This window comes from Paenibacillus sp. Y280 (assembly GCF_056786335.1).
This window is the reverse complement of sequence record NZ_JBXCIW010000029.1, coordinates 1-57671: the sequence shown is the minus strand read 5'-3', so window position 1 is coordinate 57671 and position 57671 is coordinate 1. Positions and strand designations below refer to the sequence as shown.

The window sequence follows — 57671 nt, the reverse complement described above, 5'->3', positions numbered from 1 at the left end:
CACAAACAAAAACACCTGCAATCGCTATTTCCGACAAAAACATCGAACAGCGTCCACAGGTGCTACTTTTGTATTTGGCATTCATTTAAAGAAGAAATTCAGTACCGTGCACCTACTCCTGATAAATGCGACCCAGGCGACATCCTTGCACTACAGCTCGAGTCAGGCACTCCCCCGGCACATGAACTAATTTGCTTATGGCTGCTTCCTTCCGGACCTGACCCGTTCACAAACGTCCATTGCGGAGGACCCAACCGTCAACACTGCTCGCAAGTGCCAAGACCCCATATCGGCATAACCTCAAATAGGAATTCAACCTCGCTACAGCGGATTGCGAGTTACAGGGCACCGCTACCTCCCCATCTAGCACGGCAAAAATAAGTATAGCCGATTACGAGGTAAAGCGCAACTCGTCCATAGACTTGGAAATAGATTACTGTTTTTTATCGTTTTACTTCCACATGTACCTTATAACGCGGCATATTATACTGTACCACCGACTGCGCCTTTGCGCGCAGCTGCTCTACTTGTCCGTCAGAAAGGTTATTTTTGGCGTTTAAATTCACATGCAGGTCTGTACCGTTAAAATAAATATTGGTGCGTTCAATGCCTGGAATAGGCTTTAGCACCTGCTCGATAAAATTGCCGTCCGCATTATAATTAAGGTATTCATAACGATTGGGCAAGTTTGGATTGCTGTTGGAGTAACCCATATATCCATCATGGCCATAAGTTTTAAGCCTGTTCTCCTGCTTGCTGTTGCCGCAGCCAGAGAGCGCTATGGCTAGAGCCACCACACATGTTGCCGTAATTGTTAATCGACTAAAGCTAAGCCGCTTATCCGAATCGAATGGTTTCTTATCCAATCAAAAAACCTCCCTTCTATCCAATAGGATGGCTGAGGGAGGCTCTTGTATTCTGCCAATTAAAGGCGGAACGACTTGTAGGATTAAATACCGTATTTCTTCTTGAAACGATCGACGCGGCCGCCAGCATCCAGGAACTTTTGCTTACCCGTGTAGAATGGGTGGCATTGGGAACAAACCTCTACGCGAAGGCTCGGTTTAATCGAACCAGTCTCGAAGGAATTTCCACAAGCGCAAGTTGCTGTAATGATGTGGTATGTCGGATGAATAGCTTGTTTCATCTCGTTCACCTCTTTCTGCCCTGAATCGCATGCGGACCCAGAGTTAAATCACACATCTCGGATTATAGCATGAACTGATTTGCTGTTGCAATGAATAATCGCTCATATGACAATATTAGATGAAATTACCGTTCACTGGGCACTTATTTTAACAGCGCGGCGGGCGGTACATGCGTATAGGAGCCGATGACAACATCAGGGAGCTCTTCCCTGAATATCTCCAGCATTTGCTTCATCCCGTAAATTTCACCCTGCGCCTTCGGAATAATCGCCAAATAGCTTTCTGGATCAATATTCAGGTTGCGCATTTGGATCAGCTTTAAGCCTGTGCGCTTCACAAATCCGATCATCGCTTCAATCTCTTCCTCGCGGTCTGTAACCCCTGGGAAAATTAAATAGTTGATGGATGTATAAACGCCTTTATCGGATGCATATTTGAGCGACTTCTCGACATTTTTCAACGTATAGCCGCGAGGCTTGTAATATGCATTGTAATGATCGTCAAGTGCGCTAATCGTACTCACACGCATCAGGTTAAGTCCTGCATCAACGATGGCACGCATGAAGTCCGTCAATCCAGCATTGGTGTTAATGTTAATGTAACCAAGCGAGGTTTGGCTGCGTACGCGCTTCATAGCTTCAACAATGATTTTTGCTTGCGTCGAGGGCTCGCCCTCGCAGCCTTGACCGAAGCTAATAATCGATTCCGGCTCGCGCAAGTGCTCCAGCATAATTTCGACAACCTCGTCGACTGTCGGTTTGAAGTTCATCCGTGTCTGTGGGGCCACAAAGCCGCTGTCATCGGGTTGCTCCGAAATACAGCCAAAGCAGCCCGCATTGCAAGAATAGGATACTGGCACCGCGCCTTCCCATCGTCCAAGAAAAGTGTTGGAAGAGGTTAAGCACTCATAGCCTAAAGCACAATTGGACAGATGCTTATACAGACGATTTTCCGGGTATTTCGCAAGTATACGCTCAACTTGAATACCTAGCTCACCACGATCGCAGTTAAGCGGATCCCATCTCTCTGGATCATCGCTCTGCTCCGCCGTAACATAGAAGTTGCCGTCTTTCCATACGACTGCCGTATAGCCAAACAACGGAAGCTTCTCGTTCTTATCTGCTTTCACATAGCCAGGCAAGCATAGACGAGTAAAGCCCTGCGGCAGCAAAGCGCCTACCGCTTGCGCTCCGCCAGGTATCACCTGCATTTCGCCCGTTTCCGGGTTAAGACCTATTGGCCTAGTGAAGGGCAAGCTAACTAACGTCGCTCCATTAGGAAGAGGAATCAATTCATCTTCCATAATTTCAACGATCATGTCGCCGCTTCTTCCTAAAGCCACAAATTCTGGATGGTCAAAAACATTTCCTTGTTCATCCGCATATACGAGATTCATGCTGTACTCCCTCCTGCGGTCTTACGATCCGTGCGTCGTTCTAGGCGTAGGACGCCTGCTGGTCGCTGTGGTGCTGCTTTTGATGCTGGAACGCTCCGGTTTCGCTTCTACCGTTGTATCTAGTGACATGAGGAACTGTTCATTGTTCTCGCTGTCCTTAAGCTTCTTCAAGAAATTATCGACATAGTCTGGCGTATCTGTCATCCCTCTGCGGATGGCCCATACCTTATCAAGCTCTTCCTTCGTCAAAAGCATCTCTTCGCGTCTAGTTCCTGATCTGCGCATATCTAGTGCAGGGAATATACGGCGCTCGGACAGCTTGCGATCCAAATGAAGCTCCATATTGCCAGTACCTTTAAATTCTTCATAAATGATATCATCCATACGCGAGCCCGTTTCAATCAGCGCAGTCGCAAGTATTGTCAAGCTGCCGCCCTCTTCAACGTTTCGCGCCGAGCCAAAGAACCGTTTCGGACGATGGAACGCTGCCGGATCGATACCGCCGCTTAGCGTTCGACCAGATGGAGGAATAACCAAGTTATACGCCCTAGCAAGACGAGTGATGCTGTCCATCAGAATCACAACATCCTTCTTGTGTTCAACAAGGCGAAGCGCACGCTCAAGCACAAGCTCAGCTACTTTAATATGATTTTCAGGCAGCTCATCGAACGTAGAGGCAATAACCTCTCCTTTGACGGAGCGCTGCATATCTGTAACTTCCTCGGGACGCTCATCAATGAGCAGAACGAACAGTTTGATATCGGGACGGTTTTCTGAAATACTGTGGGCGATTTCTTTGAGCAGCAATGTTTTCCCCGTCTTAGGAGGAGCAACAATGAGTCCGCGTTGACCGAGTCCTACAGGAGCGAGCAAATCCATCATTCGAGTGGACAGCTTCGACTGCGTCGTCTCAAGCACCAGCTTCTTTTCTGGATAAAGAGGAGTAAGCGCAGGAAAGTGTAGTCGTTCGGATGCTGTCTCAGGGTTTTCGCCGTTGACGGCATTTACCTGCAGCAAGCCAAAGTAGCGTTCATTCTCTTTCGGCGGACGGCATTTCCCGGATACAAGATCGCCGCTTCTGAGATCGAATCTGCGGATTTGTGAAGCTGAGATATAAATATCTTCCTTGCTCGGCAAATAGTTAATAGGTCGTAAAAATCCGAAGCCCTCTGACAAAATATCGAGTACGCCCTCCATAAACATGAGGCCGCTTTTCTCTGCCTGTGCGCGTAGAATAGCAAAAATCAATTCTTTCTTCTTAAGCGTTCCGTAGTACGGAACCTGAAATTGCTTCGCTAATTTGTATAGATCAGTCAATTTCATCTCTTCTAGATCGGCGATCTGAAGGTCTGTCATGTTCTCACCACTTTATTCAATTTTCATTATGATTTTTTTATATCTAGTAAAATCATAGGCTTGATTATCCATCATTGCCGAATTAGACGCCGTCTATTCCACAGCGTCCGCATCGTCCTGTTGCTTATGATGAAGCTTCCGTCTCACGCCATACATCAGCACCCAATCGGCGCAGATTCTCTACTAAATTATCATAACCTCGGTCAATATACTCGACGCCCGATATTTCGGTAACGCCTTCGTCAACAGTTAGCGCAGCAACAACAAGCGCAGCCCCTGCACGCAAATCAGCAGCCTTCACTTTAGCCGCATTAAGCTTTCCGCCCTCGATCACGGCCGAACGGCCTTCAACGCGAATGTCAGCTCCCATGCGCGTAAGCTCAGGAACATGTTTAAATCTAGTGCCATAAACATAATCGGTCAAAATGCTGACTCCGCTTGCTTGCGTAAGCAAGGTTGTCATAGGCGATTGAAGATCTGTAGGGAAACCAGGATATACGAGTGCTTTCACATCGATCGACGAATATTTTGGCGCTCCGATAATTCGGATCGATTCATCCATTTCAATGACTTGTACGCCCATTTCCTCGAGCTTAGCGGTCATCGCTTCCAAGTGCTTTGGAATAACATTATCAATAAGGACATCGCCGCGCGTTGCAGCAGCTGCAATCATATACGTACCAGCTTGGATTCGATCGGGAATAATGGAATGGCGGCAACCGTGAAGTTGATCGACTCCTTCAATACGAATCGTCTCAGTTCCGGCACCTTTTATTTTTGCGCCCATGGCATTTAGGAGAGTAGCTACATCTATAATTTCAGGCTCTTTTGCCGCGTTTTCGATAATCGTTAACCCCTTGGCCCGAGAGGCCGCAAGCATAATATTAATCGTTGCTCCAACGCTTGATACGTCGAGGTAAATTTTCGCACCGCGCAGCTGCTTGGCGGAAATTCGAATAGATCCATGGTCATTGGTTACCGTTGCTCCGAGTGCCTCAAAACCTTTAATATGTTGATCGATTGGCCTCGGCTCAAAATTACAGCCTCCCGGCAATCCTATTGTCGCTTCCCCGAACCTGCCTAGCATAGCTCCCATCAAGTAATAGGATGCACGCAATAACTTTACTTTCCCGTTCGGCATTGGCTTCGAGACTAGCTCGGAAGGATCAATGCGCATCATGTCGCCGTCGCGCTTTACGATTGCGCCAAGCTCCTGCAAAATCTCACTGTATACCGCTACATCACTTATGATAGGCAAATTATCTAATACTACTTCTGATTCTGCTAAAATAGCGGCAGGCACAAGCGCTACTGCGCTGTTCTTCGCCCCGCTGATTTGAACGGTACCGCTAAGCGGCCGTCCACCGCGTATCATCAATTTCTCCATCTAGTTATAGTTCCTCCCGTAGACTTGGAAGAGAATAAAGGAAAAAACGCCAAATCAAGCGAGTGTTAAGCTCACTTGCTATTTGAGGCGATTTAATACCTTTGCTCCTGTTATTACGCTTGGTTGTTGCTTCCGAACAAACGGATTGTTTCAAGCTCGTTCCATCTTATCATTCTGAGCCATTATAACATAATGCACCTTGGAATAGTAAAGCTCGTTTTGCCGCTTCCAGAAAATGCAAAAACGACATCGTCTTCCAACAAGCGACGATGCCGTTTATAAACTGAATTAAGAGCCTATTGCAAACCGATTGGTGGAATTGCCGCCTCGAAGCTGCATATTAACCGCAATTCGCATCTCATCGATGTCAAATGGCTTCGTAAAATGCATTAATGCCCCGAGATCTGTCGCTTCTTTAATCATATCCAACTCACCATAGGCGGTCATCATAATCACTTTAATATTACGGTCGATAGCCTTCACATGCTTTAAAATTTCTAAACCATCCATACCGGGTATTTTCATATCCAGCAGTACAAGATCCGGAGCATCGTTCTTCACGATTTCTAAAGCCAGCTTGCCATTAGACGCTTGGAACGTATTGTATCCCTCGCTGCTAAACACTTCCATAAGCAATACGCGAATACCGTTCTGATCATCAACGATCAACACTTTCTTCTTATCCAACTCCAAATCCCCCCGCGTCTGAGCTTGCTCCTATAAATGGCCAACTCTTCCATAATCGTTAATATATTCGCTTAAGTGGGTATATAATCCTTCTCGAATCGAGAAAAACTTATTAGATGTTGTTACAGAATATGTCATTGAACGAAATAACGATATTTTACTTCTCTTTTATTCGGAATAGTTTAGTGCAGCTTGAACAAATCCACGAAATAATGGTTGCGGACGGTTCGGTCTGGAAGTAAATTCTGGATGGAATTGAACGGCCAAGAACCAAGGATGGTCAGCCATTTCCACCATTTCAACGAGGCGTCCGTCCGGCGATGTTCCGGAAATGGTAAGGCCTGCCGATTCTATCGCTTCACGGTACTCATTGTTGAACTCATACCGATGACGATGACGCTCATATATGAGCTCGTCATTATATTCCTTTGCAGCAAGCGTATCAGGCTTGAGCTTGCAAGGGTACAGACCAAGGCGCATCGTGCCGCCCATATCTTCAATATCCTTCTGATCCGGCAGCAAGTCAATAACCGGATACGGCGTGGACGGATTAATTTCCGAGCTATTCGCGTTTGCTAGTCCAACCACGTTGCGAGCATGTTCAATTACAGCAACCTGCATCCCTAGACAAATACCAAAGAATGGAATCTTCTTCTCGCGAGCGTACTTAATAGCTGTAATCTTGCCTTCAATACCGCGATCGCCGAAGCCGCCTGGTACAAGAATACCGTGAACGCCGCTGAGCTGCTCGTCCACATTCTCTTCCGTCAGCTCGTCAGCATGCAGCCAGCGAATTTTAACGACGGAATCGGAAGCGATACCCGCATGCTCAAGCGATTCTACAATACTTAGGTAAGCATCGTGAAGCGCTACATATTTACCGACAATAGCGATTTCCGTTTTCTTATGAAGCGTTTTTACGCGCTGAACAAGACTTTCCCATTCGCGCATATCCGGCTGATCCGTTTTGAGCTTCAGATGGTTGACGACGATCTCGTCTAGACCTTCTTCGCGAAGCATCAAAGGCACTTCATATAATGTCGAAGCATCGCGGCATTCCACGACTGCATTCGCATCGATATCGCAGAACAAGCCGATCTTGCGTTTCAAGTCTTCAGCAAGCGGATGCTCCGTACGGCATACGATCACGTTCGGCTGAATGCCGATGCTGCGCAATTCCTTAACGCTATGCTGGGTCGGCTTCGTTTTCACTTCGCCTGCCGCTTTGATATAAGGAATAAGCGTAACGTGAATGTACATGACGTTGTCGCGGCCGATATCGCTCTTGATTTGACGGATCGCTTCAAGGAAAGGCAAGCTCTCGATATCGCCAACGGTGCCGCCGATTTCAGTAATAACGACATCAGAACCCGCTTCTTTGCCCGCGCGGAATACACGATCCTTGATTTCATTCGTAATGTGCGGGATGACCTGAACCGTTCCACCCAAATAGTCGCCACGGCGTTCTTTGGTAATGACGTTGGAATAGATTTTGCCGGATGTCACATTGTTGTTCTTCGACAGGTTAATATCGATGAACCGTTCATAGTGACCAAGATCCAAATCCGTTTCTGCGCCATCATCGGTGACGAATACTTCTCCGTGCTGGTATGGACTCATCGTTCCCGGGTCCACGTTAATGTAAGGATCAAACTTTTGAATCGTTACTTTGAGGCCCCTGTTCTTCAGCAATCGACCGAGCGAGGCTGCTGTTATCCCTTTGCCCAAGGACGACACTACGCCGCCGGTTACAAAAATATATTTGGTCACTGTGATGATACCCTCCAAGCTCCTATGGTTAATGTTTAGGTTTGCCCATTTACTCGATAAACATGGATGCAGATACACTCTGCCTATCCATCCAGTTTGTGGAAATGCATCCTGCAGATCCATCCCCCACAAACAAAAAAAGTGACACCCGTAGCAACGGGGCACTTTTCCTTTTTTGGCATATATAAAAATATAAGAAAGCATAAGTTATGAACATTATACTTTACCTATATTTCACCGCGGAACGAGTCCATGCCCCCAAAGGAGGGCATCAGCCGTTCACGCATGTATGCGTTATTTGTTAACCGAATCTTAAGCCCATGAGATAGTTTACTCTGCGCTTATAGGACCTGTCAAGAGAAACTGACAGGATGCGCCATACTCCTCCGCAAACGGCTTTCACCGTCTATTCAGGGCTTAGCTGGCACCACAGCAAAATGCAAGGCTGCATAAGCTTATCGCTTATACAGCCTTGCAAGTTTTGCTAACTATTTGTCGTCCTTGTCGCCATCCTCGAACTCTTCATCATCATCCGAATCATCTTCGTCATCCGCGTCCAATTCGCCGCCGACTTCTTCCTCGTCCAGCTCCTCGTCGTCGATGCCAACTTCCTCATCAACTTCCGCTTCCTCTTCAGCCTCTTCGAAATCCTCACGGTCTTCGTCGAATACGTCGTAGTCTTCTTCAGCCTCTGCGTAAGTATCCTCTTCCTCGTCAGCAAACACATCATCATCTTCGAGATCATCGTCATCGTTGATGATGCGCGTGCGCTTCGCATTGCCTACAGGATCTTCGGAACGCTCAACCGGATACCAGCGCTTCAGTCCCCACATGTTGCTGCCAACGCAAGCAAAACGGCCATCGATGTTGATTTCCGTATACACTTGGGCGATGAACTGGTTGATTCCGTCTGCGGAAAGACCGCGTATTTTAGCGATCTCCATCATTAGATCGCGATAGTAGTATGGGGTATTAGCCGCTTTCAGCACTTCAAAGGCCAAATCGACCATAGGCATTTCCTTCATACGTTCAGGATCCAGCTTTAACGTAAAATTGCTGCTGCTCATATGGACACATCCTCTCTTGCCATTCAAATTATGTACGCGTTCTTTCCATCTAAATGCAAGGACCGTGTACGATTTCCTCTTATACACCGCTCACATTTCTTTACTAAACGAGCGGCCGCTGCCAGAGGTTGGCACCCGTCGTTTACGCTAGTCAAAGTATAGTAAAACCTATTTCCTTCAAAAAAGCAAGCGGGCCGTATAGCTTGGACTTAAATGCAAAAAGCGAAAGGATAGTCCTTCCGCTTTGACTGTATCCATCCGGCCATGACACTAGGTAACGTACCTTGGACGTAAGAGCCCCTGAGAACTCTTTGTTCATCCTATGTCCCTTAACGATTTTTGACACGGTTTGAAGCCTAATTATGTTAAAAAAGGCAAGTGGCTCATGCGTTATGAATCGCTCGTTCATACAATAGTGCAGCATGGTCCGTCGGGAGGGGAAGCCAAGTTTGGACACCGCCGCTTTTATCCGTTTGCTGCAGGATACGATGGCTTGCACGGACGCAACGACCGTTAAGCGAATCGTTCGCTTTCAGCGTGCGAGCGACTACCGGCACTTCGTACAGCAAATATCACAGGTCGCTTCGTCAACATCGCCCAGAAAGAGCATTAGACAAATGCCCATCATTCGCGGAATATCTTGCCGATTGCCCGCCGAGGAAACGCTGGAGCGATTCTCAGGACGCGTGTGGATTGAAAGGGATTGCAAAATCAGCGTTCATGCCTCATCCTCACAAAAGTCTATTATTGTAGATAAAGGTATACCTTGGGGCGTTAATCAAATAAAAGCCCCGCAGGCATGGAGCACAACGACCGGCCATCGGGTTAAAGTAGGGGTCATTGATACGGGTGCTGACTTCAGCCATCCCGATCTTCGCCATTCTCTCTCGAGAGGCATCAACCTATTGAACCGCAGCATGCTCCCGCATGACGATAATGGTCATGGAACACATATTGCAGGAACGATAGCTGCAGCCAACCAGCTTCAGGGCATGATCGGCGTAGCACCGCGTGCGCTCCTCTCGCCAGTCAAGGCTTTTGACCATAATGGGAGCGCCTTTGTCTCCGACATCATTCTCGGAATCGAGTGGTGCATTCGGAATCGCATGAATGTCATCAACATGAGCTTCGGGATGAAGACAAGGAGCAAAGCACTGCTCGGCGCTGTCACGAACGCACATAATGCAGGCGTTATTATCGTAGCCTCCTCCGGCAATGATGGAAAAAAGAGATCTGTCGATTATCCCGCTCGCTATCCGCAGACAATAGCTGTTGGCGCAACGACCAAGCTGCGCCGAGTCGCTCCGTTCAGCAACCGCGGCACGCATATTGACGTATATGCGCCTGGCGACAAAATTGTGTCTGCTTGGCTTCGCGGCAAATACAACGAGATGAGCGGCACTTCAATGGCAACCTCGCATGTAAGCGGAGCGATTGCGCTGCTGCTTGCCCATAAGCCAGGGCTTTCGCCAAATGAAATCAAATCGATTATCAAACGCTCTGTGCAGCCCTTAAGAGGCAACAAAGCCCGCCGAACAATCGGCGAGCTTGATGTGATGAGCATGATGCAAGCCGTGGATAAATCATGAATCCACGGCTTGCTTTTGTATGACGAGAATTACATACGCTCCGGTGCGGAGACGCCAACTAGGCGCAGCACGTTAGCAATAGCGATGCGAACGGCGCCAAGCAATGCGAGGCGTGCTTGCGACTGCTCGGCATCCTCTGTGATGACGCGCTCTGCTCTATAGTAGCTGTGGAACAGCGATGCCAACTCATACACGTAGCGAATAAGACGATGCGGTGCATATTGCGTCGCCGCCTCGGTTACTTCCTGCGGCAGCTCGCCGATTTTGCGAAGCAGATCGAATTCTCCCTCTGCAACAAGCTTGCTAAAATCAATGGCATCGGTAGCTTTCAGTACAATGCCTTGCTCCTCTGCCTGTCTGAAAATGCTGCAAATCCGCGCATGCGCATATTGCACATAGAACACGGGATTCTCATTAGAAGTAGAGATCGCTAGGTCCATATCGAAATCAAGATGCGAATCCATGCTTCGCATAGAGAAGAAGTAACGAATGGCGTCGATACCAACCTCGTCCATGAGGTCCTCCATCGTAACCGCTTTGCCCGTACGCTTCGACATTTTCATTTTCTCGCCGTTTTGGAACAGGCTGACCATTTGAGCAATCAACACCGTCAATTTTTTCGGATCATTGCCGAGTGCTTCCATAGCTGCCTTTACTCGCGGGATATAACCATGGTGATCTGCACCCCAAATGTTGATCATCTGGTCGAAGCCGCGGCTGTATTTGTCGCGGTGATACGCGATATCAGGCGTCAAATAAGTGTATGAGCCGTCATTTTTCACGAGCACGCGGTTTTTGTCATCGCCAAACGTCATCGTCGAAAGCCATGTTGCGCCCTCTTCTTCATAGACATGACCTGTCGCTTTCAGCGCTTCTAGCCCTTGCTCCACTTGCCCGCTCTCATAGAGGGCCGTTTCACTGTACCATACGTCAAAGCCTACGCGGAATCTGCCGAGATCGCGCTTGATCTTGTCGAGCTCCCGCTCCAGGCCGAACTGGCGGAAAAACGTAAACCGTTCTTGATCTGGAAGCTCCAGCAACTTATCTCCCTCTTGTTCAACGAGCAGCTTAGCGAAGCCGATAATGTCCTCGCCATAGTAGCCGTCCTCCGGCATTTCCGCTGCTTGTCCAAGCGCTTGGCGGTAACGGGCCTCGATAGACACAGCCAGGTTCTCTACTTGTTTGCCGGCATCATTAATATAGTACTCGCGCGTGACGTCATAGCCGGCATAGTCGAGCACATTGCACAAAGCATCGCCAACCGCCGCGCCGCGCGCATGTCCAAGATGCAGGCTGCCTGTAGGATTCGCGCTTACGAACTCTACCTGGACGCGTTTGCCGTTGCCATCTAAAGTCCGTCCATAGTTTTCTCCCTCTTCAAGCGCAGCGCTCACTACCGGATATAGGTAGCTGTTGTCCATTCGGAAGTTAATGAACCCCGGGCCCGCAATTTCAGCCGATTGGATTGAAGCTTGCTTCGTATCCAGATGGGCAATGATCGCTTCCGCGATTTGGCGGGGATTTTTCTTAGCCAGCTTTGTTAGCTGCATAGCGGCATTAGTAGCCAAATCACCATGCGACTTATCCTTCGGGACCTCAATCACAAATGCAGGAAGCTCTTCCCGCGCCGCAAGGCCAGCAGCCACAGCAGCATCGGCAATCGCCGCTTTAACCTGCTCATACATTTTTTCTAGCACATTTGAATTCATTGATTTCGTTCCTCCTGTATATGGAGCCGTATATGGAAACGGCCCGACAATTGTTCACCTACGTGCATCTCGTACTCCCACTCCAGCGTAAAAGGCAGCTCCGTTGGCAGCGTCTCAGCAACTGTACTTGTCCCATCGCCATTCGGTATCTGCAGCGACAGCTGCATCGTATCCGTCTCAAGCGAGAAATTCGTCATCGCCGAGTGGTAGCGGCCAGTCCGCCTGAGCCCGGGCACAAATAGCTGCTCCGATTCGATGACGCCTCGCCTTGTGATGGACAGCTCGCCTTGTCGATATTTCACAAGCGTCCGCACCTCGCCAGCACTCGGTTCGCCCTCAACTGACGGCTCGCTGTAGCGGATAAAGATAGACCGTTCCTTGCGAAACCATTCGCCCGCATAAGCGTGGATGTGCGAGCTTCCGTCCTGCACGCTCTCCAAAGTAATTCGCACTTTCCTGCTTTCAGCCATCATCTTACTCCTGTTCAGTCTAATCTTATGTAACTACTATATACAGGAAGCCTCGCAATTTCAACGCTAGAGCGCGGTTAAGTTGTTGTATACGGCACAATTACCCGCCATGCCTCCACCCGATCCTCAAGCGTCCTCATCTTTGGTGTCGGGATGGGACTAGAGGACGGCAGCTTAAGCAGGGCGATATTTTTGAAGCTTTCATGACCGCGATAAAACTTATGAAAGGTGTCGTATGCTTTGCTTCCGTTAAAAGCGAAGCAGCGCAGCTCCGGATATTTTGCTAAAAGCTCTGGCAGCTTTTGCGGCACTTCCCCGCGTATATTTACATCCAGACTGCCTTCCCGCTCGCAAGATTCTATAACATCCCACAGCGCAAGGCGATGCTCTTTCAAGAAGGCGAGACGATTCTCATAGACTGGATCGGCATCGGAATCATTAAACAAACGATAGATAATGCGCCACATAAAATTTTGCGGATGTCCATAAAATTGCTGATGCTCCAGCGATTTCACGCTCGGCGCCGTCCCTAGAATAAGCACGCGCGCACGCTCATCGATAACCGGCGGAAACGAATAGATACGCATGGTTATTCCTCCTTATGTTCGTTCTCGCTGCTGCCGCTGCGACTTATTATGAGTTAAGTCCAGCCTAGATCATACGGGCACAACCGCCGCATGCAGCGAAAAAGACGCTTTCCGCTAACGTTACGCGGAAAACGTCTTTTTATCAACGCAGGTCGATTACTTGACAGGTATTTTAATCTTTTGGCCCGGATAGATCTTATTCGGGTTGTTCAGCTTATTGTAGCTCGCTAATTTCTGCCACGTCGTTCCGTGCTTGATGGCAATGGCATAGAGCGTATCGCCTGACTTGACCGTATATACAGCCTCTTGAGGCGTCTGAGGCACAGTCACAACCGGCTTCTCAGGCTCTGTAGGCTTAACTTCCGGCTTTGTAGGCTTAGCTTTCGGTTCTGAAGGCTTAACTTCCGGCTCAGCCGGCTTCACTACGGCCTTCGCACTAAGGTCAAGCTTGAACTCCGCATAGCCGTCCTCTGTATCTGCCGCAAAGGCGATCAGCTTGTTCGCCTCATCCGCGGTCTTCGCTTCCGGCGATGTTTTGAAGGTAACATTCACCGTATCATTGATTGGAGCAAGCGACCAGTTGCCATCCGCAGAGGGATTGATCGTTTTGTTGTTACGAATGTAATCAATGACGACCTGACGGTTCTCGTCTGGTGAGGCGAGAATGATTCGTTTGCCATCCGGGTTAGCGAATTTGCTGGAGGAAGCGCGGTAGTTGTTGGAAGCAACCACGAACTTTTGATCCTCTTTAATCGGCTTGGCGTCAAACTGCAAATTGAGGATCCGCTTCGCGCCCTCGTTCTTAAGCACGCCATTCGCTTCATACTTCGGCGGCTGCGTAACATCGATCTGATAAGTCACGCCGTCGATCACATCGAAGTTATACGTCGGAAAGTCATTATTGATAAGCGCTTGCTTCTCCTTGCTCGCAGAATCGATCTGCAGGAACTGGCCTGCCGACCACTCGAGCCATTCTCTAAGCTCCGCTCCCGTAACGAGCACGGCATTTACCGTATTGGAGTACAAATACAAGTCGGCAACGTTCTTAATCGCTATGTCGCCTGCTTTAATATTCGTGTAGTAGTTCGCCCCTTGACGGCCGCCCGCTTTGAACGGCGCGCCTGCCGAAAGCACGGGAATGCCCTCGTATTCCGTTCCTTGCAGCTGCTTCTCGATATACCATTTCTGCGCATTCGTGACGATTTGGATGGAAGGATCATCTTGAATGAGCGCAAACCAGCTATTGATGGATGCTGTCGTCTTGCCGACAGGTCCCCGTACATACGCCAGCGTATTCTCATGATCCTCCTTCACCGCATCTACGACGGCTTGATCTGCATCTACAAGCGGCTTCTTGTTCACCGTATCGAAGATAGGCTTAACCGCGGTCTTCGAATCAGCAACCGTCCACTTTCCGTCCTTCTTCTCAAGCGTAAGATCTATAATGCCGAGATTATTTCCCCAGAAGCCCGGCTCCACGGAAGGGACGCCGTTGATCGTTCCTTTGGCGAGGTCAACGCCTGTTTTCCCTTCAAACGATTTGTCAGGGAACACCTTATGCGCATGCCCGAACAAAATGGCGTTAATGCCTGCAACCTTGCTCAAATAGAGCACCGAGTTTTCCATCAGCGGCGTTTGCGGAATATCCTCAAAGCCAGAGTGCGGAATCGCAACAATGATATCCGCTCCCTTCGCCTTCATTTCCGGTACATACTTCTCGGCCGTCTTCACGATATCTTTGACGACTACCTTCCCTTCCAAATGCGCTTTATCCCATTGTGTAATTTGAGGAGGAATAAAGCCGATTACGCCTACCTTCAACGTATGCTTCGCGCCGGATCCGTCTGTTACTTCCTTATCAAGAATCAAGTATGGCTTAAACAAATTGACGTCGTTCGATTCGTCTTTATCGCCGTCCGCCTTATAAATATTTGCATTTACATAAGGGAAGTCTGCCCCGGCAAGCGCATTTTCTAAAAACTCCAAACCATAATTGAATTCATGATTGCCTAAGTTGCCTGCATCATAACCAAGTAAATTCATTGCCTTATAGACAGGATGCGTCTCGCCCTGCTTCAGCTTATCAACCGTGGCGACATAATCGCCCAGCGGATTCCCTTGAATCAAGTCGCCGTTATCGAACAATAGGCTGTTCGGGGCTTCTCCACGCGCTTTCTTGATGAGCGATGCCGTCTTAGCCAGTCCGTATTCATCAGTAGGCTTGTCCGCAAAATAATCGTAGTTCATCATGTTCACATGCAGATCCGATGTTTCCATAATACGCAGCTGGACGGTACCTCCTCCACTTGATTCCGCCGCCATTACCGTGAGCGGCATAGCCGCAAGACTGACGGAAACAGCCGCTGCCAAGCTTGCCTTCCACATCGATTTGTAGGTTTTCGCCAACAAAAACTCCTCCTCAATTTCTCTTCTGTTTCTAGTATTCCCATGCATAAACTTGATGTTCCATTGTTTACCTTCATTATAATAATTTAATTATTCAGAATTGTCATGCGATTAATTTGTCGAATATTGTAGAATTTGTCGAATCTATTATAAATAACGCGAAAAGGCTTCGCCCTAACCGGATTTACCGGTTGGGCGAAGCCTCTTCACTATAAATAGAATTTATTTCAAAAATCCTAGCAGCATCTCGCGGATGACTTTCGCCGCAACGATCTGCGTTTGCTCAGTTGGATCATAAGCAGGAGCTACCTCAACGAGATCGAAGCCAACGATATTAACGCCTGAACGCGCAATCGCATGCACCGATTCGATGAGCTCCTTCGACGTAATGCCGCCCGCTTCCGCTGTACCTGTACCAGGCGCTGCGGATGGATCAAGCACATCGATATCGATCGTCAAGTAAACCGGACGGCCTTCGAGTTCAGGAAGCACCTTCTTCAGCGGCTCCAAAACCTCGAACGGATGGAAGTTGATGTTCTCCCGTGCGAATTGCCATTCCTCGCGTGAGCCCGAACGGATACCGAATTGGTAAATGTTCTGTCCGCCCATTAGACCGGCAGCTTTGCGCAGCGGCGTCGAGTGAGACAGAGGCTCGCCTTCATACGACTCACGGAGATCGGCGTGAGCGTCGAAGTGGATGATCGCAAGATCCGGATACTTCTTGTACACCTCTTGGAAAATCGGCCAAGAAACAAGATGCTCGCCGCCGAGTCCAACAGGGATTTTGCCGTCGTCCAGAACGCCGCGAACGAATTCACCGATGATTTCCAAGCTGCGCGCTGCATTTCCGAATGGAAGCAGCAGGTCGCCGGCATCGAAATATTCAATATCTTCAAGGCTGCGATCTAAGTAAGGGCTGTATTCTTCAAGTCCAATCGACACCTCGCGAATGCGAGGAGGGCCAAAGCGCGAGCCTGGACGGAAGCTTACCGTGAAATCCATCGGCATGCCGTAGATAACCGCTTTGGAAGCTTCATAGTTGTCAGAGCTCAGGATGAAGACATTGCCTGAATATTTTTGATCCAATTTCATGAGGCTTGTCCTCTCTTTCATAACATAAGCCGCTTATTACTTAATAAGATCCTCAACGAACTTAGGAAGCACGAATGCTGCCTTGTGAAGACGCGGCGTGTAGTATTTTGTATCGATTTCTGGAATAGCTGTCTCGTCAACAGCTGTTGGATCGTACTTTTTGCTGCCCATCGTGAACGTCCATAGACCGCTTGGGTAAGTCGGAATGTTCGCGCCGTATACACGAACGATCGGGAATACTTCCTTCACGTCTTTGTTTACGCTTTGGATAAGGTCAGCCTTGAACCAAGGGTTGTCCGTTTGCGCTACAAAGATGCCGTCTTCCTTCAAGGACTCGTAGATGCCTTGGTAGAAGCCTTTCGTGAATAGGTTTGCAGCAGGGCCGACCGGCTCTGTCGAGTCCACCATAATGACATCGTATGTGTTTTTATGATCATGAATATGCATGAAGCCGTCGTTCACAAGCACTTCAACTCGCGGGTTGTCGAGCTCGCCAGCGATGGTTGGCAAATATTTTTTGGAGTATTCAATAACTTTTCCGTCAATGTCGACTAGAACAGCCTTCTTCACCTTCGGGTGTTTCATCACTTCACGAATGACGCCGCCGTCTCCGCCGCCAACTACAAGCACGTACTCCGGATTCGGATGCGTAAAAAGAACAGGATGCGCAACCATCTCGTGGTAAACGAACTCATCCTTAACCGTTGTCATAACCATGCCGTCAAGGACAAGCATCGTTCCGAACTCTTCTGTTTCGATCATATCAAGCTGTTGAAAATCCGTTTGTTCATTAACATACGTTTTCGTAATCTTCGCCGTAATGCCGAAGCTGTCCGTTTGTTTTTCCGTATACCACAATTCCATGTCGAAAATCCCTTCTTTCCTTCAATCGTTCATCGTAATTATAGTAAATTAGGCCAAAAAAGCAACCTTTTCGACCCTTTATACAAAAATTTAATGATCCGCCGGCTCTGCGTGAATAGGGTGTTCCCCGTTTTTCCATACTAAGGAAAAGTGAAGCTATGCGCTGAAGGGAGCCCGCTCCATGAAAAAGCCTTCCAACCAGCAGGGCAAGCCAAGACGCCGTCCTGCTTTTCCTATAATGACCGAGAGGTTCCTTCCCCAATTCTTGAAAATAAAAAAGTGGCTGCGTTGGACTGCCGCCGCATTCACTCTAATGGTGCTCATCATGGTGGGCACGCTTATTTACTTGCGCATGCAGACGCTGCCTGTCGCTGCCATCAGCCAGACATCCCAAATGCTCGATCTGCAAGGCAACGTCATCGACACCTTCCATGCTGGCGAGAATCGCCGCTCGGTTCAGCTGTCGGATATTTCCCATTACGTTGTTGAAGCAACGCTGGCAATTGAGGATCGCCGCTTCTACGATCATCGCGGCTTCGATATGAAGGGGATGGCGCGCGCCGTTATGGTGAACGTTCAGAGCTTCTCCGCGCGACAAGGGGCGAGCACCCTCACTCAACAGCTTGCACGCAATCTGTATTTGACGCATGAGCGAACCTGGCAGCGCAAAATGAAGGAAGCGATGTATACCGTTCAGCTCGAAATGAGCTACTCCAAGGATGAAATTCTCGGCATGTACCTGAATCAAATTTATTACGGCCATGGCTCCTACGGCATTGAAGCCGCTGCGATGATGTATTTCAATAAGCATGCTTCCGAGCTCTCGCTTGCAGAAAGCGCCATGCTCGCCGGCATTCCGAAGGGGCCAAAATATTATTCCCCCTATTTGAATATGAAAAACGCCAAGGACCGTCAGCTTACCATTTTGCAGGCGATGCTCGAAGGCGGCTCCATCACGTCTAAGCAGAAGGATGCCGCTTATGCAGAGGTGCTAAGCTTCCAAACGCTCGGCTCTGGCGAGCAAGAGGGTTTCGCGCCGTACTTTCGTGATTATATAAGGTATATAGCTGTCGACAAGCTAGGCATCAACGAGCATTTGCTCAACGAGGGCGGCATTACGATCTATACGACGCTTGATCCGGAAGCCCAAGCGACAGCCGAAGAGGTCATTGCGGATGGGATTCCAGAAAGCTCGGAGCAGCAGGCCGCGCTTATTGCCATCGATCCGCGCAACGGTTATATCAAAGCGATGGTCGGCGGCAGAAACTACAAGAAGAACCAGTACAACCGCGTATTTGCCAAAACGCGCCAGCCTGGCTCCTCCTTTAAAGCTTTCTTGTATTTAACTGCCCTGCAGAGCGGATATATGTCGCCTATGACGCGATACAAGAGCGAGCCGACCGTGTTCACTTATGATGAAGGCCGCAAGACATACGAGCCTCGCAACTACGGCGATAAGTATTTGAATGAGTTAATCGATATGCGGAAGGCGCTGGCAAGCTCCGATAATATTTACGCCGTCAATACAATCATGACCGTTGGCGCTGATAAAGTCATTGAAACCGCGCGGAAGCTCGGCATTGAGAGTCCCATGCAGCCGGTTCCCTCCCTCGCGCTTGGCACCTTCCCGGTCAGCCCGTTTGAAATGGCCTCCGCCTTCGGCACGTTCGCAAATGGCGGCATTCATGAGGAGCCAATCGCGATTATTCGGATCGAGGACCGCAAGGGCCAAATCTTATATGAAGCGGAGCATAAATCCGAGCAAGCAGTGACTGCAGCGGAGGCATATGTGATGACCAGCTTAATGGAGAGCGTCTTCGAGGAAGGCGGCACCGCATTCCGGGTCTCTTCTATTATTAAGCGGCCTGTTGCAGGCAAGACAGGCACGACGCCTGCGGATGCATGGCTGGTGGGCTATACACCCGAGCTGGCGACAGCCGTATGGGTTGGCTACGATAAGGATCGCAAGCTAACCGTTGCCGAGGCTTATCGCGCTGCGCCCATATTCGCCAAGTTTACCGAACAGGCGCTTGCCTCCGTACCGCCTAAGATCTTCCCGATTCCGGAAGGCGTCGTGACGGTGTACATCGATCCGACCAGCGGGAAGCTGGCGGAGAGCAGCTGTCCGAACAAGAGACTAGAAGCTTTCCTAAGCGGGACGGAGCCTACTGAGGTATGCGGCGAGCCAGCGGGCGAGGACGGCAGCGATTCTGCGGGAGATGGAGCAAAGGCGGGCCGCCGTTCTTGGTGGACGGATTTGAAGCGCTGGTGGACAGACTAAAGAGTCCGCTTCTTTCATATCCTATAGAGGCTGCCGCTCTTGCCGATGCCATGACCTTCGCACATTTTTGTCCGATTTATGATCAAAAAGTGAATTTTCTTTGAACAAAAGCATAATGTTGTGTTATAGTAAGCATAAGAAAACACTTACAATGTAAACGGGAGTGTTCAATATGACAACGAAAACAGCAACAATTAGCCATGTTCAGCCTTCTAAGTCAGATGTCAAGCGTCTTGTCAAAGCGATGACAGCTATTGCTTGGGTTGTTCTTTCCATCGGTGTTCTGCTCAGTGTAGCCAACTTAAGCCACTTCAGCGATCAAAATGTCGGACTTATGGTCGGCATCGGGTTCCTAATCGGCAGCGTTCATATTTATGTCATCGGCACAGCGATTGGACTCGTCCACGCACGCCTGAATCAAGAGCAGCCGCCCCACGAATTGAGCGAGCATGAACACAAATAATGGCCGCATTTAGCGGAGCAATAGACAGTCCTATTTGGTCGATGACCGATGGGGCTGTCTATTTCTTTTTGACATGAGACAAAAATGAATGAGTTTGGTAATCATAGGTACAGCAATTCGCGTGAAGAATGCTCCTAAATGCAATGCAACAGTTGTCTAAGCAGTGAACTTTCTATTACAGAAAAAAGACGAATTTTTGACGTTATTGTTAACCCCGCAGTTATTCCGTTGCGGATCTGCTATTGTAGTCGTAAGCAGTAATTTTGAGGAGTTGAACTGATGATGAGACCGTATCTTCGCATGCTGACACCCGTACTTATTATGTTAATGGCCGTTCTGCTCTCCGGCTGCGGCGAGCAATACATTGTGCTCGATCCGAAAGGGCCAATCGGCGAGTCTCAAAAAGACTTGATTTATTTTTCTACCATTCTGTGTGCGGTTATCATCGTGCCTGTACTCATCCTGACGGCCGTTATCGTCTGGCGGTACCGCGATAAACCAGGCAGCAAGGCTTCTTATAAGCCAAACTGGGAGCATAGCACGAAGCTTGAGATTACGTGGTGGAGCATTCCGATCGTAGCCATCCTAATCCTTGCTATCGTCACTGTTAAATACACCTATGCGCTTGAGCCTTCCAAACCGATTGAATCGGCTAAGGCGCCCATTACCATTCAGGTCACATCACTTGACTGGAAGTGGCTGTTCAAATATCCCGATGAGGATATCGCGACGGTCAACTACATCAAGATACCGGAAGATGTGCCGATTAAGTTTCAAGTAACGGCCGACACGTCGATGAACTCCTTCTGGGTTCCACAGCTCGGCGGGCAAATTTATTCCATGTCCGGCATGGCCATGACCCTATTCCTCCAAGCAGATGAGCAAGGCAGCTATTATGGCTCCGGCGCAAACTTCACGGGTAAAGATTTTGCGAAAATGACCTTTAAGGTCGATGCTACCTCGGAGGAAAATTATAAGGCGTGGGTAAGCGAAGTAAAAGCGTCGTCTCCAGCTCTGACAATGGAAGGCTTCGAGAAGCTAACCGAGCCAAGTACATCGGACGTACAGCTTTTCTCCAGCTTCCCTGAAGGCTTGTTCAATAAAGTCGTCATGCAGTATATAAATGGCGGCGGCGGTGCTCATCAGCATCATGGCGACGAAGCAGCAACGGCTCCGGCAGCCGCTGATGAAGAGAAAGCACCGGCTGACACGGACGCAAGCAGCAATGACTCTAACGCACATAGCCATGCGGGTCATTAAACCAGTAACAAGCGAATGCTTTTGAAGCGAGTTTGTTCCACAAACTTTTAGGAGGACCCCAAATGTTAGACAAAATTAAAGACTTCGCATCCGAATTTTTCGTTACTGGCGATCCGCTTATTCTAGGGGCTCAAGTGTCGATTGGATTGTCGATTGTCGCAATCATATTCGTTCTTACCTTTTTCAAAAAATGGCGATGGCTTTGGACGGAATGGCTGACAAGTGTCGATCATAAGAAGATCGGCATCATGTACATCATCGCCTCCATCCTTATGCTGTTCCGCGGCGGCGTCGATGCGCTGCTCATGCGGGTTCAGCTAGCCGCACCGGAGCTCGAGTTCCTGGTTCCGGAGCATTATAACCAGATATTCACAACACATGGCGTAATCATGATTCTGTTCATGGCCATGCCGCTTATGTTCGGTCTATTCAATATCGTCGTTCCTCTGCAAATCGGAGCGCGTGACGTCGCCTTTCCGTTCCTGAACTCCCTAAGCTTCTGGATGTTCTTCTTTGGAGCGATGCTGTTTAACGTTTCCTTTATTATCGGCGGCTCGCCTGATGCAGGCTGGCTCGCATATCCGCCGCTCTCTGAGCTCTCAGGCAGTCCGGGACTCGGACAGGACTTCTATATCTGGGGTATTCAGATTTCAGGTATCGGCTCCTTGGCAACCGGTATTAACTTTGTCGTCACGATCTTAAAAATGCGTGCGCCAGGCATGAAGCTTATGCAAATGCCGATGTTCGTATGGTCGGTTCTATCGTCTTGTATTACGATTATGTTCGCATTCCCGATTTTGACCGTTACGCTGTTCCTTCTATTCATTGACCGCTATCTCGGCGCGCATTTCTTTACGCTCGACGGCGGCGGCAATCCGATGATGTACATCAACCTCATCTGGATGTGGGGACATCCCGAAGTATATATCGTTATTTTGCCGGCATTCGGCATATTCTCCGAGGTCGTCTCGGCGTTCTCGAAGAAAAAGCTCTTCGGCTACAAATCGATGGTATTCGCCCTTATGTCGATCAGCTTCTTCTCCTTCTTCACTTGGGCGCATCACTTCTTCACGATGGGCTCCGGCGCCAACGTCAACGCATTCTTTGCTTTAACGACGATGCTGATCGCTATACCGACCGGGGTAAAAGTGTTCAACTGGCTGTTTACGATGTATCGAGGCCGAATCAAGTTCACAACTCCGATGATGTGGACCATAGCGTTCATACCGTGCTTCGTTGTAGGCGGGATGACCGGGGTGCTCCTATCGGTTGCACCGGCTGACTTCCAGTTCCATAACAGCTACTTCCTGATCGCGCATTTCCATCAGGTGCTTATCGGCGGTGTCGTGTTCGGTTATTTCGCAGGTCTCTACTACTGGTGGCCAAAAATGTTCGGCTTCCGCCTGCATGAGGGACTTGGCAAATGGGCATTCTGGTTCTGGAACATCGGCTTCTACGTTTGTTTCATGCCGCAATACGCGCTTGGCTTAATGGGTATGACACGCCGCTTCAACGCATACGACTTCGATATGGGTTGGCAGCCGCTTAACGTTGTATCCACTGTAGGTGCGTTCTTAATGGGTATCGCGTTTATTTTCCAAGTGTGGCAAATCGCGCACAGCATCAAGTTTTTCAAGAAAGAAAAAGACGGCGACGCATGGGATGGCCGTACGCTGGAATGGTCGATTCCTTCGCCTGCGCCGCTTTATAACTTTGCTCGCTTGCCGCAGGTTACGAGCCAAGACGAGTGGTGGGAAGAGAAGCAGCGCATTGCAAATGGGCAGCCTGCCAAACCGCTCGCTCCGCTTGAGCCGATTCATATGCCTAAAAACTCAGGCATCCCGTTCATCATGTCGCTATGCTGGTTTACAGCTGGCTTCGGGTTCGTATGGGATTGGCTGTGGATGGCGATACCGGGTCTAATCGGCGTAGCCATATGTATGCTTGTTCGTTCGTTCTCCTACGATACCGATTACTACATTCCGGTAGATGAGATTGAGCGCACGGAAGCAGCGTTAAGGGGGACAAAATAATGGCACATGCAGTTTCCACTCCAGCAGGAGCGCATGGCGGACACGGTGCCGGTCACGGCGGCGGTCACCATGATGACCATCACGATCAAGAATCGATGAAGTTGTTCGGCTTCTGGCTGTTTCTAATAACCGACGTTATTTTATTCGGTACGTTGTTCGCTACCTTTGTCGTCCTCCGTCTCAATACAGACGGCGGACCGACAGGTGCGGATTTGCTCGAAATGAACGGCATTATCATTTCGACCTTCATTCTCCTGACAAGCAGCTTCACGAGCGGTATTGCCGTTCTTGAAATGAACAAGGGGAACAAGCGCGGCTTGATTCTCTGGCTCGGGATTACCGCATTGCTAGGCGCATCGTTCGTCTTTCTAGAGGTCAACGAGTTCATGCACTTGGTGCATGAGGGCGCTAATATTGGAACGAGCGCCTATTGGTCAGCCTTCTACGTCCTCGTCGGGACGCATGGACTTCACGTTTCGGTCGGACTTGTCTGGATGGTCGCGCTGATTGTTCAGCTTAGCCGTCGCGGCATTACGCCGGTCACCAAGCGCAAAGTAAGCATTATCAGCTTGTACTGGCATTTCTTGGACGTCGTATGGATCTTCGTATTCACGATCGTTTACTTGATGGGGGTGATGTAGGATGGAGAAGCATAACACGCATGCGCAGGATGCGCACGGCTCCCATGGCGGGTCGATGAAGTCTTACGTCATCGGTTTTCTATTCTCGATCATTCTGACGATCATTCCGCTCGTTGTCGTCATGAATGATATGCTGAGCAAAACGGCTACGACCGTGCTCATTCTCATCATGGCGATCTTGCAGTTCGCTGTTCAGCTGATCTTCTTCATGCACATCCGTGACGAGGAGAAGCCCCGCTTCAACCTCATGGCGCTAATATTCGGCCTCGTCATCTTGCTGACGATCGTCGCCGGCTCCATCTGGATTATGACTTACAATGCAGTTGGCTGATCATCAGCAGCCGTAGATAATACACCTAATAAAGGCTGTGCCATCGTTAACTAACGGTGGCACAGCTTTTTTGATTATAGCCAAACTTTCCCTTTCGACGCTTGAGCACCACGTGGGATAATCTGGTTATAGGATTGTTCAAATGAAAGCGAGGCAACAACCATGTCAATCAAGCTTCGTCCTCTGCAACTGCCGGATGATTATGAGCAGCTTGCGGAATTGTTGAATCAAGTATGGTCAGAGCCGACTACAGCAGCTAATCTGCATGAGGCTGACCAGAAGCTTAAAGAGGTCGGGCACACCTGGATGGATGAGAACGGGCTGCTCGCCGGATACGATCGGGAGCGCCGGGTTGCGGTTACGGAGAGCGGAGAAATGGTCGGCTATATCTGGTCATGGCGAGCACCATGGACAGAGCCGGGTTATTTGTGCAACACACTTGTCGTGGATGCGGCGCACCGCAATCGCGGAATAGGGCAGCTTCTGCTTCATCACGCTTCGCAATGGGCGCTGAAAATCGGCGCAACCACGCTGATAACGGAAGTATGGGATGACAACGAGGATGCGCTCCGCTTTGCGAATCGGAGAGCCTTTGTTATCGAGCGCCACGCGTTTCAATCGCTTCTGCAGCTCGGCAGCGATGAAGGAAAGCCTCTAGCGGATATTCCCGCTATGCCCGAACCAGCAGGGCTGCGCTTTCTAACGCTAGCCGATGAGCCCGGTGAGGAAAGCGAGCGAAAGCTGTATGAGCTCTATAAGGAGACGCTGGTGGATATCCCCGGCTTCATGGGTGATGTGCCCGAATTTGGAGAATGGCGCAAATGGTATTTGAAGGTGGACGGCTATGCGCCTGAGCGGGTCATCATCGCAGCGGACGGTGATGCCTTCATCGGCATTACGAACGTTTTGCATAATGCTAAATCCAACGGCATGTATCATGAATATACCGCCGTGAGCAGAGCCTATCGCGGCAAGAAGGTAGCGCTTGCTCTAAAAATAAAAGCGATAGAGCTTGCACAACTGAATCGCGCCTCGTATATTCGAACGGACAATGATTCGCTCAACGAACCAATCCTTCACATCAATCGCAAGCTTGGCTACGTCCCTCTGCGCGGCTCCTACCGTATTCTCGCTCCTGTTGCGCAGGTCATGGATATTCTGAGCAGATGAGCCCCTAAATCAAAATGGGGCTGTCCCAAAAGTGTTCGCACGGAATGGGAACAACCCAATTCTGTTCGTTAACTTGTTCCTATCTATGAAATTTTTTAACCAGCTATTTGAGAGCCCTGAAGCTCCTGTCATTCGCTCCTTAACCTTACTTTCCACTGGCTTTTTCGCTTATTCCAGCGCTCATTGTTCTAACCCGTATGTTTGAAATAAAATGCTAGCTCAAGTCATTTCAGTTTTGTGGAATGAACAGGAAAAACTCCATCTATTTTCCTAATAAGACGTCAGTTCGTTCATGTAGCTGGAAAAACTCCCGTTAATCGGAACACATACACCGAAATAGGGTCAAAAGCGAGATATTAACGGGAGAAAATCCATCTAAACCTTATTTTTGCCAAAAACTAGTTGAAATAACGGGAGTTTTTCCCGTTAAAGGTGACTCAAGAGGGCTCAGCCCCATGCATGATTGAACCCGAGACTACAGAAGAACCGTGGATTCTGCCGATTCCTGCTTCGTGGCATGCCATAGGTAAACCTGGAGGGTGGGAGACTTTCGCTTGTCCACAATCTCATGAAGCCAAGCAACCATAGACCTGAATAGAAAAATAGCGGTACAGGAATAGCCCCCTGTACCGCTATTTTTTTCACTTCCAACAGTCCATTCAAAGCGAGCTATCTTCCCAGCGAGCATACTGCTTTTGGGATCACCGGCCTCGCTGCACAACCTCGACGCCCTTCGGTACAGTGAGCGTGAGCTCCGCGTTAACGGTGTCGGAGACGAACCCGCCATCGCGGTGTTCAACCGACCCAATCATGACGTACATCGTCTTGCCGACGATATTGGTTTGCATCATTTTATGATCCAAGCTCTCCAGCTTCTCGGCGGACCAGTAACTTACCTGTCCAAAAAGCTTCAGCTCGCGCGTATCGGTCTCCCCATATTCTACGCTGCTTAACGAATGGATGACGATTTTCTCGATCTCCGCAGGCACCTTCACCGCTTTGGCGTCAACAAACGCCGAACGCTGCGACATTTGCAGCCCGCGCTGAAGCTCATCGAATAAGCCGGTCGACATGAGCAGGGAGAGCCCGAGGCTTGCGGTTCCGATCACCCCGACAAAAAAGACGCTTATCCAGTCATAACGAACGATTGCCCGCTCGCTGCTGGAAAACTTCAGATAGAGCAGCAGCTCTGCGCCCAGCATAATAAAAACAATCGGCGCCACCCACATGAGCACATCATAGGCTTCGATATCTTGCCAAAGGGATACAGCCAGCGCAGTACCCATGAGCATCAGCGTCACGCCCATCGACAACGAGCCGACGCGCCAGGTGCGTATGCCGTCTGGTGCTTGAACCGCCGGATTAGATAGGTTCACTGTACTCACCGCGACTCCTCCTCTCGCTTGCTGAGCGACGTAGGGGTCGCAGGCGGAGCCCCAGCCCCTTTTCCTATATTCGTCATTTTATTTCTTCCAAAGGCTAGACGCTGGCCAATCATAATCATGATGAACGCCACTACAACCGTTGGGACCATATACTTGAGCTGCTTGTATTGCGAATACAATTTTTCCGAAATGCGATAAGTTGCCTCTAGTGCCACTTGATCCAGCAAGTAGTAAACGCCAAAACAAAGCAGTGCGATGCCGAACCAGCGCTGATAGGGGACAAGCTGCGTCAATACCGGCTCATCGACAAGCGTCTGACGCTCGTAGCGAGACGTCTGCTGCAGCGCATCAAAGAATGCGAAGCACCAGAACAGCGGAAGAAGGAAGAAAAACAGCGACAAGCGCATATTGTCCATAATATAAATGGTCAAGAGGAAGCCGCCCATGAGCTGAAGTCCCCGCTTCTGCAAGCCCAAATAGAGATGTCCCGCACCTGGGAAAATCGACAAGGCAATCGCCAGCACCTTGCTCTTGCGCCCGGAGGAGATGTACGATTCCATATCCTCGAATATGGCGCGGTCAACGAGAAGCTCCCCGCGCTGCTTGGCATGCAGCTTGCCGATCGCATCAAACATGCTGTATACCCATATGACCGGCAGTGCCAGCAAGAAGACTAGCAGCTCAGGTCTATGCGTGATCGTGCTCAAGAAGACGATAATCGCAAACCAGCCAATGAACGAGATCATAAACGTAATGCCGCGCTGCATGAGCCCGATACTCATATGCCCAAGCCCCGGAATAAAGGAGAGCATAATCGTACGCGTCTTCTCACGCTGGTATTCCAGATTTAACGGCACATAACCAGCACTATGCTCGGCATAAGGATCATAGGGATGGTGTTGGCTCGGTTGTCCCCCCAGAGGCCCTTTTCCTAGTAAAAGGGTTAGGATCATATCGATCATGTTAATCATCCCGCTTGCTATCGCGACAAACAGCAGGAAATAACCAAACCCGTCATCGAAGAACGATGAATTTGTAATCGCCAATAGAAGAAGCAATCCTAGTGGGCCACAGAAAGCTCCACCATACAAGACGGCGCGTACCGGACGGCCAATATAGGCATGCCCTACGCCTGGTATAAACGAAAGTAAAAACGCCGCTAAGGGGCTTTTGCTCATTGCTGATTCATTCCTTTCCTTGTCTTATTATTTATAACGTGTCGCTCGAAGCCCATCCAGCCATGATCCGGTCTGGTCGACCATTTTGTCCGACCATGATTCCGATCGATCAATAGCAGCTTCTGGCTGCTTCGGCGGCTCTGCTGGCTTAACATTTACATTCAAATTTACGTTCAAATTCACGTCGATCTGCGCCAGCTTCTGAGAGAAGGTGGCAAAGGTGCCGCTGGCAAGCAGCAGCAGCGTTATCGAGGCGGCAATTGTATAATGCGTTGCTGGATGCTGCAGCCATTGATGGAGACGGCGAGGCTTCTTCTGCAAAGGGCTGGCCGTGCTCGGTTGTTCAGCCTGTTCACTATGAAGCACCTGCTCGCTTACTAGCTGCGCCAAGACACGCTCCTCCATTAGCTCCATATCCGGCGGGCGAAGAGACGCTTCATTCTCGGTTGATTCCATGATCGCTATAAATAGCTGCAAGCAAGAATCGCAAGCAGTCAGATGCTGCTCCGCCTGCATACGCTCAACCTCATTTAGGGCGTCGTTTACATAGCAAAACATTTGATCCGGCGTTATATGCTCATTTCTCACTCGAAATCCTCCTTCCGCCAATGGCGCCTCATCCAGCTTCTTGCGCGGTAAAGCCTTGACTCTACGCTTTTGAGTTCCAGGCCCGTCTCAGCCGCAATTTGTTCATATGATTTGTCTTCCATATAATAAGCGGTTACGACTTCACGATAATTATCCGGCATTTCTTCAACCCGTTCGCGAACGTGCTGCCTGTCCTCCTGCTCAATGGCGAGCTGCTCGGCTGCCGGCATTGAGGCGGCAGCCTCTTGCAGCTTGTCCGACATTTCCTCGCTATCAATCAGCTCTTCCGGCCTTCGGGCTTTGCTTCGCTTGAAATCGATCGCTCGATTAACGGCAATGCGGGTAATCCATGTCTTAAGCCCATCCAATCGGCAATTCGGAAGGGAGCGATAAATTTGCAGCAGCACTTCCTGCGTGATATCCTCCGCATCATGCGGTGAATGAAGTACCGCGAAGACTGTTCTATATATATAAGGACCATATGCCTGTACGAAAGGGCCATAATGCTCGGGCCCGCCCTCTTGTACCGTTCTGATCCAATCCTCGTCTTGAATGTCGCTCCCCTCCTTCCCAATCTTATAGACGACAGCTCGACCATCATACCCTGCACATGCAGCCAAAAAATTTTTTATTCGTTTCCGGTGAGCCTCCAACAACGCGGAAAACCTCATCATTCGCAAGAGTAGCTCTACGAACGATGAGGTTCTCATCCTTTATTGACGTTATGCTCCTGCCGGGCACGAGCACCGCCCGCTGTTAAACGTTCAAGTCTTGCTTAAGCTCTTCCGGGGAACGATCCCACCACTCCTCGTTATGCTCCACAAGCAGCTTGCGAAGCGCCGCTCTCTCCACATCGCCAAGCTCAGTCAAATTATAGCGCCGTTTGAGCGCCTGATCCAGCTTGTTCACGTGGTCGGGAAGGATCTTCCATCCACGGCGAGCCTCGGTATCGATGAGCATCTCACATGCCGTCGCGCCTGCATAATAGGACCCTTCCTCATTGCGGTCGACCGCAACCCATACGATCCAGCATTGACGGCCATTCGGCGTATCCTCTTTATTCGGCGTAAACTTAATGCCGCGCTCGACCTTACTCTTCGCATGCATCGCGCCAACATCGATATAAGCGACGCCATCATCAATGATTACACAAGCTACGGCGCTCAAATCGATCGTTCCTGCTCCAAAGCCTTTATGTTTTTTGCTGCTCACTACGTTGAGCGACAGTGATTTCTTTTCCTTCTTTTCCGGCTCGGCCGGCTGTCCTTGTTCTTCCGTCATGCGTATTCACACCTTCCCCCATACAATAATTCCATTTTAGCTAATAATCCTTGAAAAGCAAACATATACATGCTGTAGATGCTTGTCAACGGGAGGGAAACGTTCAATGACTCCACGCTATTTCAAACGCATTTTACTCGTAATACTCGCAGCTGTGCTGCTCGGCTTGTCTGTGCAGCATGGCTTCGGGACTGCTTGGCAATCCCAATATACCTATGCTTTCGCCCCCGCCGCCAAAGCCAAGCAAGCACCTGCCCCTGCTCAAAATTCGTCCAAGCCGCCGCTTGTACAGGAGCCGAATACGGTTATGACGCCTAAGCCGCAAGCGCTCAGCAAACGTGTCGTTGAGTACCATATCAACGTTCATTTGCTTGATGATGCGAAGCGCTTGAATGGCGATCAGACCGTAACCTGGACCAACCCCGGCAAAAAAACAGTGTCCGAGCTCTATTTCAATCTTTACCCGAATGCCTTCCAATCAGACAAATCAACGTTTATGCAGGAATCGGGCGGCAAGCTGCGCCAGGACAAAGCAACTACGAACAGCCAAGGCTTTATGAAGCTGAATACGCTGGAAACGCTAAATGGGGAAAGTCTTTTGCCTCGTCTGCAATACGTGCAGCCCGACGACGGCAATACGAACGACTTCACCTTAGCCAAAGTACGGCTGCCAGAGCCAGTTGCTCCAGGCAAGTCCGTTACGCTGCGCATGGGGTACGAGGTGAAGCTGCCCGAGGTATTCGCAAGAATGGGCTACTCCGGTAATTTTGTCATGGCGGGGCAATGGTTTCCCAAAATCTCGGTTTACGAGACAGTCGGCACAAGAGGTCGTACTGCCGAAGGGTGGAACGTCCATCAGTATCATGGAAACTCCGAATTTTACAGCGACTTTGGCATATACAGCGTTCGGATTAAAGTACCCGAGGCCTACACGGTTGCGGCAACCGGCTTCCAGACGAAGGCTATTGAAATCAAGGATCAAATGAAGGTTTACCAATTTTATGCCGATGACGTTCATGACTTTGCATGGTCGGCGTCACCGGACTTCGTCTATGAGGAAACCGCCTACTCCGATACGGGCATACCTGGAGTACGGATTAAGCTCTATCTGGATCCGAGCCATGCCAAGCTGAAGGATCGTTATATGCATGCAGCCAAATCCGCGCTCGCAAGCTATGCGAAATGGTATGGCGAATACCCTTACAGCACGCTGTCGATCGTCGTGCCTCCCAAAGGGGCTAACGGTGCTGGCGGCATGGAGTATCCAACGCTCATTACCGCATTCGCAGCCGAGAAGGAAAATCCCGGCTACGATTTGGAGCGAACGGTCGTGCATGAGATCGGCCATCAATATTGGTACGGCATGGTCGCCTCCAATGAATTCGAGGAAGCTTGGCTGGACGAGGGATTCACGTCCTACGCCGAGGATAAGGTCATGGAGACCGCGTACGGAATGGAAGCGAATCTGCCTATGGAAGCCAGCTACATGACCAATCCTGCGCCGCTCAAGCAGCCATCCTGGGCATACGGCAGCCACACGCAATACGCCGAGAACGTATACATGCGAGCGAAGCTCGTGCTCGTTGGCATCGAGAATCAAGTTGGCTCCAGAACGATGCAAAAGATTTTACGGACCTATTTCCAAAAATATAAGTTTAAGCATCCTTCCACTGCCGACTTCCAGCGTGTCGTAGAGACGGTGACGAAGGCGAGATGGCATGATTATTTCAGCCAATATGTGTACGACGACCAAATGGCCGATTTCTCGGTCGAATCGATCCGCGTTCGCCCGGTTGCGCAAGATGGCGCCAATATGTACGAGTCAGTCGTGCTCGTCAAGAAGAACGGCGGCAGCAACGGCGAGATCAAGGTCGTTTTGCAGTTCACCGACGGCAATAAATTAACGAAGCTATGGAATGCCGAAGAATCTCACGTTCAATATACGCAGCTGCATTCCGCGCCGCTCAAATGGGCAATGATCGATCCGGGCCACAGCAACGTACTCGACAATAAGCTCATCAACAACTATATGCAGGCCGAGCTGCCGGAGGATAAGCGCACGAGGTGGAGCATTGGCGCAGTCAAGCTGCTCGAAGGGCTGCTCGGGTCGCTGAGCTGGTAAGTAATTGCGTTCAAGGAGCGATAAACGATGAAGATACATGTGAAGCAAGGCTGGCAACTCGCGGTTAAACATTTTTATCTCGTTATTTTATTATTTTTGTATCAGCTGCTATGGGGGTTTTTCCTCTATCGCTTCATTGATTCGGTCGTCTCGCCGCTGCTGCGGCGGTATCCGAGCTCCTATCCGTCCGACACCGCTGCCCAGCTCTTCTTGACCGAAGCCCAGTTCCAGCTATTCAAGACCGATCTGATCACTCCGTATGTGTGGACCCTCGGCGGCCTCATGGTTATTAGAATGCTGCTAACTCCCTTGTTTAACGCCGGTCTGTTCTACTCGCTGAATCAAACGAGATTAGACGGAGGAACCCGCTTCCTTGAGGGCATTCGCAAAAACTGGAAGCCTGTTGTGCTTCTGTACTGGATGGAAACCGTCTTATCGCTGGCTCCCGCTTGGTGGCTGCTCCCGCGCGGCCTCGATGCGCTACTGGAGAGCGGCTCCATTCCAGAGCTGCTGGGAGCGGTGCTGCCTGGGGCCGGCCTGTGGCTGCTGTGGGGTACGGTGCTGCATCTGCTGTTTCTAGCTATGCAATTCGGCGCCACATCGGGCGAAGGCGTATTCCGTTCCTTATGGAAGGCTCTTCGAAACTTTATCTCCTTCGCAGCCATTTCACTCATCATGTGGGGGATCGGAGCAGCTGCCGGGCTCGTTGTCACCAGCTTATCGATGCTCTGGGCCGGCTTGTTCGCGCTCATCCTTCATCAAGGCTATTACCTCGTAAAAACAGTAGTGAAGGTATGGACCATAGCCGCGCAGTACGATTGTCTACAGACGAAACAATCCTAACCTGAAGAAGCCTTCGGCTCCACAAATTATTGTGGATACGAGGCTTTTTTTATTTTCAAAATAGACCGCAACTAAATCATGCAATTTCTGTATATATAGATGAAAGTAAATGAACAATGGAGGATACACATAAATGATGCGCAAAAAACTGATTTTATTATCCATGGTTTTGCTCTTATCGGGCGGTTCATTGGTTGCAGCAGACAAAATGTTACAAAAAGTAACGCTGCTTTTTAATAATAAACAATCCATTGAAGATGGTTTATTAGTCGATGATAAGGTTTATATCAATATTCGTTCCTTAAGCGATTCCCTGCAGGCTTTTACGCAGTGGAAGGGGAGCGATAAGAAGCTTGTCATTCAGAAGCCCAATGTTCATATGTTTCTGATGAATGAGAAGCGGACGATGTTTGGGCAAGTTGATAAAGGTACGGTTCAGAAGTTTTTGGTGCAGGCGCAAATCGATAATTTGAACGTTGCCATCTCTGAATTCAAGGTCACGATTGTCGATCCTAACGATAAAGAAACGACCATTGACGGCCGCAGCCAATCTGATGTTGATTTCAAGGAGTTTGTCGAAAAGGATACCTTCTGGTTCAGCTCCAAGCTTGTCTCCTATGAATTTAAGTTCTCAGGCAAATACAAGCTCCGGTTCTGGATGGAGCAAAAGAACGAAGGCCCGCAGCTCATCTCTGAAAAAATCATTACTGCGAAATAATAGCTTGTCTACATGTAGATGGAGTTGTCTTTCAAGATGATAGATCTTGAGGGACGGCTCCTTTTTCATGCCGCAAACTGAATTTTTTAACTCGTCATTCTTCGCATGAGAGTTTTTTAATCTTTCTCCGCAAAATGCTATCATACCGCCATTATCCGCATGATTGAATAGTCTTTAAGACAGGATACCAAGGGGACAAATCGGTATATTTTACACCGGATCCACATAATTAATGAAATTGAGTCATTGCATTTAGTTAGAAAGAACTAGTGATGAGTGTTTATTTTACACAATAAACGGTTAAACGAAGCAAATAGTCAAAAGGTTACATGAGAATTATTAGAAATAGTCAGGAAAGGCAGGAGATCAATGAAAATAATCGAATAATTCTCAGGAGCAATAAAAAACTGCCTAATTTCCTATTTGGAAAACGGGGGAACCACTCTGGGTGAATTGATTCCGACGTTTGACATTTGTCAGCGCCTGAGGAGTCATAGGGAGCCTTCAACCGAACCCCACAGCTAACCTCGTCGGCATTGGAAGGAGTTTCACAATTGAAAAAGGTTACCGCATTACTACTGGGTCTCGTTCTCGTACTCGCTTTCCAGGCTGGGAGCGCTTTCGCAGACTCAAAACTAAACGGCTTCATCAATGATCTTATCGGTTCACCGTACAAAAGCGGCGGAACGTCGTCGAAAGGCTTTGATTGCTCCGGATTTACGAGCTATGTGTTCGAAAAAATGGGCATCGAGCTTCCACGCACATCCGGCTCGCAAGCAAAATCAGGCGATAAGGTTGCTAAAGAGGACCTTATTCCGGGAGACCTAGTTTTCTTCGACACTGTTGGCGGAAACAACAGCACGGTATCCCACGTAGGCATTTACATAGGAGATGGCAAGTTTGCACATTCCTCTTCTAGCAGAGGCGTTGTGACAGACAAACTTAACTCCTCTTATTATGAAAATCGTTTTATAACTGCTCGTCGTGTTATGGATGCAGATTCTTTCCAAGCATACGCCGACGGACAATAGAGTAACCTATTCCCTCTCTGTATGAGAGTTGCACGGGTAGACTCACTCAGCAAAGCCGCAGTTGTTTGTCCTCAAGCGACAAATGACATGCGGCTTTGCTGTTATTGCGCCGCTAAGGGGAAGGAGCAGTCTCAATGTATTTGTTTATTCATCGCAAGGATTTGCGTACCGAAGATTTGCGCGCATTCGATTATTTGAGAAATAAGGATTCGCAGGGCATTCATTTGCTAATCATAGATCCTGTCCTCACGGACGGAGGCAGATTAAACAGTCACAGCGGCCGTAATTTTATGGCGCAAGCCGCCTCCCTGCTGCACAGCTATTCCAAGGCGGGGAAAGAGCTGCATGTCCTGCATGGCGATCCCGCTTCGATTACCGAAGCGCTCTTAGAGGCGCATCCGATAGATGAGGTTATCGCCCATGCCGACTACACGCCTTACTCCCGCCGGCGCGACGAGCGGCTTCAGCTAACCGTCCGAGCCATGAATCGCCGCTGGATATCGATTGCCGATGCGCCGCTGGCCGATTTGGAAGCTTTCCCTGCGTATGCTCGGCGATCCGAGCCTTACAAGGTGTTTACGCCTTTCTACCGCATGTGGAGCAGCTATATGCAAGAGTACTACAGCAAGGCGGGCGAGACGACGATTCAGGATCTCGCGACCTTAAGCGAAATCAACACCAAGGTCGCTCTGCAATTCGCGCTGCCGGATGCCATTTCACACTCGCTTGGCGGCACGAGAGTAGAAGGCTCACAGAAATCGTCAGCTAAGCTGGATCGCTTTGCACGCGAGCGACTCGCCTCTTATGCGGATAGTCGGGACATCTACACGGAGGAGCATACTAGCGGGCTCGCTCGCTTCTTGAACACCGGCGCTATATCGGCGCGTCAGTCCTACGAGCTTACGCAGGGCTTGCCCGGTGCCGAAGCATGGATCCGTCAACTGGCTTGGCGTGATTTCTACTTGTACCAGGCCATGTACCATGAAGATTTCTTCCGTTACGAGCAGCTGGCGAACTTGTCACCGCTCTCTGATGCTTATCTTGCGGCATGGTCTGCCGCTGCCACTGGCATTCCGATCATCGACGCGGCTATGACGCAGCTGAACCGCACGGGGGATCTTCCGAATCGGCTGCGAATGGTAACGGCCATGTTTCTAACGAAAAACCTGCTTTGTCCGTTTACGCTTGGGGAGCAGCATTTCCGCCTTCACTTAAGCGACTATGACAATGCGCTTAATCGCGGCGGCTGGCTGTGGTGCTCATCGCTAGGCTATGATGCAGCGCCTTACTTCCGCATCATGAATCCCGAGACGCAGTCGCGCACCCATGATCCTAGCGGCAGCTACATCCGGCGCTGGCTGCCCCATCTCGCACATCTCTCGGACAAAGAGATTCATAAGCCGCAAAGCGGCGCCATCGTGGATCTAAAGGCGTCGCGCGCGCGAGCCATCGAGGTGTACAAGACCATACTCAAATAGCTGGAGCTGCATCGTCCTTAGCGGACTATCGTTTTAGACAAGCATGCCTTATATTGAATTATTAATAAATAAACCTCCACCGCCGCTTTGAAACAGCGAATGTGGAGGTTTTTTCTTGAGCTATAACCCGCGCTGCGCCTCTCTTCTTCCCAGAACGAGCATAGCCGCCAGCAGAAGAAGCATCAGCACGACCAGCAAGCTAATATACCATAGCGTAGACTGTACGTTATACTGGTCCATAAACCAGCCGGTCACTCTTGGGAAAATAGCGCCGCCAAGGCCGCCGCATGCGACCAGCAAGCTTGTTGTCCGCTCGGTCATTCCCGGGATAAGCTCATTGGCATAAACAAGGGCGATGCCGAAGATGCCTGAGAAGAACAAGCCGCTTAGCGCGACCAATGCCAGCATCCAGCTGAGCTGTCCCATAATCGCCATAAAAACAAAGACGACCGAGGCGCCAGCCGTAGCGATGAGCAAATAACGCGAATACCCCATCCGATCAGCAAGCACGCCTGCAAATAGACGCCCAAGCACCATCGTCCCCCAGAACAGGCTGAGCGCGGCTGCCGCACTCGATTCCTCCACGCCTGAGCGGACGATAAGAATAGACGGCAAATAGTTGGAGAAGCTCATTTCCATGCCAACATAAATCATAAAAAATAACGCCGATAATAGCAGAAACGGCAACGCTTTGCGCGGATAACCAAAGAAGGCAGATGATTCCGAAGCAGAAGCGGCAACCGAATCGGCAGCTTTGTTCGCTTTGTCCTGCTCTGCCGCAGCTCTCGGAATATATCCCAGCTGCTCGTCCAGCTCCCCGAACGACATCGTCAGCCAGAGAACGAACGTAATGCCTGACATCGCAGCCAATATCGGGAAAGAAACCTGCCAGACGCTCTGTTGAATCAGATAAGCCGCTGCAATCGGGATCAATAATGCGCCTACGCCAAAAAAAGTTTCCAGCCTGCTCATGGCCGAGGCCTTTCCGTTCTTTGCCAGGTCGATAATCATCGCGCCAACGACTGCCTCCGTCATGCCGAAGCCGAAGCCCGCAAGCGGTGCAATCGCGAGCATCCAGCCCCAAGGGAGCAATAGACTATAGGCTGCCTCGCTAAGCGTCAATATACCGATCGCGAGCAGCACAGCCCCCCTCTTTCCGATTCTTGTCGTAATGGACGGCGCAAGCAGCACACCCACCAGAAATCCAAGAAACTGGTTCATAATCCATTGCCCGCCGTCTTTATAGGTCAAGCCATAATGATCGATGAGCTGTTCCAAAATAGTCCCGCCCACGACATGGGCAACGCCAATGATCAAGTAAGACAAGCAGCCAAGCCAAAGTAACTTTTTCATGCTTACGGTTCTCCTTATATTCGCACGTTCTCGCTGCGTCTATCTGCTATAATAAATTTGTTTCATTCATTCTTCACTTTAAACGAATGGATCGATCGGAGGCGACTGATGTGAAGAACAAACAAAGCTCCAACCATTATAAACGAGATCCGCTTGATATGACCATATGTCCGCTTGAAACGAGTCATGCCGAGGAAATATGCAGCTGGATTTATGAAGCGCCTTACGATATTTACAATTGGCCCGATTGGAAGCAAATGAAAAAGGACGGAATCGAATTTGGCGATCCCGTCCTTCGCGCAGCGCAATATGCTGCAGTTCTATGCGGTCAACAGAAGCTAATTGGTTTTGCGCAATTTTTCCCTTTAACGGGAGTAACCCGGCTTGGCCTTGGTCTGCGTCCCGACCTCTGCGGCCATGGACTCGGCCCCGCCTTCACAAGGATCATTATTGCAGAAGCAAAGCGACGCGCTCCGCAAAATGAAATTGACCTAGAGGTGCTCACTTGGAACACGCGGGCAGCTCGTGCCTACGAACGCGCCGGCTTCCGCATTACGGACACTTATTCGCGCTCGACCCCCACTGGCTTTGCCGAATGCCATTGCATGGTTTACGAAGAGCTTTCCGGCCATTAGAGACGCTGGGCTTCCCGTTCCGTATCCTTTAAATCCATAAATAAAATAAGTCCGGGTGCAATAAGCACCGAAACGGTTCGAATCCAAGCGTGAGATTCCAGATCTGTATAGGCGCGAGACACGATAGCACGGCGGTTCTCGTTCAGCAGAACGAGGTTAGGCACAAAATATGGCCGCCAGCTCCAGTTCGCGCCGCGGTACTGCTCCTCGCGCAGCCAATCCTTGTCCGATACGCGATAATAATTGGAGGACAGCTGAATGCCGTCCTCATTGCACAAATATACTCTTATACAATGATCGTAAAGCTCGTGCAAGATATGCTCAATCCACTCATCCTTCTGCTCCAGTACACTCGCCTTATTCACCAGCTCGACAAGCTGCCCCGCGAGCTGCTCGGATTTTCTTTGCCAATAGCGCTCAGCCCCTACGAAATGCAGCAGGCGCTGCTCAAGCTCCGACTCAATAATAGGCGCGAAGCAATCAGGCTCACGGAACTGCGGCTCTGCTCTTGCGAACATAAAGCCCTGCACATAACGGGCGCCGGCCTGAATCGAGCGGGCTAAATCCTCACGCGTCTCAACGCCTTCGACAAGCAGCGACGCTCCAATTTGCTCCGCTAGATCGGAGAAGGAGCGAAGCACGCCGAAATAACCGTCATGCGTCGCGCTCTTCTTGATCATATGAATATCAATTTTGAGCAAATTAGGCTGAATATGCGCAATGCGGTCCGTGCTGCTGAAGCCGCTTCCAACATCATCGATTGCAATTAAACAGCCTCGCGAGCGATAAATATCAACAACGGCGCGAAGTCCCTCCATTGAACCGTGAAAGCTCTCCTCGGTGATCTCAATCACAATTTGCTTCGGATCAATGCCGTACTTGTCAAGCAGCGACAACGTGTAGAGCTCGCCGTTCTCCTCATACCGATAAATCCAAGACGGCTTCAAATTAATGAACAGCATCGACTTCTCTTCCGTCATTGCCAGCGTTGAGAATGCCTGCTCGCGCAACAGCCGATCCACGACGATATGATCCTCTTCCGAAACCTGCTCATTACAGAAAAAAGGCCCGAGGCTGCGAACCGAATCGCCTTTGACTGCACGGCCAAGCACCTCATAACCTATAATTTTTCTTGTATCCATCGCTATAATAGGCTGATAAAAAGCGGCAAGCGTTTCACCGTCTAAGCCAAGTGCTTCCGGCAGCGGCAGCGATGATGGGCACTCATTCATAGCGGTCTCCCCCTATGTGAACTCTACGTTAAATTATCTGTCATGCACTGAGTAATATTGTAATGTACTCGACATAAATTGTAAAGATCCGACAGGAAATCCGCCCATTTATGAAGGAATGTGTCGATTGTTATATCAATCTAATAATTTGTGTTACTTTATCGTCATTCGACACCTCAATAATATGATGCTTGCTATTATAGGTAATCACACCGCTGCCCACCTCAATGACGGGGTTCTCGCCTAATCCGAAGAAAACATCATCCGCCAAAGCCTCCATCACCTCGAGCCGATCCTCGACAGGCAGGACAGCCCATTCAGCAGGCTCCATTTCAAAAAACGTATAGCTTCCCTCGATTTCAGCCACTGCTGTTGTCAAATCCTTCAATATATCTGCGTATTCTCTTGCATGTCTAACGCCCATTTGGATATACCACCTTTACTATCGTCATTTTTTGTACACATCTCTCTACTATTCTACCGCATTTTATCAAATTTTAACGGGTTCGCCTTCAAATCCTTCCTTTTACTCTAACTTCAGAATACCCATTTGACGATAATAGTAGAAGTAGAGAAATGTCGAAAATGATTTGGACGGGGTGTATGATGAAAAATTCAACAATTATCGGTCTTGTGCTAGGTTTAGTCGCTGTACTCGGAGGGATGGTCTTAAAAGGAGCACACCTGTCGTCTCTTTTGAATCCCGCTGCCTATATGATTATTATCTTGGGAACCATAGCTTCTGTTATGATCGCCTTCCCCATGTCTGAGCTCGCTAAAGTAGGCAAGCTGCTCAAGATGGTATTTACAGAGCAAAAGCTTCCTCAGCGCGATGAATTGATACAGCGTTTCATGGAATGGGCTTCCATTACTCGCCGCGAAGGCTTGCTTGCACTGGAAGCAAAGGTCGATGAAATTGAAGATACGTTCCTTCGGAACGGCATGCGTATGATTATTGACGGCAACGATCAAGACTTCGTACGCGACGTATTGCTTGAGGATATCGCAGCGACTGAGGACCGTCATAAAGCCGGCGCTCTTATCTTCACGCAGGCCGGTACCTATGCGCCTACGCTAGGGGTTCTTGGCGCGGTTGTCGGCTTGATCGCCGCACTTGCGGAGATGAGCGATATGAGCAAGCTTGCTCACGCGATTGCCGGTGCATTTATCGCTACCCTGCTAGGTATTTTCACTGGTTATGTGCTTTGGCATCCCATTTCCAATAAGCTGAAACGCATGTCTAAGAAAGAGATTCAAATCCGCCTTATGATGGTCGAAGGCCTTCTGTCCATCCAATCCGGCGTATCGACTATTGCCATTAATCAGAAGCTGTCTGTTTTCCTTACACCTACAGAAAGATTGAAGATGAGGGAGAAGGAGGAAGGATCGCTTGAGCAGAAAGCATAGACACGAAGAACACGAGGAGCATGTTGATGAATCCTGGCTCATTCCTTATGCCGATTTGCTCACCCTGTTGCTTGCGCTCTTTATAGTGTTGTATTCCATGAACTCCGTCGATGTGAAGAAATTTGAAGAAATGTCCAAAGCCTTCAGCATTGCGCTTAGCACGGGCAGCGGTCTCCTTACCGAAACGGCCATCGTACAGAGCGGCGAAGACGATGGCAAGAAGCAGGATGAAAAAGGCGGCAAAATCGAGAACAAAGAGAAAAGCAAAGAGCAGACGGAAGAGAAGGCTCGCGAAGCGCTCATGAAGCAGGAGCAGAAGGATCTTGAGGATCTGAAGAAGAAGGTTGATGCTTATATCAAGAAGAACAGCCTCACAACCGATCTGGAGACGAAGCTGAATCTTTCCCAGCTAATGATCACGATCAGCGACAATGCATTATTTGCCCCGGCGCAAGCAAACGTTAAACCAGAATCGAAGGCGCTCGCCATTGCCATCGGCAAGATGCTGCAGCAATATCCTGATTACGAGGTCATCGTCTCGGGGCATACGGATACAACCCCCATCTCGACCGTCTTCTTCAAGTCGAACTGGGATTTAAGCTCGATGCGGGCCATTCGTTTCATGGATATTTTGCTCGAAAATAAACAATTGAAGCCTGGGCGCTTCAGCGCCATCGGCTATGGCGAATATCGTCCGGTAGCCGACAACAAAACGGCTGCTGGCAAAGCCAAAAACCGCCGCGTCGAGGTTTCCATTATTCACACCTATGCGGACGCCACCAATGCGCAAAACCTTACCGTAAAATAAGCAATCAAAAAAATCCCCTGATCCACACGGTTAACGCGTGCGGTTCGGGGGATTTTCACCTGCATGGGTTATACGGGTTCATAGCTTAACGTTTCAAACAATGCAGCCTTCTCGGATTCGGTCAAATCTCTCCACTTTCCGACCTGCAGCCCGCCCAAATGAATGTTCATGATCCGCTGCCGCTGCAGCCTTCTCACATGATAGCCGAACGCTTCGCACATTCTGCGAATTTGACGATTGCGTCCTTCCGTCAAAATAATTCGGAACACGCGGTCCGTCACCCTCGTTACGACGCAAGGCAGCGTCATGCTGCCCAAAATATGAACGCCGCTTGCCATTCCTTTCAAAAATGCCTCCGTTACCGGCTTGTCTACCGTGACCAAATACTCCTTCTCATGCTTGCCTTCCGAGCGAAGAATCGGATTCACAATATCTCCGTCATTCGTGAGAAGGATCAAGCCTTCAGAGTCCTTATCCAGCCTGCCAATCGGGAAAATACGCTCCGTATGACCGACAAAATCGACAATATTTCCTTTAATATGAAGCTCTGTCGTACTCGTAATGCCAACCGGCTTATTGAGCGCAATGTAGACATGGCGCTTCTGCTCGCCAATTTTACGACCATCCACTCGCACATCATCGCCTGGCTCAGCCTGACTGCCTAACTGCGCCTTAACTCCATTAATCGTCACTCGTCCGCTGTCTACAAGCTTATCTGCCTCGCGTCTGGAGCAATAACCCGTTTCACTAATAAACTTATTAATTCTCAAAGCTGTTTCACCCCGTTGTATGTACTGCCAAATCGGCAATTTTGTCCGATGGATAATAGTGCATAGCTCCTGCCGCATTCTCTGTGCGTTCAGCCTTCTTCATTATAGCCTCGTTTGCTGCAACGTTCATCGCACGCGCGACATCCTCGCCTTTAATCGGCCGATACTTGCGCAGCGGGCCAACCATGGCGAAGCGCAAGCCTTTCGCGGCCCAAGCGCCGATAGATTCCCCAAGGCGAGCTGATGCCCTCTCACCCAGCAGAAGCGAAGGCTGAAATACATGAACATGCGGAATGCTAAGCCCGGCAAGCGCATCCTGCAGTTCACCCTTCACCCGGCTGTAAAACACGCTTGAGCTTGAGGATGCTCCCATTGCCGTAACGACGGAAAATAAAGAAGCGTTTGTTCGCTCAGCGAAGCGTGCCAGAGCAAGCGGATATTCGTAATCCACCTTCCGGAACGCTTCTTGTGTTTTGGCAATCTTAATCGTCGTACCAAGCGTGCAAAACACAACATCGGCGCTTACCTGCTCCAGCGCCTGATCCAGCTCATCCAAAGAAGCGACTATTATATTCAGCTTGGAAAGCTCGCTCGTACGGCCTAGCCCTGTCACCTCTATAGGACGTCTAGTAAGTACCGTAACGCTGCGCACTAGCGGATCGTGGATCAGCTGCTTGAGTAAAGCTAAGCCAATCAAGCCGGTTGCCCCAACCAATAATGAGGTGTAGCCCGTTTCTCCGCCAAGAGGCGAAAGATGCAAGCTTTGCTCCTTCGTGCCTGATTTCTGCTTCAACGAGATTCTCTCCTTTCTTGACCCATGAGAAGCCCGATCTATTGTTATTGTTCTAGTATACCGTTCTCCGCTTCTTCTTTCAAAGCTGGAAGCATGACATGTATCGTTGTTCCGACGTTTACCTGGCTTTTAATATCCATCGTGCCGCGATGGCTGTTGATGATCCGCTGGCTTACCATAATGCCAAGCCCGGTTCCCGTCTCCTTGCCAGTAAAGAAAGGATCGCCGATATTGGGTATCATTTCGTCGGGTATTCCCATTCCTTCATCTGTTATTGTAATTGAAATATGCTCACGCTTGGATGCAACATTGATATGGATTTCTCCGCCGCCCGGCATCGCTTCAATCGCATTTTTCAGCAAATTAATGAATACCTGCTTTAATTGATTCTCCTCACATGAAATCAGACATTGTTCCTCTGTAAAGGAAACACGAAACTCAATATTATGAAGCAGCGCTTCACTGTTCATTAATGCAAATACATCCTGGAGGACATTCCTCACGTCCTTGGTTACGAACCTCGTTGCTTGCGGCTTGGCTAAAATTAAAAACTCTCCGACGATCAGATTAATCCGGTCCAGCTCAGACAGCATGAGGGCTACGTGGGATAACGCAAGCTTCTTGCTCTCCTGCTGCAGCTGCAGAAAGCCGCGCAGCGTCGTAAGCGGATTTCGAATTTCATGCGCAACGCCTGCTGCAAGCTGCCCGACTGTCGTTAGCTTCTCCGACCTGCGCAGCAGCTCCTCCATCTTGTTGCGACTGCGCATGTCTCTTGAAATGCTGGCAAATGCACGAATCGTTCCGTCTGAATCCCGAATAGGCGAAATGGTCACGCTAACAGGAATTAACTCGCCTGCCTTGGTGATTCGCATCGTCTCTTGTGCTGGAAACACCTTGCCCGATAATATCTGGTTAAGCATTTGACGCACCTCCGCTTGAAGAGACTGCGGAATAACGGGATAGATGAGCCCGATCGCCTCTTCCTCCTCATAGCCGAAGAGCAGCTCGAATGCACGGTTTACCTGAATGATCTTCCCTTCCAAGTCAGTAAGATGAATGGCATCGCTTGTGTGATTAATAAAGGATTCCAAATGCTCCTTCATACGCCGGTTTTCCTCAAATGCTTTGCGCAGCTTGTTCATATAAATGCTTAAATTTTGCGACATGGCATTGACTTTGAGCGCAAGCAGCCCAAATTCATCCTTCCGCTTAATGCGAATCGGCTGCTGAAAGCGTGCCGAAGATACCTCATTCACCTTCCACAAAATATCCTTAAGCGGCCTAATCATGACGCCGACCAGCCAATAGCTAATGCTGAGCACGAGCACCATAATGATGGCTGTGTAGAAAAGCGTATCGTTGCGTTCCTTAATAATACGGTCCTTCATTCCTTCACAGTCATAGACGACGCTTACAACATAATTGCCCATTTGTTCCGTGTAATAGAAGCTCCGATAATAAATCTTTCCGTTGATTTGCATTTCTCGGAGTACAAAGCCTTTGTTCTTCACATCGGCTATAATGGAAGTGTCGCCCTTGGAATCAAGATAGGAGTAAGCTCCAAAAGAAACAGACAGCGAGCCTTGCTCAAATACTGTAATTTCCTTTATATTTGGATTTAATGATTTTACGATGTCAAAGATATGATCAGGTTCTGAGCCGTCTTCTTCGACAAAATTGAATCCTGTACCAGCTTGATTCTCGTAGGGAATTAAGGAATTCGCAATATACATGGAGGTATCCTCCATGGAACGGCGTGTTTGCTCTCGCAAATCGCGAATCATCGAATATTCGCTTAGGAAGTGATGACATATGAAAAACGTCAATACAATAAGCGTAATCAAGACGGAAAATTTCATCTTAATTGACAATGAATGACACATCCTTTTACTCGACAGCGTTTTTATTAACAGTTTATACACATTACTAACAGCCATTGTGTACCGCACTGAATAAATTGTGAGTATTTATGTGCATATCATGTTAGTTGTCCACAAAGTTATCCACTACATGTTAACAACAGAATATTTGTTCGCTGTATAATGATTTTTTGTAAAGGGGCTATTGTTCATGAATAGAGAGCTTGAAGATCAAAATTGGATGCTGGAAGCCATCGCAGAAGCGAGTAAAGCTGAGCAAATCGGTGAGGTGCCTATCGGAGCCGTTATCGTTAGAAACAATGAAATTATCGGGAGAGGCTACAATTTGCGTGAGACACGGTTTGATCCAACCGCTCATGCTGAAATGGTGGCCATTCGTGACGCCTGCGAACGCATCGGCGCTTGGAGATTGTTAGATTGTACATTGTATGTCACGTTGGAGCCTTGTCCAATGTGTGCCGGTGCAATTGTTCAATCCCGGGTAAAGCGTGTCGTATATGGCACAACAGATCCGAAGGCGGGTTGTGCGGGTACGCTTATGAACTTACTGCAAGAGCCCCGTTTCAACCATGAAACGGAGCTCACTAGTGGTATTTTACAGTCTGAATGCGCTTCGTTGTTAACACAATTTTTCCGTCGACTGCGAGAGAAATAGCTGACTCTGCTAATTGTCGCGGTGTATTGTTATAGGAGTTAGTTCGTTTTTTTGTATATGCTGTAACGCAACAATAAGTTGATCGGCCTCTACGCTTATCGCCAGAACATCCGGATCTGTCAAACTGCCGCGTGCTTCGGCTATTTCATGAAGCTTTAGCCGCAGCGACTGCAATTGTATAAGCAAGTGTTTTTTGTCCATAGCTCGCTTCGGGGCACGCTCCTTATCTAGCACTCATGTGGTAATGGATCTATTATACTCTTTGAGTTATAAGGAGTTTGTAATAACTTGTCGACGAACGCAGACAATTTTCGGGCATTATTCGACAAAATGAAGTTATTTGTTCCAATTTATAGTTCTATACTACTAAAAAATCATATATTATTTGGGAAATGAACATTTCTAATCTCATAAGACTAGTCGAATATGCGCATATGTTAAATTAGGGATAATCAAACAATATTGTCAGCAATCCATACATCAGCTCGAAAATCAAAAGGGGCAGATAGGCTGGCAGATAGGCACTTATATGCTGCACGGCTTCGTTAAGCGATTTAACGACAAATATCCTGAAAAATCGTTGAAGCTTCATACCCATTCTAATGTCGAATTACAGATAAACCTGTTGTAGAACACAATAAACATTTCCATTTTATCACAACATCTAACAGCGCCTCACCATTTATTTGGCAAACACAGGTGTTCGCTCACCCACGCTTAGCGCTGCTAACTTGATACGTTATAATCGGGATTAAACACCAAATGGAGCAGGCGCATCTCATGCGCCTGCTCTTGTCTTTCTATGCGCTCAGATAGACGGTAAAAACCGCTAGCCGTCCGTTATTATGAGGATAAATCCATTTGTATTATAAGAAACTATGAAGTAAAATTATTTAAAACATATGAAGCATTGCATATAAAATAAACATAAATTCGGATGTCGGGATGTGCCTTTGTGAATAATAAAGCAGTTATTTTAGGTTGTAATTACTATATTGGTTTAAGCACGATTCGTTGCCTTGGCATTAACGGCGTACATACGGTTGCTGTTGATTATTCGACCAAAGATACCTACGGCGCGGATTCAAAATATACGTCCGAGAGATTGATTTCTCCACACTATAAAGAAGATACGGCAGCCTTCATTCGTTTCCTGAAGGATTATGCCCGCAAGCAAAGCGCGCCTCCTGTTCTTATTCCTTGCCATGATTCCTATCTGGAGGTTATTGATGAGCATTTGGAGGAGCTGAGAGAGCATTATCTCATTCCGCAAGATGTTCCAGGCATATATTCAGATATGATGAATAAAGAAGTACTACAGCGTCTCTCCCTCGAAAACGGCGTTGCCGTACCGGAAACGGTTAGGGTGGATGAAGAGCGCTTCTTCGAGAAGATCGACGAGATCATCAAGTTTCCTTGTATCGTGAAGCCAACCGATTCTCCTTCCTTCGTTGCTAAATTTAGAAGGAAGCTGTTCAAGGTGAATAACCGCGCCGAGCTTGAGGATGCACTCTCACAAGCAAAGGGAGCGAACTTGGAGGTGATTGTGCAGCGCATCATTCCGGGCTTTGACGATCACATGTATACCTTTGACGCTTATTTAAACCAAGATTCCAAAGTAACGCACTGGGTAACCTGCCAGAAATTCCGCCAATATCCGATAAACTTTGGCGCATCGGTGTATACGGGACAAAGGTACGTACAGGAGCTGTTCGATATCGGCGCTCCTTTTCTAGAGAAGATGAAATGGAAGGGCTTTGCGGAAATCGAGTTCAAGAAGGACGCCGAAACCGGCAAGTTTTATCTGATCGAGGTCAATTGCCGAATCACCAACCTAAACAACCTGCTGTATAAGGTAGGCGTGAACATTCCTTGGATTACTTATCAAGAACTGACAGGCGGCAACATTGTACCTCCAAAAGCCGTCAAAGAGAATACGAACCGCGTATTTTGGTATGGCTATGAGGACATGCTTGCCGTTCGCGACTACATCAAGACGGGACAGCTGACGTGGAAGCAAGTATTCGTATCCTTGTTTAAGCCTAAAGCTTATGCGATTTGGGATTGGAAGGATCCTAAGCCAGCCTTCTCCTATACCTCTATCATTGGCGGAAAACTAACGAAGAAACTTCTAAGAAAATAACCCGCACACACAGGAATTGGTCACCAGAATGGAGCTGATCGGATGTTATTGACCTCTTTACTCAAAGATCTTGATTACACGCTCATAAAAGGCGATGTACATATAGAAATAAGCTCCGCAGCCTATGACTCCAGAGAGACTCAGGCTAATGGCGTATTTGTTGCGATTTCCGGTTTTTCGGTAGATGGCCATAAGTTCATTGATAAAGCGATTGCGCTTGGCGCGAGCACGATTATTGTGGAGAAGGATGTCCTAATCGAAGCCGATGTAACGGTGCTGCAGGTTGCAGATACGCGCGAGGCGCTTGCCCGGATTGCCGCCAACTTCTATCAGCGCCCTACGGAGCAAATGAACCTTATTGGCATCACGGGGACAAACGGAAAGACGTCGACCACCTATTTTCTGAAATCAATCTTCGAGCAGACGGGAACTTCTCTTGGCCTTATCGGCACAATCGGTACCGTTATCGGCGACAAGGTGATCCAAAATAAAAATACGACGCCCGAGTCACTGAATTTGCAGCGCATCTTCGCCAATATGATCGAATCCCATATGAAGCACTGCGTCATGGAGGTTTCTTCGCATGCGCTCAATTTGAACCGCGTTGCTCATTCCAGCTTCAATACCGGTATCTTTACCAATCTGACGCCGGATCATCTGGAGCTTCATCATACGATGGAGGAATATTTCGAAGCGAAGGCCAAATTATTTGCGATGACGACGGATTATAACATCATTAATACAGATGATCCGTACGGCAGAATTCTTATCGATCGATTGAAGAGCAAGGGTCCAAGGCTCCTTACGTATGCCATCGAGCAGGAAGCGGACATTTATCCATCGGATATTCAATACTTTGCTGACTATACGACTTACACCGTTAATACGCCAAAAGGCAGCATCGCGATTAAGGTGAATCTCCCGGGAACAATCTACGTCTACAATAGCTTGGCAGCTATCGCAACCGCTTATTGCAACCAATTCAGCTTGCAGCAGATCGCGGACGGGATTGAGGCTGTTGAAGGCATCAAAGGCAGGCTGGAGGTCGTTTATCAGGATGAAGACACCAAGATCATCGTCGATTTTGCGCATACGGAGGACAGTCTGGAGAAGGCTTTGACGACGATTCGGCCTTTTGCGAAGGGCAGAATCATTCTCGTATTCGGCGTTTACGCGTCTGACGGTGAATCCGGCACAGATAAGCGCAGAGCGATGGCCAAGGTTGCCGCTGCGTTCGCTGATTTCTCTGTCATTACGTCGGATAATCCGAAAGAGCAGGACAATACGCTTATTATCCGGGAAATAATTGAAGGCATTGAAGCGCATAATGGCGCTTACGAAGCTATTGTCGATCGCAGAGACGCGATTGCGTTTGCGATTGAATTCAGCAGAAAAGACGATGTCATTCTAATCGCCGGCAAAGGCCATGAAACGACGCAAATTATCGGCAAGACGGAAATTCCTTTTAATGAGGCGGAAATCGTAAAGGAAATCAAACAAAGACAAAGAACAAAGTGACGGTGCCCTGAAAATAAAGTAAATGAAAGGTATTGCATATGTGTGGTTTTGTAGGTTTTGCAGACAGTCGCCTTGACGTTGATCAGGTGTCCATCATTAGAGACATGATGGATACCATCGTTCATAGAGGCCCCGACAGCGGCGGCATCTATTCCGATGAAGAGGTAACATTAGGATTTCGGCGCCTGAAAATTATTGATATGTCTGAAGAAGCCAGCCAACCGATGTACAACGAGGACAAGAGCTGCGTGCTTGTTTTCAACGGGGAAATCTACAATTATCAGGAGCTTCGGGAAGATCTGCTGCTAAAGGGACACACCTTTGTAAGCCATACGGACAGCGAGGTCATCATTCACGCTTATGAAGAGTATGGCGTGCAGCTGCTGCAGAAGCTCCGGGGCATGTTTGCTTTTGCGATCTGGGATACGAATAAGGAAACGATGTTCCTTGCCAGAGATTTTTTCGGCATCAAGCCGCTTTATTATACGCAAAACACATCGGACCGCTCTTTCCTGTTCGGCTCGGAAATCAAAGCCTTTTTAAAGCAGCCCGCTTTTAATAAAGAAATGAACAAGGATGCGCTAAAGCCGTATCTCACCTTTCAGTATTCGGTCATGGATGAGACTTTCTTCAAAGGCGTGTATAAGCTGAAGCCGGGCCATTATATGATTTATAACAAAGGGTCGCTTGAGATAAAGCCTTATTGGGACGCTGGCTTTGAGGCAGAAGAGAATAGCCTTTCCTATTACGTCGATCGTATTAAAAGCACAATAAAGGAATCGGTTGAATATCACCAGATCAGCGATGTTAAAGTCGGCTCATTCTTGTCCGGCGGCATTGATTCCAGCTATATTACCGCATTGCTTAAGCCAAACAAGACGTTTTCCATCGGCTTCCAGGATTACGAGGGAAATTTTAACGAGACGAACCTTGCCGAGGAATTATCTAATATTTTACACATTGAAAATCATAAAAAGCTGGTTACGGCCGACGAGTGCTTCGAGCTGCTGCCAACGATTCAGTATCATATGGATGAACCGCAGTCGAATCCGTCCGCTGTGCCATTGTATTTCTTGGCGGAGCTGGCGAGCAAGCATGTGACCGTAGTGCTGTCGGGCGAAGGCGCGGACGAAATTTTTGGCGGCTACGATTGGTACGATACGACACCAGCCATGAAAAAATATAAGAAGCTGCCATTTGTAGTCAGGCGTTCGCTCTCTCTGCTCGGCAGAAAGCTTCCCAAACATAGAATCACCTCCTTCGTCGTAAAAGGCGGACAACGGGTCGAGGAGCGTTTTATCGGACAGGCTTATGTGTTTGATGAAGCTGATGCGTTAGCCGTATTGAAGGATGACTTTAAGCATGGACCTTCCGTGCAAAGCATCACGAATGAAGTATATAAACATGTGCGCGGCAAGGACGACATTACAAAAATGCAATATGTCGATCTGAAGCTTTGGCTTCCGGGCGATATTCTACTTAAGGCAGATAAAATGAGCCTTGCGCACTCCATTGAGCTGCGGGTTCCTTTTTTAGATAAAATGGTGATGGACCTCGCTTCCAAGCTGCCTGCAGAGCATCGCCTGCATAAGGGCAATACGAAGCATGCCTTGCGAACGGCGGCGAAGGAAGTACTGCCTGAGGAATGGGCGAACAGGCCGAAGGTCGGTTTCCCCGTACCGATTAGACACTGGCTTAGACAGGAAAAATATTATAAGCTCGTGAAGGATATGTTTCTATCCGACCGGGCCAAGCTTTTTTTTCATACCGATGAGCTGCTGAAGTATCTAGATGCGCACTACTCGGGCAAGCAGAATTATGCCAGGTACATTTGGACGGTGTACGTATTCCTTATCTGGCACAAGACGTTCTTCGAGCAAGCGTAGCCGGCTAGCGCTATTTGGGGCTGCCATGACCGCTACGCACTGCAGCAACTATAACAGCGATACAGTAAAGGGAACTCCAACATGATGAGAATCGTAAAGCTACTGGTGTTACTGGGTATTATCTTTTTCGTTTATACGTTTTTTAATAAAGAAGATGCCGCAAAAATAGACAAGGAAACAGCGCAGCAATCGCCAACGACCGCTCCTACACCCAAGATCGAGCAAGGTACCCTTACAATCGTTAATACGGATGAAACTGCTGAGCAGCCGATTACAGGCGCCGTATTTACGATTACAGCTGCAGATAGCGCCAAAGTCATCGATACATTGACTACGGACGAAACGGGCAAAGCAACGTCTAGTTTGCTTGATTACGGGACAAGCTATACAATTAAGCAGCAGAAGGTTAGCGCTCCTTATCAATTATCGGAGGAAGAGCATCGCTTGACTGTGAATGCACCCGAGCAGCAGCTTCCGGTTGCCAATCGCGTGCTGGCGCATGTGAAGGATTTTGAGAGAAAAGACGATGGTACAATCGAGATTAAGAAGGTATATATCGATGTGGATACCGTTATGCAGAAGCCTGAGCTGCCTAATGGCTGCGAGATTACTTCCTTGACCGCTGTACTCCATTATTATGGCTATGAGGCTACGAAGACGGAGATGGCAGACGTTTATTTGCCGAAGCAGCCTTTTTCCTCCAAGAACAATAAACTTTATGGACCCGATCCATACCAAGCATATGCAGGCGATCCGAGGCAGCTTAAAGGCGGATTTTTCAGCTTCGCTCCTCCTATCGTAGAGGCGGCCAATTTGTATTTTGATGCCGTAGGACGAAGCAGCAGCACGGCAGATTTAAGCGGAAGCACGCGGGAACAAATTATGGAGCAGCTAGACAAAGGCATTCCTGTCGTCACTTGGATTACGCTTGATCTCACGCCGCCAAAAATGAATTATGGCTGGTACTACAATGCTACGGGTGAATATCACTCAGCGCCGGTTAATTTGCATGTTGTCGTGCTAAATGGCTACGAGGATGGCATCGTGCATGTCATGAACCCGTTAAAGGGACAAGTGACCTACGATGCAGACACATTCTTTAACAGCTATGAGGAAATGGGCAGCCATGCTATGATTGTCGGTAACTAAAATTTTATTAATTAAACACTTCATTAAAAGTAGGTTGAACTATGGAAGCTAAAAGCTTAGGTGTCATAGGCGGAATGGGTCCGAAAGCAACATCGGTATTTTTCGACCATGTGATCGAACAGACTGCAGCAGACCGAGATCAGGACCATATCAATATGGTTATCCTCAATCATGCCACTTTACCCGATCGTACGAGTGTCATTTTGAGCAACACAGGCGAGCTGTTTCTTGAAGCGGTTGCGAAGGATTTGAAGCTGCTTGAAGCGACTGGCGTATCCAATATCGCAATCCCATGCAATACGTCCCACTATTTCTATGACGAAATGCAGAAGATGACCAGCATCAACATTATCAACATGGTGGACGAGACGCTGAAAGAGATCTACGATGCTTATGGCGAGCACTGCAAGGTCGGCATTTTAGCAACGAATGGAACCGTAAGCAGCGGCGTCTATCGCAAAGGCTGCGATCATTACAATATGCAGCTCCATGAGCCGAGTGAAGAGGTTCAGGAGCATGTGATGGATATTATCTACAATAAGGTTAAACGCAATTTGCCGGTTGAGCCTTCCGAGTTTGAAGACATTATCCAGCATCTTCTGGAGCATGATCAGTGCCAATGCGTCATTATCGCGTGCACCGAATTGTCCTGTATCCCCATTCAGAGCGAGGTCGCGAAGCATTGTGTCGATGCTATGGCCGTGCTTGTTCAGAAGTCTATCGAGCTATCCGGCAAGCAGTCCATCACGAAAATAAAAGCATAAGGCGTTAGAGGCGGCCTGGCAAAGAACATTAGCATAGAAAAAATCCGGAGAAGGTTCTCCGGATTTTTTTATTAATATGAACGTTGTTGACTATGAATTAAACCAGATTAAGCTCGACGTTGATGTTGCCGCGAGTTGCTCTCGAATATGGGCATACTTGATGAGCCGCTTCGACCAATTCCTTAGCTACATCCTGCTCTACACCTGCAACCGAAATATCCAGCTTCGCACCAAGCTCATAGCCTCCGCCATCATCCTTGCCAAGTGTAACATGAGCAGTCACTTCTGTTTTTTCCACTTTAATCTTTTTCATTCGAGCCACTAGGTTAAGCGCGCTCTCAAAGCATGCCGCATAGCCTGCTGCAAATAGCTGCTCTGGATTGGTCGCTCCGCCTACTCCTCCAAGCTCTTTAGGAGCTTTCACTTCAAGATTCAAAATATTATCGCTCGATACGAGTTTGCCGTCTCTTCCACCTGTTGCTGTTACTGTAGCTGTGTATAAATTTTTCATGTTCAATTCCTCCAATTAGGTTATTTTGTTCGATCTTGATGTTCGAATAGCTGCAAAAGAAACGGTACGGGCATGCTGCATGCCGTCATTTGTTTGACATCATGCTTTCTTATAACCCAAATCCTCTTGTTCTATTCTCTTCAGCAGAACCAACAGCATTTATTTAATTCTATACAATTTAGTTTTATACAATGTAATATACACCTTTCTTCCATCGATGTCAATAGCCCAATCCTAACTTCACAACAAAAAAAGCGGCCATCTCCCTATTTTCTCGGAGGCGGTCGCCTGCTGCACGTATTCGATTGATGAGACATTGCGTTTTATATATCTGCCTTCTTACCAAGGCGATTATTTAAATACGAGCGATTAGCCAATATCCGCTCATCCGATGGTCTGAAAATGGCCGCCTTCTCGTTATGCTCATACGCTTTTTCGTACTCGCCAATCCGATCATAGCAGACGCATAGCTGCAAATTCGGCAGCCATGTGGAGCAGGCTAAGTTCTCAAAGCCCAAGCTCTCCTCCGGCTTCTCAGTCGTTAACGCGAGCCTGTACCAGTAAATGGCCAGCTTATGTTCATTTCTCTGCATGAAATAATAGCCTAATCGACAGCAAAACTCCGCTCTCGGCTTGTCATAATGAAAGGAGCGTAAGATGGAATCGAGCATATTGCGCGTGTCATGAAGCTCGTCATAACAATCGGACAGCCTGCTGCAGGCAGTCACATTATCTTCGATCCAGCCTTTTTCCGTGGCAAGAAATTGATTGTAATATTTTATGGCAGCCTCAAATTTTCCATGGTCCTTAAGCTCGTTGGCGTAATAAAACAAATCGCGTGGAGAAAAGCTTTCTCCTTTGGCTAAGCGCTGCTCATATATGTTCAAATTGCGATCACTGTCATGGTGAATGCTGCTATGCGTTACCGCCACGTCACTATGCAAGATGTGGCCATACACCTCTAGGTATTCATGTACCGGGCCAATCCATTTAAATGCCCGCTCCCGCTTCACAAGCCGATTGCGCCTTAATTTAGTGGTGACGTTGCCGAATTCATCGAATGCCAGATGATATTCCATCGAGACCGAGTCGACGTCCGGGCTTAAATGCTGCTTTAAGCTTATCAGCTTCTGGCGATCAGATTCCTTCAAAATATCATCAGCATCCAGCCACATAATATGCGACTTTGTTGCCAAAGAAAAAGCAAAGTTGCGGGCTGCTGCGAAATCATCGATCCAGGTAAAATGCTCAATTCGTTCGGTGAATTCACTTGCAACCTGCTCCGTCGAATCGGTAGAGCCTGTATCCACAATAATAATCTCATCGGCGATATCTTTCATGGAGGAAAGACATCGCCCGAGTGTTTTTTCTTCATTTTTGACAATTAAGCACAGGCTTATGGAAACCAACGAAATCACACTCCCGCGAGTCGATTAGATTGATTCATCATATTCCAGTGTGATTGTCCTGTTACTTATGGAGTATTAACGGCGCTGCCCCAAGTAAAAAAGACCCCAAAGGATTTCTCCAACGAGGTCTTGCCAACAGCTTCTAATCGATTTCAGGGATATCGGCTTCACGATCTCTAACTTCAAGGATACGAGGCAGCTGCTCAAAAAATACATCAACGACCCGCGGGTCAAAATGGCGGCCACGCTCTCCCTCAATCAGCGCTAGTATTTGATCCAGCGGCCAAGCCGCTTTATAGATACGTGAACTGCCTAATGCGTCAAAAACATCCGCTATCGCCGTAATCCGTCCATATATGTGGATGTCTTCTCCTTTAAGGCCTTGCGGGTAACCCGAACCGTCCCATTTCTCATGATGCTGCAAAGCAACGATCGCCGCAGCCCGAAGAAGCTGCCGCTTCGAATTTCGCAGAAGCCGGAAGCCAATATCTGAGTGCTGCTTCATTTGCTCGAACTCTTCATCCGACAGCTTCCCAGGCTTTTGCAGGATAGAATCAGGTATGGCTACTTTGCCGATATCATGCATCGGCGAGGCGTTCCGAAGCATGTCTGCTTCCGTCTCATTCATTCCTAAACCTAACGCTAATAGATATGAATAATGGGCGACTCGATTAACATGATTGCCTGTTTCCTTAGAGCGGCCCTCGCCAATTTTGCCCATCGCCAATATAATCTCTTTTTGCGTCTCGATAATTTCATCATTGAGCATGATCGATTCTAACGATTTTCCTGAATAGGCTGCAGCAAGCGACAAATAATCCATATCCTGAGTCGAAAAGGTCTGTTTCTCTGTCAACTTATTGATAGCCTGATACGCACCGATGACTTCTCCCTGATTATTGCGAAAAGGAATGGTCATAATCGACTTTGTCCGGTACCCCGTCTTTCGGTCGTTATCCGGGTTATGTCTGGGATCTTCGTAGGCATCATCGATAAAAATAGGCTGCCCCGTGCTAATCGAGCTTCCTACGAGCCCGCTTCCATATGGTATACGAATCTCCCCGACACCGTGAGCGACAACTGTAAAAAGCTCATTGCGCGCGACATCAATGAGCCACACGGTACAACGGTCAGCAACAACCATTTCTCTCCCCATATTCGCCATTAAAACAAGCACGGACTCCAATTTTTTCTCATTAGCAATTTTTGCTGTATATTCGAAGATCACCTTAAGCATCTGTTCAGGCGACAAATCTAATCTATAAGAATGGGGTTCATTGTAGTCTTGATACATGCAGAGCACTCCTCCGGCCGTTCGAGCTCAATACCACTACATCTATTCGCCTTCATGGCATTTAAATCCTGCTTTTCATACATTATTTGAGAGGTTTTTCGACAAAAAATGCATGGTTTACATTTGCTTTAGGAATCTTGCTTACTTAAAAGCGCACATGCTATAATAACTATTGCTGCGCGTCCGTAGCTCATCCGGATAGAGCAAACGTTTCCTAAACGTTAGGTGGGAGGTTCGAGCCCTCTCGGGCGCGCCATTTCTAATTATCTCGCATACATAATCACGACCTTCTGCAAATAATCGTAGAAGGTTTTTTGTTGTAAAAAATGATAGCTTCGATATGTTGACTACAGAACGTCTGTTCGCATATAATGTGCATGAGGTGATTTACATATGGCGATGCCGTTATTCGAAATAAACGATCCAGCTCTACAACGTCCACCTGCAAGCGAGGAGATTCAGCTTATACATGATTCCATTATCCTTCCGCTAACGCTTGTCGTAGTCGAACGCAATAGGCGCGAGCTGGACCGTAAAGCCCGGACATTACGTTCTATATTCGCTAAAGCAGCGGCTCTTATCATGCTGCAAATAAAGGCTGATTTGACTACGAACACCAAGGCAATGATCCGTAAAGGCATTACCGTTTGTATGGACAACAGCTTTAATGGCAACATTAGCTATCGCTATAATTGCCGTGGATTCGAAGAAACAGCAGCCTTCTCTCACGAATACATACGCAATGAAATAAATAAACGAATTTCTGCTTATAATGCTGAGATTTTCACTCAGGATGCTTCCATCCACTCGAACATGAACAGCATATAATTGCAGGCACTCTCCATGGAGTCTCGTTATTAACGAGGCTTTTTTTTGCAGTTCTTCAAGTGCAAATTCACTTAAAGCACGCTTGCTTTGAAAAATTGTAACCTGTACGATGTTCGCTGCGTAAAAATAAAAGTAAGCAAAATGCTATTTTTGCATACTCTGCCATGGATATCTGTAATCACCTAATTAGGAGCCATTCCTGTAATGAAGTAATTTGAGCTTTGAATGAAAAATGCGCCTCTAGTATACTGTGAATTGTTCCGGGAAGGACAAACCCACATACGAAAAGAGGCGCACAAATGAAG

General features: G+C 48.5%; 52 protein-coding genes, 1 tRNA gene, 1 other RNA gene and 1 riboswitch. Of the genes, 24 read left to right on the top strand and 30 right to left on the bottom strand.

Translation table 11 applies throughout. The features are described from left to right. Positions 1 to 104: 104 nt before the first annotated feature. The 9 genes from ffs to rpoE form a co-directional block, all read right to left on the bottom strand. Positions 105 to 372: signal recognition particle sRNA large type (gene ffs, locus AC1TPC_RS24395), an RNA gene on the bottom strand. A 71-nt stretch (positions 373 to 443) separates the two neighbouring features. Next, the gene (locus AC1TPC_RS24390; protein ID WP_482069347.1) at positions 444 to 866 is read right to left on the bottom strand and encodes a hypothetical protein; all 423 of its coding nucleotides are present in this window, start codon (positions 864 to 866) and stop codon (positions 444 to 446) included. 83 nt (positions 867 to 949) lie between these two features. Beyond that, positions 950 to 1147 carry a 50S ribosomal protein L31 gene (rpmE, locus tag AC1TPC_RS24385; protein ID WP_053373265.1) on the bottom strand — a complete coding sequence of 66 codons (198 nt, stop codon included), beginning with the start codon at positions 1145 to 1147 and terminating at the stop codon, positions 950 to 952. A 143-nt stretch (positions 1148 to 1290) separates the two neighbouring features. After that, positions 1291 to 2544, bottom strand: a complete 1254-nt coding sequence (locus AC1TPC_RS24380; RefSeq protein WP_482069346.1) for a radical SAM family protein — start codon at positions 2542 to 2544, stop codon at positions 1291 to 1293. Between the two features lie 21 nt (positions 2545 to 2565). Then, entirely contained in the window at positions 2566 to 3900 is a 1335-nt protein-coding gene (rho, locus tag AC1TPC_RS24375; RefSeq protein ID WP_482069345.1) for a transcription termination factor Rho, read from the bottom strand. Positions 3901 to 4024: 124 nt separating this feature from the next. Then, positions 4025 to 5287 carry a UDP-N-acetylglucosamine 1-carboxyvinyltransferase gene (locus tag AC1TPC_RS24370; protein ID WP_482069344.1) on the bottom strand — a complete coding sequence of 421 codons (1263 nt, stop codon included), beginning with the start codon at positions 5285 to 5287 and terminating at the stop codon, positions 4025 to 4027. A 288-nt stretch (positions 5288 to 5575) separates the two neighbouring features. Continuing rightward, positions 5576 to 5974: a response regulator gene (locus AC1TPC_RS24365; RefSeq protein WP_482069343.1), complete on the bottom strand. Its 399-nt coding sequence runs from the start codon at positions 5972 to 5974 to the stop codon at positions 5576 to 5578. Between the two features lie 168 nt (positions 5975 to 6142). Further along, complete coding sequence (locus tag AC1TPC_RS24360; RefSeq protein WP_482069342.1) at positions 6143 to 7744, bottom strand: CTP synthase; 1602 nt, start codon at positions 7742 to 7744, stop codon at positions 6143 to 6145. A gap of 488 nt (positions 7745 to 8232) precedes the next feature. Further along, a complete protein-coding gene (rpoE, locus tag AC1TPC_RS24355; protein ID WP_482069341.1) occupies positions 8233 to 8811 on the bottom strand; it encodes a DNA-directed RNA polymerase subunit delta in 579 nt (192 codons plus the stop codon). 449 nt (positions 8812 to 9260) lie between these two features. Between rpoE and AC1TPC_RS24350 the strand changes: the two genes are divergently transcribed. Then, the gene (locus tag AC1TPC_RS24350) at positions 9261 to 10400 is read left to right on the top strand and encodes a S8 family peptidase (protein ID WP_482069340.1); all 1140 of its coding nucleotides are present in this window, start codon (positions 9261 to 9263) and stop codon (positions 10398 to 10400) included. A 29-nt stretch (positions 10401 to 10429) separates the two neighbouring features. Here AC1TPC_RS24350 and argS read toward each other — a convergent pair whose 3' ends face one another. The 6 genes from argS to speE all read right to left on the bottom strand — a co-directional run bounded on the left by argS (position 10430) and on the right by speE (position 17528). Further along, on the bottom strand, positions 10430 to 12109 hold the full coding sequence (gene argS / locus AC1TPC_RS24345) for an arginine--tRNA ligase (protein ID WP_482069339.1): 1680 nt from the start codon (positions 12107 to 12109) through the stop codon (positions 10430 to 10432). Further along, positions 12106 to 12582, bottom strand: coding sequence for a YwiB family protein (locus AC1TPC_RS24340; protein ID WP_482069338.1), 477 nt, complete (start codon positions 12580 to 12582; stop codon positions 12106 to 12108). The genes argS and AC1TPC_RS24340 overlap by 4 nt, the downstream gene beginning before the upstream one ends. Before the next feature lie 74 nt (positions 12583 to 12656). Then, positions 12657 to 13166, bottom strand: coding sequence for a DNA-deoxyinosine glycosylase (locus tag AC1TPC_RS24335; RefSeq protein ID WP_482069337.1), 510 nt, complete (start codon positions 13164 to 13166; stop codon positions 12657 to 12659). A gap of 156 nt (positions 13167 to 13322) precedes the next feature. Next, on the bottom strand, positions 13323 to 15551 hold the full coding sequence (locus AC1TPC_RS24330) for a bifunctional 2',3'-cyclic-nucleotide 2'-phosphodiesterase/3'-nucleotidase (RefSeq protein ID WP_482069354.1): 2229 nt from the start codon (positions 15549 to 15551) through the stop codon (positions 13323 to 13325). 243 nt (positions 15552 to 15794) lie between these two features. After that, entirely contained in the window at positions 15795 to 16664 is an 870-nt protein-coding gene (gene speB, locus AC1TPC_RS24325) for an agmatinase (protein WP_482069336.1), read from the bottom strand. A 36-nt stretch (positions 16665 to 16700) separates the two neighbouring features. Beyond that, positions 16701 to 17528, bottom strand: a complete 828-nt coding sequence (gene speE / locus AC1TPC_RS24320) for a polyamine aminopropyltransferase (protein WP_482069335.1) — start codon at positions 17526 to 17528, stop codon at positions 16701 to 16703. A gap of 181 nt (positions 17529 to 17709) precedes the next feature. Here speE and AC1TPC_RS24315 point away from each other — a divergent pair, with 181 nt between their 5' ends. The 7 genes from AC1TPC_RS24315 (at position 17710) to AC1TPC_RS24285 (ending at position 25707) form a co-directional block, all read left to right on the top strand. After that, positions 17710 to 19809: a transglycosylase domain-containing protein gene (locus tag AC1TPC_RS24315; protein WP_482069334.1), complete on the top strand. Its 2100-nt coding sequence runs from the start codon at positions 17710 to 17712 to the stop codon at positions 19807 to 19809. A gap of 172 nt (positions 19810 to 19981) precedes the next feature. Next, a complete protein-coding gene (locus tag AC1TPC_RS24310) occupies positions 19982 to 20272 on the top strand; it encodes a hypothetical protein (protein ID WP_482069333.1) in 291 nt (96 codons plus the stop codon). 279 nt (positions 20273 to 20551) lie between these two features. Then, entirely contained in the window at positions 20552 to 21532 is a 981-nt protein-coding gene (cyoA, locus tag AC1TPC_RS24305) for a ubiquinol oxidase subunit II (protein WP_482069332.1), read from the top strand. Between the two features lie 62 nt (positions 21533 to 21594). After that, the gene (locus AC1TPC_RS24300) at positions 21595 to 23565 is read left to right on the top strand and encodes a cbb3-type cytochrome c oxidase subunit I (protein WP_482069331.1); all 1971 of its coding nucleotides are present in this window, start codon (positions 21595 to 21597) and stop codon (positions 23563 to 23565) included. Next, entirely contained in the window at positions 23565 to 24206 is a 642-nt protein-coding gene (gene cyoC, locus AC1TPC_RS24295; protein ID WP_482069330.1) for a cytochrome o ubiquinol oxidase subunit III, read from the top strand. Before AC1TPC_RS24300 ends, cyoC begins: the two co-directional genes overlap by 1 nt. Position 24207: 1 nt before the next feature. After that, positions 24208 to 24537 carry a cytochrome o ubiquinol oxidase subunit IV gene (gene cyoD / locus AC1TPC_RS24290; protein WP_482069329.1) on the top strand — a complete coding sequence of 110 codons (330 nt, stop codon included), beginning with the start codon at positions 24208 to 24210 and terminating at the stop codon, positions 24535 to 24537. 162 nt (positions 24538 to 24699) lie between these two features. Next, on the top strand, positions 24700 to 25707 hold the full coding sequence (locus AC1TPC_RS24285; RefSeq protein ID WP_482069328.1) for a GNAT family N-acetyltransferase: 1008 nt from the start codon (positions 24700 to 24702) through the stop codon (positions 25705 to 25707). 701 nt (positions 25708 to 26408) lie between these two features. On the opposite strand, the gene AC1TPC_RS24280 is transcribed toward AC1TPC_RS24285, so the two are convergent. From AC1TPC_RS24280 to AC1TPC_RS24260, 5 genes are all read right to left on the bottom strand, one after another. Continuing rightward, positions 26409 to 27092, bottom strand: coding sequence for a hypothetical protein (locus tag AC1TPC_RS24280; RefSeq protein WP_482069327.1), 684 nt, complete (start codon positions 27090 to 27092; stop codon positions 26409 to 26411). Further along, on the bottom strand, positions 27089 to 28270 hold the full coding sequence (locus tag AC1TPC_RS24275; protein WP_482069326.1) for a hypothetical protein: 1182 nt from the start codon (positions 28268 to 28270) through the stop codon (positions 27089 to 27091). The genes AC1TPC_RS24280 and AC1TPC_RS24275 overlap by 4 nt, the downstream gene beginning before the upstream one ends. A gap of 27 nt (positions 28271 to 28297) precedes the next feature. Next, positions 28298 to 28858: a hypothetical protein gene (locus AC1TPC_RS24270; RefSeq protein ID WP_482069325.1), complete on the bottom strand. Its 561-nt coding sequence runs from the start codon at positions 28856 to 28858 to the stop codon at positions 28298 to 28300. Further along, positions 28855 to 29532 carry an RNA polymerase sigma factor gene (locus tag AC1TPC_RS24265; protein ID WP_482069324.1) on the bottom strand — a complete coding sequence of 226 codons (678 nt, stop codon included), beginning with the start codon at positions 29530 to 29532 and terminating at the stop codon, positions 28855 to 28857. The genes AC1TPC_RS24270 and AC1TPC_RS24265 overlap by 4 nt, the downstream gene beginning before the upstream one ends. A gap of 82 nt (positions 29533 to 29614) precedes the next feature. Continuing rightward, a complete protein-coding gene (locus AC1TPC_RS24260) occupies positions 29615 to 30139 on the bottom strand; it encodes a YwhD family protein (protein ID WP_482069323.1) in 525 nt (174 codons plus the stop codon). Positions 30140 to 30245: 106 nt separating this feature from the next. Here AC1TPC_RS24260 and AC1TPC_RS24255 point away from each other — a divergent pair, with 106 nt between their 5' ends. From AC1TPC_RS24255 to AC1TPC_RS24235, 5 genes are all read left to right on the top strand, one after another. Continuing rightward, positions 30246 to 32261 carry a M1 family metallopeptidase gene (locus tag AC1TPC_RS24255; RefSeq protein WP_482069322.1) on the top strand — a complete coding sequence of 672 codons (2016 nt, stop codon included), beginning with the start codon at positions 30246 to 30248 and terminating at the stop codon, positions 32259 to 32261. A 27-nt stretch (positions 32262 to 32288) separates the two neighbouring features. Continuing rightward, positions 32289 to 33104 (top strand): hypothetical protein, encoded by an 816-nt coding sequence (locus AC1TPC_RS24250; RefSeq protein ID WP_482069321.1) that lies wholly within the window; start codon positions 32289 to 32291, stop codon positions 33102 to 33104. Between the two features lie 133 nt (positions 33105 to 33237). After that, positions 33238 to 33822: a hypothetical protein gene (locus tag AC1TPC_RS24245; protein WP_482069320.1), complete on the top strand. Its 585-nt coding sequence runs from the start codon at positions 33238 to 33240 to the stop codon at positions 33820 to 33822. Between the two features lie 398 nt (positions 33823 to 34220). After that, positions 34221 to 34373: riboswitch (cyclic di-AMP (ydaO/yuaA leader) on the top strand. Positions 34374 to 34376: 3 nt separating this feature from the next. Further along, a complete protein-coding gene (locus AC1TPC_RS24240) occupies positions 34377 to 34853 on the top strand; it encodes a C40 family peptidase (RefSeq protein WP_482069319.1) in 477 nt (158 codons plus the stop codon). A gap of 134 nt (positions 34854 to 34987) precedes the next feature. Then, the gene (locus AC1TPC_RS24235; protein WP_482069318.1) at positions 34988 to 36331 is read left to right on the top strand and encodes an FAD-binding domain-containing protein; all 1344 of its coding nucleotides are present in this window, start codon (positions 34988 to 34990) and stop codon (positions 36329 to 36331) included. 120 nt (positions 36332 to 36451) lie between these two features. On the opposite strand, the gene AC1TPC_RS24230 is transcribed toward AC1TPC_RS24235, so the two are convergent. Beyond that, on the bottom strand, positions 36452 to 37684 hold the full coding sequence (locus tag AC1TPC_RS24230) for an MFS transporter (protein ID WP_482069317.1): 1233 nt from the start codon (positions 37682 to 37684) through the stop codon (positions 36452 to 36454). A gap of 158 nt (positions 37685 to 37842) precedes the next feature. On the opposite strand from AC1TPC_RS24230, the gene AC1TPC_RS24225 reads away from it, so the two are divergent. After that, complete coding sequence (locus AC1TPC_RS24225) at positions 37843 to 38319, top strand: GNAT family N-acetyltransferase (protein ID WP_482069353.1); 477 nt, start codon at positions 37843 to 37845, stop codon at positions 38317 to 38319. Here AC1TPC_RS24225 and AC1TPC_RS24220 read toward each other — a convergent pair. Then, positions 38316 to 39551, bottom strand: a complete 1236-nt coding sequence (locus tag AC1TPC_RS24220; protein ID WP_482069316.1) for an EAL domain-containing protein — start codon at positions 39549 to 39551, stop codon at positions 38316 to 38318. The two genes, AC1TPC_RS24225 and AC1TPC_RS24220, sit on opposite strands and share 4 nt — an antisense overlap. Positions 39552 to 39681: 130 nt before the next feature. Then, positions 39682 to 39975 (bottom strand): hypothetical protein, encoded by a 294-nt coding sequence (locus tag AC1TPC_RS24215; protein WP_482069315.1) that lies wholly within the window; start codon positions 39973 to 39975, stop codon positions 39682 to 39684. A 182-nt stretch (positions 39976 to 40157) separates the two neighbouring features. Here AC1TPC_RS24215 and motA point away from each other — a divergent pair, with 182 nt between their 5' ends. Then, positions 40158 to 40958, top strand: a complete 801-nt coding sequence (gene motA / locus AC1TPC_RS24210) for a flagellar motor stator protein MotA (protein WP_482069352.1) — start codon at positions 40158 to 40160, stop codon at positions 40956 to 40958. Continuing rightward, positions 40942 to 41766 carry a flagellar motor protein MotB gene (locus tag AC1TPC_RS24205; protein ID WP_482069314.1) on the top strand — a complete coding sequence of 275 codons (825 nt, stop codon included), beginning with the start codon at positions 40942 to 40944 and terminating at the stop codon, positions 41764 to 41766. Before motA ends, AC1TPC_RS24205 begins: the two co-directional genes overlap by 17 nt. Before the next feature lie 68 nt (positions 41767 to 41834). Here the strand turns inward: AC1TPC_RS24205 and rluF are convergent, their stop codons facing one another. Genes rluF through AC1TPC_RS24190 form a run of 3 tightly spaced genes read right to left on the bottom strand, consistent with a single transcriptional unit; the run spans position 41835 to position 45200 of the window. Continuing rightward, a complete protein-coding gene (rluF, locus tag AC1TPC_RS24200) occupies positions 41835 to 42536 on the bottom strand; it encodes a 23S rRNA pseudouridine(2604) synthase RluF (protein ID WP_482069313.1) in 702 nt (233 codons plus the stop codon). A 7-nt stretch (positions 42537 to 42543) separates the two neighbouring features. Continuing rightward, a complete protein-coding gene (locus tag AC1TPC_RS24195; protein WP_482069312.1) occupies positions 42544 to 43329 on the bottom strand; it encodes an NAD(P)H-binding protein in 786 nt (261 codons plus the stop codon). A gap of 44 nt (positions 43330 to 43373) precedes the next feature. After that, the gene (locus tag AC1TPC_RS24190; protein ID WP_482069311.1) at positions 43374 to 45200 is read right to left on the bottom strand and encodes an ATP-binding protein; all 1827 of its coding nucleotides are present in this window, start codon (positions 45198 to 45200) and stop codon (positions 43374 to 43376) included. Positions 45201 to 45399: 199 nt separating this feature from the next. On the opposite strand from AC1TPC_RS24190, the gene tadA reads away from it, so the two are divergent. Next, complete coding sequence (gene tadA, locus AC1TPC_RS24185) at positions 45400 to 45864, top strand: tRNA adenosine(34) deaminase TadA (protein WP_482069310.1); 465 nt, start codon at positions 45400 to 45402, stop codon at positions 45862 to 45864. Positions 45865 to 45873: 9 nt separating this feature from the next. Here tadA and AC1TPC_RS24180 read toward each other — a convergent pair whose 3' ends face one another. Then, entirely contained in the window at positions 45874 to 46065 is a 192-nt protein-coding gene (locus tag AC1TPC_RS24180; RefSeq protein ID WP_482069309.1) for a Spo0E family sporulation regulatory protein-aspartic acid phosphatase, read from the bottom strand. Between the two features lie 754 nt (positions 46066 to 46819). Between AC1TPC_RS24180 and AC1TPC_RS24175 the strand changes: the two genes are divergently transcribed. From AC1TPC_RS24175 to AC1TPC_RS24155, 5 genes are all read left to right on the top strand, one after another. Continuing rightward, complete coding sequence (locus tag AC1TPC_RS24175) at positions 46820 to 48007, top strand: carboxylate--amine ligase (protein WP_482069308.1); 1188 nt, start codon at positions 46820 to 46822, stop codon at positions 48005 to 48007. 42 nt (positions 48008 to 48049) lie between these two features. Beyond that, complete coding sequence (locus tag AC1TPC_RS24170) at positions 48050 to 49525, top strand: UDP-N-acetylmuramoyl-L-alanyl-D-glutamate--2,6-diaminopimelate ligase (RefSeq protein WP_482069307.1); 1476 nt, start codon at positions 48050 to 48052, stop codon at positions 49523 to 49525. A 38-nt stretch (positions 49526 to 49563) separates the two neighbouring features. Beyond that, complete coding sequence (gene asnB, locus AC1TPC_RS24165; protein WP_482069306.1) at positions 49564 to 51411, top strand: asparagine synthase (glutamine-hydrolyzing); 1848 nt, start codon at positions 49564 to 49566, stop codon at positions 51409 to 51411. A gap of 81 nt (positions 51412 to 51492) precedes the next feature. Then, positions 51493 to 52560, top strand: a complete 1068-nt coding sequence (locus AC1TPC_RS24160; protein ID WP_482069305.1) for a C39 family peptidase — start codon at positions 51493 to 51495, stop codon at positions 52558 to 52560. A gap of 41 nt (positions 52561 to 52601) precedes the next feature. After that, a complete protein-coding gene (locus AC1TPC_RS24155; protein WP_482069304.1) occupies positions 52602 to 53324 on the top strand; it encodes an aspartate/glutamate racemase family protein in 723 nt (240 codons plus the stop codon). A 97-nt stretch (positions 53325 to 53421) separates the two neighbouring features. Here the strand turns inward: AC1TPC_RS24155 and AC1TPC_RS24150 are convergent, their stop codons facing one another. The 3 genes from AC1TPC_RS24150 to AC1TPC_RS24140 form a co-directional block, all read right to left on the bottom strand. Further along, complete coding sequence (locus tag AC1TPC_RS24150) at positions 53422 to 53835, bottom strand: organic hydroperoxide resistance protein (protein WP_482069303.1); 414 nt, start codon at positions 53833 to 53835, stop codon at positions 53422 to 53424. Positions 53836 to 54158: 323 nt separating this feature from the next. Next, complete coding sequence (locus AC1TPC_RS24145; RefSeq protein WP_482069302.1) at positions 54159 to 55244, bottom strand: glycosyltransferase; 1086 nt, start codon at positions 55242 to 55244, stop codon at positions 54159 to 54161. A gap of 142 nt (positions 55245 to 55386) precedes the next feature. Then, complete coding sequence (locus AC1TPC_RS24140; protein WP_482069301.1) at positions 55387 to 56538, bottom strand: HD domain-containing phosphohydrolase; 1152 nt, start codon at positions 56536 to 56538, stop codon at positions 55387 to 55389. A 179-nt stretch (positions 56539 to 56717) separates the two neighbouring features. On the opposite strand from AC1TPC_RS24140, the gene AC1TPC_RS24135 reads away from it, so the two are divergent. Together AC1TPC_RS24135 and AC1TPC_RS24130 are read left to right on the top strand one after the other, a co-directional pair. Continuing rightward, positions 56718 to 56794 (top strand) — tRNA-Arg (locus tag AC1TPC_RS24135). A gap of 137 nt (positions 56795 to 56931) precedes the next feature. Next, positions 56932 to 57366 carry a YhjD family protein gene (locus AC1TPC_RS24130; RefSeq protein WP_482069300.1) on the top strand — a complete coding sequence of 145 codons (435 nt, stop codon included), beginning with the start codon at positions 56932 to 56934 and terminating at the stop codon, positions 57364 to 57366. The last annotated feature ends 305 nt before the right edge of the window (positions 57367 to 57671 follow it).

Coding starts and splice junctions, on each gene's coding strand:
- rpmE (WP_053373265.1), bottom strand. CDS start 1,147: ATGAAACAAGCTATTCATCCGACATACCACATCATTACAGCAACTTGC.
- AC1TPC_RS24380 (WP_482069346.1), bottom strand. CDS start 2,544: ATGAATCTCGTATATGCGGATGAACAAGGAAATGTTTTTGACCATCCA.
- rho (WP_482069345.1), bottom strand. CDS start 3,900: ATGACAGACCTTCAGATCGCCGATCTAGAAGAGATGAAATTGACTGAT.
- AC1TPC_RS24370 (WP_482069344.1), bottom strand. CDS start 5,287: ATGGAGAAATTGATGATACGCGGTGGACGGCCGCTTAGCGGTACCGTT.
- rpoE (WP_482069341.1), bottom strand. CDS start 8,811: ATGAGCAGCAGCAATTTTACGTTAAAGCTGGATCCTGAACGTATGAAG.
- argS (WP_482069339.1), bottom strand. CDS start 12,109: ATGAATTCAAATGTGCTAGAAAAAATGTATGAGCAGGTTAAAGCGGCG.
- AC1TPC_RS24340 (WP_482069338.1), bottom strand. CDS start 12,582: ATGATGGCTGAAAGCAGGAAAGTGCGAATTACTTTGGAGAGCGTGCAG.
- AC1TPC_RS24335 (WP_482069337.1), bottom strand. CDS start 13,166: ATGCGTATCTATTCGTTTCCGCCGGTTATCGATGAGCGTGCGCGCGTG.
- AC1TPC_RS24330 (WP_482069354.1), bottom strand. CDS start 15,551: ATGTGGAAGGCAAGCTTGGCAGCGGCTGTTTCCGTCAGTCTTGCGGCT.
- speB (WP_482069336.1), bottom strand. CDS start 16,664: ATGAAATTGGATCAAAAATATTCAGGCAATGTCTTCATCCTGAGCTCT.
- speE (WP_482069335.1), bottom strand. CDS start 17,528: ATGGAATTGTGGTATACGGAAAAACAAACGGACAGCTTCGGCATTACG.
- AC1TPC_RS24315 (WP_482069334.1), top strand. CDS start 17,710: ATGAAAAAGCCTTCCAACCAGCAGGGCAAGCCAAGACGCCGTCCTGCT.
- AC1TPC_RS24310 (WP_482069333.1), top strand. CDS start 19,982: ATGACAACGAAAACAGCAACAATTAGCCATGTTCAGCCTTCTAAGTCA.
- cyoA (WP_482069332.1), top strand. CDS start 20,552: ATGATGAGACCGTATCTTCGCATGCTGACACCCGTACTTATTATGTTA.
- AC1TPC_RS24300 (WP_482069331.1), top strand. CDS start 21,595: ATGTTAGACAAAATTAAAGACTTCGCATCCGAATTTTTCGTTACTGGC.
- cyoC (WP_482069330.1), top strand. CDS start 23,565: ATGGCACATGCAGTTTCCACTCCAGCAGGAGCGCATGGCGGACACGGT.
- cyoD (WP_482069329.1), top strand. CDS start 24,208: ATGGAGAAGCATAACACGCATGCGCAGGATGCGCACGGCTCCCATGGC.
- AC1TPC_RS24285 (WP_482069328.1), top strand. CDS start 24,700: ATGTCAATCAAGCTTCGTCCTCTGCAACTGCCGGATGATTATGAGCAG.
- AC1TPC_RS24275 (WP_482069326.1), bottom strand. CDS start 28,270: ATGAGCAAAAGCCCCTTAGCGGCGTTTTTACTTTCGTTTATACCAGGC.
- AC1TPC_RS24265 (WP_482069324.1), bottom strand. CDS start 29,532: ATGATGAGGTTTTCCGCGTTGTTGGAGGCTCACCGGAAACGAATAAAA.
- AC1TPC_RS24260 (WP_482069323.1), bottom strand. CDS start 30,139: ATGACGGAAGAACAAGGACAGCCGGCCGAGCCGGAAAAGAAGGAAAAG.
- AC1TPC_RS24255 (WP_482069322.1), top strand. CDS start 30,246: ATGACTCCACGCTATTTCAAACGCATTTTACTCGTAATACTCGCAGCT.
- AC1TPC_RS24250 (WP_482069321.1), top strand. CDS start 32,289: ATGAAGATACATGTGAAGCAAGGCTGGCAACTCGCGGTTAAACATTTT.
- AC1TPC_RS24245 (WP_482069320.1), top strand. CDS start 33,238: ATGATGCGCAAAAAACTGATTTTATTATCCATGGTTTTGCTCTTATCG.
- AC1TPC_RS24235 (WP_482069318.1), top strand. CDS start 34,988: ATGTATTTGTTTATTCATCGCAAGGATTTGCGTACCGAAGATTTGCGC.
- AC1TPC_RS24230 (WP_482069317.1), bottom strand. CDS start 37,684: ATGAAAAAGTTACTTTGGCTTGGCTGCTTGTCTTACTTGATCATTGGC.
- AC1TPC_RS24225 (WP_482069353.1), top strand. CDS start 37,843: ATGACCATATGTCCGCTTGAAACGAGTCATGCCGAGGAAATATGCAGC.
- AC1TPC_RS24220 (WP_482069316.1), bottom strand. CDS start 39,551: ATGAATGAGTGCCCATCATCGCTGCCGCTGCCGGAAGCACTTGGCTTA.
- AC1TPC_RS24215 (WP_482069315.1), bottom strand. CDS start 39,975: ATGGGCGTTAGACATGCAAGAGAATACGCAGATATATTGAAGGATTTG.
- motA (WP_482069352.1), top strand. CDS start 40,158: ATGAAAAATTCAACAATTATCGGTCTTGTGCTAGGTTTAGTCGCTGTA.
- tadA (WP_482069310.1), top strand. CDS start 45,400: ATGAATAGAGAGCTTGAAGATCAAAATTGGATGCTGGAAGCCATCGCA.
- AC1TPC_RS24180 (WP_482069309.1), bottom strand. CDS start 46,065: ATGGACAAAAAACACTTGCTTATACAATTGCAGTCGCTGCGGCTAAAG.
- AC1TPC_RS24170 (WP_482069307.1), top strand. CDS start 48,050: ATGTTATTGACCTCTTTACTCAAAGATCTTGATTACACGCTCATAAAA.
- asnB (WP_482069306.1), top strand. CDS start 49,564: ATGTGTGGTTTTGTAGGTTTTGCAGACAGTCGCCTTGACGTTGATCAG.
- AC1TPC_RS24160 (WP_482069305.1), top strand. CDS start 51,493: ATGATGAGAATCGTAAAGCTACTGGTGTTACTGGGTATTATCTTTTTC.
- AC1TPC_RS24155 (WP_482069304.1), top strand. CDS start 52,602: ATGGAAGCTAAAAGCTTAGGTGTCATAGGCGGAATGGGTCCGAAAGCA.
- AC1TPC_RS24150 (WP_482069303.1), bottom strand. CDS start 53,835: ATGAAAAATTTATACACAGCTACAGTAACAGCAACAGGTGGAAGAGAC.
- AC1TPC_RS24140 (WP_482069301.1), bottom strand. CDS start 56,538: ATGTATCAAGACTACAATGAACCCCATTCTTATAGATTAGATTTGTCG.
- AC1TPC_RS24130 (WP_482069300.1), top strand. CDS start 56,932: ATGGCGATGCCGTTATTCGAAATAAACGATCCAGCTCTACAACGTCCA.